Origin of the sequence: Microcoleus sp. PH2017_09_SFU_O_A (genome assembly GCF_020738625.1) — a bacterium.
Taxonomy (GTDB): domain Bacteria; phylum Cyanobacteriota; class Cyanobacteriia; order Cyanobacteriales; family Microcoleaceae; genus Microcoleus.
Genome location: NZ_JAEQCF010000002.1, coordinates 57672 through 108810, shown reverse-complemented (window position 1 = coordinate 108810; position 51139 = coordinate 57672). Strand labels below are relative to the sequence as shown.

Genomic DNA, 51139 nt, shown 5'->3' with positions numbered 1-51139 from the left:
TATTATTACTCACATTTTTCCGGATAATTTACCAATTGGAACATCTGATAAACTTTCTAGTTTACGAAATAATGCTTCTAATGTTGAGCCGTCTGCTATGCAGATATTTTCAAAGTTTTTTAAGGCAAATTGTACGCTATCTGGTAATGGTCTCGACTTTCTCATCAACCATTTTTGTCGAAAATGAGGTACTAATTCTTTAAATACTTTTTCAAACAAAATAGCTCTCAAAGTTAAAAATCTGAGTGATAATGCTTGTTGGCTAATTTCTTGTGGCTGACATCATAAAAAGCCTTCTCTCTTTAATAATCTGGTTAATTCTGTTACTCCTGCTACGTCTCGCCATAATAAACTTAATACGGAGACCATCATTAACGGTAGTGTTAAAATTCTATCTCTTAAATTTAGTTGGCGATAAAAAGTTTTTTGGGCCGCCATTGCTGGAATTAATAAATCTTCCAGGTGATTCGCGATCGCTTCGTTTTCTACTTGAGGACGATTTTTTTTCTTTGCACGATCTCGGTTGATTCGTTTTTTGCTACTCATAAACTGGTTCAATTATGGCTCAACTGCTTACCCGGTCAAGGTTTCATCCTATTTTACCTCTTGCAAGTCTACCCCCTTGACAATTTGCACTTTTTCTTAACTTGTCACAAATGGTCAACCGTCAACCGTCAACCGTCAACCGTCAACAGACTACTTTTGCGGGCGCTGATATTTACTCAATAAATCAGCAAAGCGTTTGTAATCCAAAGGCTTCCTCAAATACTCCGCCGCTCCCAATTCTAAACCATGATTTTGATCGTCCAAAAAAGTCAACATAATCACCGGAATATTAGCTAACTCCGGATCGGCTTTCAAGGCCGAGAGAACCGCCCAGCCGTCCATACTCGGCATCATCACGTCTAGAGTAATCGCATCAGGTAGCGACTCCTTAGCTAACTCAAGCCCTGCCTCACCGCTAGCTGACGAGAGTACCCGAAATCCTTGTTTCGACAAGCAGCGGGCGATCAAATCTCGCGAGTCAGGATCGTCGTCAATTACTAGCACAGTCGCAGCATCAGGAAGTTCCAGCGCTTGCGATCGCACTTCTTGCTGCGCCGTTTCTTCCGGTGTTCGATCGCCCTCGGCTTCTTTCTCGATTTTAATCGCCATCGGCAAGCGAATCGTAAAAGTAGAACCGCAATCAAACTGGCTCTCAACTGTAATATCCCCGCCCATCATCTGGCAAAACTTTCGGCTAATAGTAAGCCCCAAACCCGTGCCACCGTACCTGCGGGTAGTCGAATCGTCCGCTTGTGAAAAAGCTCCAAACAGCCTCGAAATCTGATCGTCAGTCATGCCGATGCCCGTATCGGTGACTTGAAACACGATCGAATATTTGTGAAATTCAGAGGCAATATCCGAGAGATCCTCGGAATTCTCCACCGGCAAAACTTCCGATTCTTCCTTCCAAACATTAATTGTAATTTTGCCTCGATCGGTAAACTTAGCAGCATTGCTGGCCAAATTCAACAGCGCTTGCCGCAGCTTCGCCGAATCAGCGTAGATCGTACCAATATCGCGATCGCAATTGACACTCAAAGTATTGCCATTTTTCCCCACCAGCGGTTGAACAGTAGTCATAACCTGATCGACTAAATTCAAGACATCAAAAGTCTCCAGGAAAAGAGTCATCTTTCCTGCTTCTATTTTAGAAATATCCAGGATGTCACTAATAATGTTCAGCAACTGCTTGCCTGCCATATTAATGCTTGCCAAATCCATCACAAACTCTTCTTCGCCGAGTTCAAGAGCCTCTTCTTGCAGCAGCTCGCTGTAGCCAATAATCGCATTTAAGGGCGTCCGCAATTCGTGAGTCATATTTGCCAAAAACGTGCTTTTCGCGCGGTTAGCAGCTTCCGCAGCGTTCTTAGCAATTTCCAATTCACCCGATCGCTCTTCTAGCTGTCGTTGCCGCACCTCCAAACCTTTGAGCAAACTGCTAATTTGCTGAGCCATTGTATTGAGAGTAGAAGATAGAACTCCGATCGCATCATTAGACACCACAGGCGATCGAGCCGTCAAATCACCGCTCGCAATCAGTTGGGCAGTTTCCCGGAGCAAACCCAAATTCCGAATAATCGCCGACACCGACACACAAGCAACTATACCTGCGATCGAACTCAAAACCAAAGCCCCCACCAGCCAACTCTGAGTGCGACTCGCCACAGCCATAGTTTGCTCGGCCAGCACCGCCATTGTTGCCTCCGCAGCCCCCGCTGGAGCTGATGCTGCCTGCATCGCCAGCAAAGAGTTCTTCATCTCCAAAGAACCCATCCACCCGACTCCCACCGCCATCCAAGCGATCAGTACCATGATCACAAACAGCCCGAGCAAAGAAGCCCTAGTACCCACAGAAATCTGCTTCGGACTTAGTGCGGCCGCCCAAGGGTAGCTTTTGAGAAAAGGATCCGGCTGTACAGGTGCCCCGGAATTCCAAATCTCCTCAATTTGACCGTCCGATCGCACCTGACCAATCCGCACTGTTTTCCAGGTATGCTGAGTTTTGGCATCTATTTTTACCATGCCAGAAGGCGCTGCAAACTCAATATTTTTAGCAGCCGCCCTGACTTTAATTACATCTATCGAACCAGCTTTTTCTACTGCTTTCTTCCACAGATAAACCCCCAAATAAGCCGCTTCGATTGGGTCATCCGTGACACGATTTTCCCCGTATCTCGCTTTATAATCCTTAACAAATTTCTGATTTTCCGCTGTATCAACAGTTTGAAAATAGTTCCAAACCACCCAATGTCCGGCAATATTGGACGGCCCTATCGCCCGTATTTCCTCTTCTGCCACGCTAACCGACATCACCGGCAAATCCTCCGGTTTCAAACCAGCTTCCCGCAGACGAAGGAAAAAAGCCACATTGCTGTCGCCGTTAAGACTGTTGAGAATCGCATCCGGTTTCACTGCTAAAATATGTGCGATCGCCTCGTCCACCTCCCTCGAACCCAGTGGCAGATACACTTCCCCCGCCAACTCTCCTCCGAGTGCAGCCAGTTGAGCTTTCACAATCAAATTTGCCGTCCGGGGAAAAATATAATCAGAACCCAACAGGAAAATTTTCCGCTTCCCCTGAGCCAGCAAGTAATTCACCCCAGGTACAATCTGTTGGTTCGGGGCCGCACCAGTGTAGAAAATATTCGGACACTGTTCTAGCCCTTCATACTGTACCGGATAAAACAGCAACCCATTGCCGTGCTCTAAAGCCGGCAGTACCGCCTTGCGACTGGCCGAAGTCCAACAACCAAATACCACCGCCACCTGCGATTCTTGGAGCAATTGCTTAGCTTTTTGAGCAAAAGTCTGCAAATCGCTGGCTCCATCTGCTATCACCGCTTCCAAGGGGCGTCCGAGTACCCCTCCCGCCGCATTAATTTCCTCAACAGCCAACAGCGTCGCATCTTTTACAGAAATTTCGCTGATGGACATAGTTCCCGTCAGCGAATGCAACACGCCTATTTTGATCGGCTCACAAGTTTGGCCGGCTGCTTCGAGGGGGTTACTGCTGCTTGCTCCCATAGGGTTTTAGATACTTTTTACTAATAACAGAAATTTTAGTTCAATCCTGCGGGAAGTTAGTCCGGAGGCTAACTCTGGTTTAGCAGATTATTTCACCCGATCGCCACACAACTTGACAATTGCTGCATCTTGTTGATTTTAACGGTCAAACCTTCCTGCATTGACTTAATTCTGCACTAACCTGTCACCGATTTTTCTCTCAATCTGTGACGGAGGTCTAAGCAGCCTCATCAAACAAACGGTAGAACCCACTTGTGCAATGCAGCAGAAAAATTATCTCCCTCTTGCCTTTTACACTCTCCCACGCTCTCATCCATCTCCTCTCCCCAACTCATTCACCGCCTAGCTGCGTGCGAGTCACCAACTAATAGCACCTACTCAGACACTATTCCCATTCCCATATCTTGCTTCCGGGAGATGTAACTCTCGGTAGATTGCTCTTAGTATAATACTCAAACCTCAAAACTCACCCACTCTTCCCCAGCCCCTATCACCCTTCAGGCAGAGGGAACTCTCCGTGCTTTACCTTAGGATCGAGGTAAGGTCAACTTTGAATTAGCCTTGTTGAAAATATTTTTGGCATAAATTAGGGTTGTCAGCAGTTGCCAAAATACCTAGATTTACCTAGAAATAAAAGTTAATTCAAGGGTGGTCAGTAGATTTAAGATAGATGTTAATATATAAAAATCAAGTCAGGCGAACCCGACAACTATCGAACTCAATGACCAGCATCACTTACTGCAAAGCACTTTCTACACCGATAGATGAGTTGAACGCGATCGGTAAAACTCAGCTAGAAATGTTTTTGAGCGCTTACACACCAATATTTCACAAAGCAGTATGTGAAACTGTCAACTTTATGATGTTAGGAGAAGGATTTAACAAGTCATACTGGAACACGCACCTACAAAAAACTTACGGTATTAGCAAACGTCATGCCAATGGTGTAATCTCATCGGCTAAGGGTGCTGTTGATAGCGCCAAGGAGTGCCGGATTTCACACATAAAAACCTTAGAAAATCAAGCTAAATCTTGTGAAGCTTGGCTAACAAAAGCTGAGAGAAAACTCAAATTAGCTCGGAAGTTTTACGCTAAAAAGAACTGGCAAAATAGTAAAAGCGGTTGTGCATTTCCGTTATCTAGTGACCTAAAGTATAGACAAACTAACTGGCAAAACCTACGCTTTCAGATACACAATAAAAAACGTAAGCTGACCAGGTATCGGCAAATATTAGCCGTCCTAAAATCAATCCCTGTGCGGGTTCGTGTCCCCAAGAATCAAGCCTTTATCGTGGGTTCCAAAGATGAATCTTATGGTAATCAAGTGTGTCAGTGGGATGGGGATAATTTAAGAGTTAGAGTGCCAGCTTGTTTAGAATCTAAGTTTGGTAAAAATGTAGATTCGTATATTGGCGATTTCCCTCGCAATATTAACCGATTACCAGCTACGGGCGCTAAAACTTGGCACTTCTATTATAAATCTGGTAAATGGTGTGTTGCTGTTAGTTTCACGCCCTCCAATGTTGAGCAGGTATCGCGTTCTGTAGATTATGGTTGTATTGGTATCGACATGAATCCCGGCTCGATTGGTTGGGCGTATATTGATACCGAAGGTAACTTGAAAGCACAGGGTAAAATTCGACTACAAACTGGTTTACGCAAGGGTCAACAGCAAGCTCAAATTGTTAAAGCTTGCCGAGAATTATCGGCATTAGCTATCAAGTTTCAATGTCCAATAGTCTGCGAGGAATTAGACTTTACCAGCAAGAAAGAGCAACTTAGAGAACGTGGCAAGAAATATGCTCGGATGCTATCAGGTTGGGCTTATTCTGAGTTGTTTAAGTTGTTAAACTCAATTCTTTCTAACAGAGGTATTGAGCTTTTAACGGTCAATCCTGCTTATTCTAGTATTATTGGTTTAGTCAAATATCTGAGGATGTATGGTTTGGCTAGTGATGAAGCAGCGGCGTTAGTTATCGGCCGTAGGGGAATGAGATTGTCGGAAAAAATACCAGGCTCCTTAACCGCCTTTGTTGAGGTGAACTCAACAAAGCACGTTTGGAGCCTGTGGAATCAACTGAATAAAAAAATCAAGCAATCTGGAATAATAACTAATAGACATAGTTACTATTCTAACTCTAACTGGGATTTCCTGGGCAACCTTGACATTGAGGAAGCGTAAGCGATAGGAAAGAATGCTTAAGAACCTTAAACCGCTGAGTCTTGCTAGGTTTACCTAGATTTTTAAAAGCGGTGAAAACTAATGAATATTGAAGAAAACCAGATCCACACTGTAAGTGGCAGCGAAGTTACATTACCAAAATCAAGGGAAAAATTGCTGGGCGAGGAAACAGAAAAAGCCCTCGGCCAGCAGAAACAAGAAAAAGCTCAAACTATGCGCGCTGTGGAACAGTTGAAAGAAGAACTTCAGCACAAAATAGATAAAGAATGTCATCACAAGGTAGATTAAAACTAATAACGTTTTTTTAGGGTGTGGGTAAGATGAAGTCTTGCCCACACTCTTTTTTTGAAGTCAGTTGTTAGTTGTTATTTGTTAGTTGTTATTTGTTAGTTGTTAGTTGTTAGTTGTTAGTTGTTAGTTGTTATTTGTTATTTGTTATTTGTTATTTGTCATTAGCGCGAGCGTCCTCGCTCGCGAACGTTTGTGAGTTGTCATTAGGAACGAAAAGTTAATAACTTACACAAGTTTGTGGGATGGGCGTCCCGCCCGTCCAGAAAGAATGGGCTCTCCCGCCCATCCCACAAGAACAATAAAAATTGTAAGTTATTTAATTCTCATTCCTTAGCGCGAGCGTCCCCGCTCGCGAACGTTAATTTCCCAAATCAGGATTTAAGTGTTTTGGTTTATGCTTCTGACAAAAAACTGATTTTGACTGCCAAGTACGACCAGCAATCAAATCAGATTGAAGACAAGTCTTGACTTGGTTAAAAAGCGGAATTTATAGCAGCGCGACGCTTTAATATTCCGCAGCTTTTTGAAGTCGAAGGAATCTCAATTTGAGACGGAACTGTTGTGTAGTTGGGAAAATAATTACCATGAGTAGCAGCGATAATTACAAGCGACAAATCATGAGCGATTTGGCTCAGGGCGATCGCGAAATGATGCCTGAGACAACGGGTGAAGAGTACGAAAATTTTGACGATTTTGCTCAGAGAACTTCCCCGGATCAGCGCAAACAATTATTCGGGCGTTCTTTTAATCACGAGTCTCTTCCGCCGGCACAGTTGGAACCGGAATTGCAAAAGGCGATCGCCCAAATCAAGCCGAACGAACTGGACGACGTGGCTCGGGAGTTCTTCAAGCAGTTGGACAAGAGAGGATTGAACGATCGCCAGTTGGAAAAGCAATTAGGACTTTCTACCCACCACGCGAGTCGCATGACTGCTGATGATGTTACCAAGCTTGCCTCGTTCACCTATCACAATCACCCGGATATTTTCCGAGAAGTGCTGGCAGAACAGCCTAGTTTGATGAAGTTTTTGGGAAATCCAGTGGTTGCGGGTATTTTGGGGATAGTTGCTGCTAAATGGCTCAACAGCCGGAAATGATTGAGGAAGGACTGAAGTCCTCACTACAAACCTTTAGAGATTGTTTGTAGCGAGGACTTCAGTCCTCTCTCATTTGATGAGGACTGAAGTCCTCACTACAAACTATTCGCTCGAATATCATACTAAATTTCGAGAGTTTAAATCTTAATTATGCCGCTGGTTGCTGTTAGGGTGAGTAGCGAGCATCTCATTTTTGCAAGAAGCGTTTTTTATTGTAGTGCTGTCCCCGCTCGCGTGTTTGTATAAACACGCGAGCGGGGACAGCACTATAAATGCAAAACTGAGATGCTCCCGGTTAGTAAAACCCACTGCCAATTGCCCACTCCGAATTTGCGATCGCCAATTGCTAATTATTGCTTAGATATAAAAATAGCTGCACAGCACTAAACTGCGGTACACCTGACACTCCGCAAAATTAAATGTAGGATTAAGTCTTGCCGTAAACCAGGAAAAAAGATGAACATATCCACTATTTGGCGAAAATTCCGCAGCCAGCAAGCCTTCTGCTTGGCTGCACTGCTTGCGGGTTGCCTTGTATTTATCGGTTGTTCCCCCGCCCAGTCAGCGGCTGGCAATTCAGTCGATCCCAAGTTTAAAGAGCAAGTCTTGCAGGTGATCCGCGAAAACCCCCAAGCAATTTTAGATTCGGTACAAGCGTATCAGCAACAGCAGCAGCAGTCTCTCAAAGCAGCGCAGGAGTCATTTTTCCAGGAGATGAAAACAAATCCCAAATCGGCGATCGGGGATTCTCCTAGCACGGGTTCGGCTTCGCAGCAGATTGTACTTTTAGAATTCTCTGACTTTCAATGTCCGTTTTGCGCGCGCGCTCACGATACCGTTAAGCAGTTTATGGCAAAACACCAGGACAAAGTTACTTTAGCTTACAAGCATTTTCCCTTGAGTTCAATTCACCCTCAAGCGCTACCAGCAGCTAAAGCAGCTTGGGCTGCACAACAGCAGGGAAAATTCTGGGAATATTACAGCGCTTTGTTTGAAGGGCAAAAACAGTTAGGCGAGGAATTTTACGGATCGATCGCCCAAAAGCTCAATCTCAAGTTAGATAAATTCAACAGCGATCGCAACAGCCCCGCCGCCGAAGCCGCGATTCAGAAAGACGTGCAACTGGCTCAAAAACTGGGAATCGAAGGCACTCCATTCTTTATTCTGAACGGCAAAACATTCTCCGGTGCGCTGGAGCTTTCTGAGATGGAAAAGATTCTCGCCAGTGTCTCCAAATAACAAGGTAAAAGATACGACAAACTTAGTTTTTCTGTCTTTTTCACTTTTTCGTTGCAATTTCAATTTGGAGTCGTTAAAGATGCATTCCCAGACTAAAGTCTGGGAACAATCAAAATTTAACTGATTAGCGGAATTCCCCATCCGTCTACACGGTGGGGATGGATAGCGCGGCTGTTGGAACTCCCCGATCCAACAGCCAATTAGCTTTGCCTTCGACCTAGAATATTTATTTACTGATTTAAGTTTTTCGTAGTAAGATAGAGACATGAAACACGCAGTCAAGGTACGAATTTATCCTAACGATGAGCAGCAAGTAGCGCTATCAAAAGCATTCGGCTGTGCCCGTTGGTTTTGGAATAATTCGTTAGCCATGACCAATCAACTTTATAAAGAAACTGGTAAAGGGCTATCCCAGGAAGGGAGAAACGACCGTCTACCTGCTCTCAAAAAAGAGTTTGGATGGTTGGCTGAACCTTATAGCCAAGTGTTGCAATCGGTGTCGCTAAACTTGTCTAGAGCGTTTATCAATTTCTTTGAGCGACGGGATAAGGAATGAAAATTTAATAACACAAGCAAGGTATAATAAACAAATGAGTGATTGCAAAGGATGTAACATTTCATTTTGTGGTCAAAACTCATCCTTAGGAATGAAAATTTAATAACACAAGCAAGGTATAATAAACAAATGAGTGATTACAAAGGATGTAACATTTCATTCTGGTGGTCAAAACTCATCCTTATTCGATGTTCACCTTCTTTGTTTTCCTAATAATTGGTTAGTTAATTTCCTTCATTTTGTTCAGGTAAATTTATGTATTACTCCTCTGAAATTACTGCTCAGATGCGGAAACTTTATCAATCTCTATCTGAAAAAGATCGACGAAGATATGCAGCAATAGAAGCCGAAAAACTTGGTTATGGTGGAATTAGTTACATATCCCGAATTTTGGCAGCAGACAGAAATACAATAGCCAAAGGCATTAAGGAATTAAAAAGTGAATCAGAGACTACTTTTGAGGGACACAGAATTCGTCAAAAAGGAGGAGGAAGAAAAACTAGCGAGTCTCTGATACCTGGCTTGAATGAAAGTTTTTTAGAAGTGTTAAAACATTATACAGCAGGCAGCCCAATGGATGAGAAAATTAAATGGACTAATCTCACTCAAGAAGAAATAGTTGAAGGTCTGAAAGTTCATGGCATAACAGTCAGTGTAACGGTTGTCAAAAAATTATTAAAAAAGCACGGATATGTGAAACGTCAAGCTCAAAAAAAACAAACAACAGGAATAACAAAGAATCGTAACGAACAATTTGAAAATCTTGCCAGAATCACTGAAGAGTATGAGTTACAGGGAAATCCTATCATTAGCATGGATACCAAAAAAAAGGAATTTATTGGAAATTTATATCGCTCAGGAACTCTGTATACTACCGAAACAGTTACCACACTTGACCATGACTTTTTCAGTTTGGCTGAGGGCAAAATAGTACCTCATGGAATTTATGATGTGCAACATAACCGAGGATATTTAACCCTAGGTATTAGTAAAGATACGAGTGAATTTGCTTGTGAATCGATTAAATCATGGTGGATAAATTACGGAATCTATCTCTACCCTCAAGCAAGTTCAATCTTGATTAAATGCGATGGAGGTGGCAGTAATAATTCTAATCACTATATCTTTAAATCGGATTTGCAAAAATTAGTCAACGTAGCTCCATATAGAAATCAGAATAGCACATTATCCTCCCTATACATTGGAGTATAATCCAATAGAGCATCGCTTATTTCCTCATGTAACGAGAGCTTGTCAAGGAGTGATTTTTACTTCTGTTGAGTTTGTCAAAGAGCTCATGAAAAAAACCCACACAAAACCGGACTTTCTGTGGTGGTAAATGTGCTTGATAAAATTTATAAAACTGGTAGAAAAGTAGCAGATGGATTTAAGAATACAATGAAAATTATTTTTGATGAATATTTGCCAAAATGGAATTACCGTGCTGTTCCGACAAATGAGTAGATAATGAAGTTATTAATTTTTCAGTCCTAAGGATAGGGATTTTGTTGATTTAGTAATTAGCCTTGGCAAACCGCCTCAAATTCTTTGGCTAACCTGTGGCAACATTACGAATAAAGATTTGCATCGTATTTTTACTCGTGCTTTTCCTGACGCAATTGAGCTATTTAATAATGGCGAAAATATTGTGGAAATTGGTAGGATAAAATATAGCCTTTCTCAAAAAGATGAGGTATGACAGACAGCTTACATAACCTCCCAGACAAAGAGGGCTCGCATCCCAACAACGTCCGCGAATCTTTCTGAGAACCGCTATAAATTACTTTCGAGTTTTCCAATTATCAATCTCCTTGGTCACAAACTTCTCTAAAAATGTGTTTTTAGTCATTAGTTAATAGAGTTAATAGTGAAAAACTAATAACTAATGACCAATGAATAATTAATCTAAAAATCCCATTAAGGTCGAGCTGTCGTCAATGTCGTTGGAAGCAATTGGCCGGTTGCCTCCCATGGTGGAGTAAACTTCATCAATGTGCAGATTGCTGATCGCAATAGGGCGCGCACCGGACATACTGAACATTTCGCTGACTTGCATGGCGCTGGAGCCGATCGGGCGTCTGCCGAGTGTAGCCACCACTTCAAAGTCGCTGGCTTCGATCGGGCGATTGCCTACAGTGCCGTAGGTTTCGCTGATGTGCAGGGTGCTAGCGCCGATCGGGCGATTCCCCGAGATCGAGACTGTCTCGCTGATGGTAAAATCGTTTGGGCCGACGGGGCGGTTGTCATGTAGGAGTTGCGGCTGATAAAGTTGAATGCCCGCTGATTTGGCTTCGCTGGCGGGTGGTAGGGCCTTGGTAGTGCCTTTGCCGCCGCGGGGGCTCGCTTTGACTTTGTCTTTGGGTGTGAGAGCCATAATTTTTTTTCCTTGCTGATTACTGGGTTCGGACAACTGCTTTTCTGGGCTTTCTGCTTTCTATTTGAACCGATAATTAAAATAATATTATAAAGTTTAACTATTTTCTTAACGAAATTGCAGAATCTCTGAATTTTTGTTAAAATTTATCGGTAATAGCGACATTTTCCTATGGTAACTGCGGCAGCATCTTTTCAATTGCAAGCGCCCTTCGATCCCACGGGCGACCAACCGCTAGCGATCGCCCAACTCGTCAAAGGCATCCAAGCGGGCGATCGATTTCAAACCTTACTCGGTGCCACAGGTACGGGCAAAACCTTCACCATTGCCTCGGCGATCGAAAAAATCGGTAGACCCACCTTAGTCTTAGCACACAACAAAACCCTGGCCGCTCAACTGTGCAACGAACTCCGCAATTTTTTCCCCAACAATGCAGTCGAATACTTTGTCAGTTATTACGACTACTACCAACCTGAAGCATACATCGCCGTCAGCGATACTTTTATTGAAAAAACCGCAGCAATTAACGATGAGATCGATATGCTGCGACACTCCGCCACGCGATCGCTCTTTGAACGCCGCGACGTAATTGTCGTAGCATCAATTAGCTGCATTTACGGTTTGGGAATGCCCGCAGAATACCTGAAAGCTGCTATCCCTTTGCAAGTAGGAATGGAAGTCAACCAGCGGCAAATATTGCGAGATTTAGTCAACGTCCAATACAGCCGCAACGACCTAGATTTAGGTAGAGGCAAATTTCGAGTCAAAGGCGATGTTGTAGAAATCGGCCCCGCCTACGAAGATCGAATTATTCGCGTCGAATTCTTCGGCGACGAAATCGATGCCATTCGCTACGTTGACCCCGTAACTGGTAAAATCATCCAAAGTACAACGGCTTTAAATATTTATCCTGCGCGCCACTTTGTGACTGCTGATGATAAATTAGAGGCAGCTTGCCAAGGAATAGAACTCGAATTAGAAGACAGGCTGCTAGCATTTGAAAAAGAAGGGAAACTATTAGAAGCGCAGCGGATAGAACAGCGCACCCGCTACGATTTGGAAATGCTGCGGGAAGTTGGATACTGTAACGGAGTAGAGAATTATTCGCGGCATTTAGCAGGCCGAAATGCCGGAGAACCGCCCGAATGTTTGATTGATTATTTTCCGAAAGATTGGATGTTGGTAGTAGATGAATCCCACGTCACAGTGCCGCAAATTCGGGGAATGTACAACGGCGACCAAGCGCGGAAAAAAGTATTGATCGAACATGGTTTTCGCTTGCCAAGTGCTGCTGACAACCGCCCTTTGAAAGCAGAGGAGTTCTGGGCAAAAGAGAATCAGTGCATCTTTGTTTCTGCGACTCCGGGGAATTGGGAAATGGAAATCTCGGAAGGGAGAGTTGCCGAGCAAGTAATTCGCCCTACGGGAGTCGTCGATCCGACAATTTTCGTGCGCCCGACGGAAGGACAAATTGACGATTTGTTGGGGGAAATTAAGCAGAGAGTCACTCGGGACGAGCGAGTTTTGGTGACGACTTTGACGAAGCGGATGGCGGAGGATTTAACTGAATATTTGCAGGAAAGGGCGATTAGAGTCCGGTATTTGCACTCGGAAATTCAGTCGATTCAACGCATCGAAATTATCCAAGATTTGCAGGATGGCAAGTTTGATGTGTTGATTGGCGTCAACTTGTTGCGGGAAGGTTTGGATTTGCCGGAAGTGTCGCTGGTGGTGATTTTGGATGCGGATAAAGAGGGGTTTTTGCGATCGGAACGTTCTTTGATTCAAACGATTGGGCGGGCGGCGCGCCACGTGCAGGGACAGGCTATTTTGTATGCGGATAATTTGACTGATAGCATGGTTAAGGCGATCGACGAAACGGATCGGCGCCGGGGGATTCAGCTAGCGTACAATAAGATGCACGGGATTACGCCGCAGCCGATCGCGAAAAAGCGATCGACTAATGCGATTCTGGCGTTTCTGGATGTGTCGCGCAAGCTGAACTCGCAGCAGTTGGAGGAGGTTTACGAACAGGTGGATGAGTTATCTTTGGACGAGATTCCTCAGTTAATCGGGCGGTTGGAGACGCAGATGAAGGCGGCGGCGAAGAAGTTGGAGTTTGAGGAGGCTGGTAAGTTGCGCGATCGAATTAAGCATTTGCGGGATAAGTTATTGGGACATTAGACATCGACCATATTTACCGTGGAACAGGCATCTTGCCTGTTCAAAATAGGCTTTTGATGTATATTAAACTCGGCGGTTGAAACCGCGTCTACACGAACAAAACCCGCCTTCGCGGGTTGAAGAATGGGGAGCAATGAGCAAATTTCAGTTATTCGATGCAGTATGTTTAACCGAAGCAGTCGCCCTCGGTGATGGCGAGATTGCACCGCCAGAAACAGCCGGGGCAATTGTTGAGGTATTCAAAAACGGTGAAGCCTATTTAGTCGAGTTATTTGGCGGATGGGTGAAAGCAGAAGTTGGCGGAGATTTTGTTACCGCAACTCAGGATGAACCAGAATCATTTATGGAAACGATAGGTGTTGAAACGGTTTATCCGCATCAGTTGCGATTATACAACTGACGCATGGGCCCAGAAACCGGGTTTTTGTGAAAATACTTCGTTGTGGCGAGTAAATTCGTTAAAAACCCGGTTTCTTTGTCGGAGTGCATAAATTCCGATCGACCTATTATATCGACCTATTATATAGATGAATGGGAAGGGCGATCGCATTAAGAATTTGCGCGATCGACTGTTAGGTTATTAATGGATAATTTAAAAGCCGAACATTAGCTTGAGTCCATTTGCGATCGGCTGATACTCTTCTGCGGTTAAACTGCCAAGATACCGCAATATTCGCCGGATATCTACAGTGCGTACTTGATCCAGCAATACTATCGAGTCGGCAGTTAGATTTCCCACTCCTGCCCGAAGACTTGGGTATAAAATTGGATTTTGTGCAGTCCAATCTCCTGATTGTCTGGTAATCGGCACAACAATCACAAGCTCAAAACGGATCGTACCTGTGTCGCTTGGGCTCCCCACTACTACAGCAGGGCGTCTTCCTTGTTGTTCGTGCAGTGCAGGCGTTTGAGGAGGGAAATCAACGAGTAAAATATCGCGGATGTTGAATGTATTAGTCACGCTTATTACTTTACCCTTTCGTCTTCAAGAATAACGGCACCTACTCCCGGTATATAGCGCACAGGTTGACCAAGTTTCATCGGATCTACATCTCCCCAATCATAGGGGGGAATTTCATTATCGACGAGGTAAAGTTGGCGCCAAGGCGATTTTGCCAATGCTTCCTCGGAAATGTCAGGAAAAAACATAAGCACTTCTGCGATACCGACTGGAAAACCATTGAGTTTGCTCAAGCCATCTATAATGGCGGCTAAGACGGATAAGTCTAGGTGGCTGAGGTTTTCTGCTTTTTCGATCAGTTGGTATACGGTTTCAGGATTGAGTGTTTCGCCGACAGCTTCGATTAAGTTTTCGGGGGTGAAGCCTCGACATTTCAAGTATTCGGCTAGTTGTAAGCGAATTGTACTCATGGGTTTAGTGGAGAAAGATTTTAGGGTGAAGGGCGATCGCCCTTTACCATTGTCTTATTTTTTGGATGGTAAGGGCGATCGGCTTTTTGTTAAATTCCTAGTCTATCCGTAACATATTCGCGATCGTGACAATCTGCGTGTGATGAACCATCGTTATCCCAAGGATTTGGCTGACAATCAAGTTCGTACTTCAAGTCATCTATTTCCTGTCGCTGTTCTTGGATAGTTTCGTCCTTGTCATCAAGCAGACTGCGGATACACTCTGCCCAAGCGGGGTTTAACTCCTCCAAAGCAGAGAAGATCGGAGTCAGGCTATGCTTGGCATACAATAGTCCATCTTGTGGGTTATAATTGTCGAACATATATTTCAAAAGTTGGGTTTAGTTGTGTGGGTCTGACGTTTACAGGTCAAATCAACTTAGCTACCTAGCTAAAACGAGGGCATTGTCTGAATTAGTAGTTCAGGCGGGCCTTTTTCGTATCAGGATAGGATTCGGTATTGCGAAAAATCCAAGATTGCAAAAAATACAAGACATTAGAGAGTTCTTATACTTGGCAATTTGAGGAGTTTTTGTCTTCTTTTGTCTTTTAAGACTTTAACACTGGCCAGCAGAATTGGCAACTATATTTTGTGCCAAATATCGATAAATATAAACCTCTCTACCTGATATCAGCGTCAATCCAATCTGGGAAATTTTCCCAATATTGGGAATAATGACTTGAAAGATTGTTGAGTTAGGTATGCTAAAGTTTAGATCGCTCCTCTATCCCATTTCCTCTGCGTCAAGGGCGATCGCCCAAAACACCACCAAAAACCAACTACTTGCTCAATACCACAGCATCCGTACTGCTAGCAAAAGCCGGATGAATAAACTCCTCCTTCTCGAACAGCGTGATGAAACCCTGATCTACAGCTAGCTGCATCACTTCCGTCAAAAATCCTCTGAGGGTATCTAATACTTGAGTGCGATCGCATTCAAACACCTTTTCCCAGCACGAAGTCCCAAACTCGATCCAAGTGCAGTTAATCTTATTGTCGATCGGTAGCAACATAATAGTAAACCAACTCTCACCAAAGTCTATTTCTATTGGTTTACCTTGCGATAGCTTCGCAATTTCCTTGGGAAAGTAATTGTCGATCATCATACAGATATCTGGATCTAAAAACACCTCTTTTTGAGCATCACCTATTTCTATGAAAACTTTATGGTTGTATTCAAAACAGAAACATCGCCATCCCATTTCAAAATGAGAAAGCTCTCCTAATGGATCTTCTGGAGGTTCTGCCCAGTCTTCTAAGAAACGCTCTCCTAATTTAAAATTAAATTTTTGACCGCTATTCATGGCTGCTACTCCTATGTTAGAACTTCGCGCTCTCCCGATTATGCAAAAGTATGAAAATATATGATATTCGATCGCACTTACAGATTTTTGCTCAAACGCTTCGACTATACACAAGTTTGTAAAGAATTTTTAAATAGATCGCCACTTTTCGGTATTTATGTTAGTGTAAGGCCAAGTCAGGGAAGCACAAAAAAATGATTGCTGTTTGGTTTGATGAAAAATTTAGCAAGCTGACAATATTACCCAATAATTGTATACTATGAAACGGAATTTATTAATCCTGACTTTAGGCGCGATCGCACTTTTTGGCTTGCCCAGTTGCTCAACAAACGCCAGTACCTCCACGGCTACAACGGTTGCAACGGCAGCAGCGCCAACTGATGCCTCGCTCAAAATCGGAGGTTCAAGCAGCACAATAGGTGTGATTCAGACGCTAGCGACTAATTATGAATCCACCTCCCAAAACACCAAAATTACTCAGTTAGAGCCGGGACAATCTGAAACAGTGATTGCAGGAGTCAAACAACAACTTATTGATATTGGTGCAATTTCTAAAACATTAAAGCCCGAGGAAAATGATGGCACATTAGAGTTTCGTGAAGTCGCCCACGATGCCCTTCTCGTTGCTACTCATCCCAGCGTCAAAGGGGTGAAAAACCTGACCACTAAAGACCTCAAAGCCATTTACAGCGGCACCTTGACCAACTGGAAAAAACTGGGCGGGCCCGATGCTAAGATTGTGGTACTCGATCGCCCAGAAGATGAATCTGCCAAACGCCTCCTCCGCAAACACTATCTCGGAAAAGATTTGAAGAGTTCACCGCAAGCAGTAGTGTTCCGCAAAGAAGGAGAATTAATCGAGGCGATTCAAAGCACTCCCTACAGCATCGGTACTTTTTCCCTGGCTTACGCCATTTCCCATAAACTACCCGTAAACCGTCTTAGTCTCAACAATGTTGAGCCTACAGCCGAAAATGTCAAAGCAGGCAAATATCAAATGGTACGCCCGATCGAAATTCTTTGGCATAAAAATGCTTCGGAGTCTACTCAAGGACTGATTAAATACATTTTTAGCCCGTCAGGAACCACTGCTTTGGAGAAGTCTGGGTTTGTTGTTAGTAAATAGCATCAACTTGAGCTGCGAACCTAGTGTCAGCTTACTGATGAGTTAACAATCTTCTCGATCCTTCTCTATCCAGCTTTGTTAAGAAGGGACTAGACGATCGATTCCCCCTTTTTAAGGAATATTTACTGGTATCGAGAGTGCGCGGTAAGCTAGATTTATTAAACAACTTGACGTTTAAATTGACACTACATGGTTTTAGCTACACTCAATCCTAGGTTGAAGTAGATATGTTACAGGGCTTCAGATATGTGCGACTCCCAATCTCAGTCAAGCTGTTGTCTCCTTTGTTGGTGGCATTCCTTAGCCTGTGGACTTTCGGAACCCTGGGCTTTGGTTATTTTGCCAGAAAGAACTTAGAACAAACGGCGCACAAGGAGATAGAAGATAGGGCTACTTTACTCCAACAAGATCTGAAGCAAAAGCAAGAATTGCTCTACTTAAAAGCTCGTTGGGTGAGCGAGGACAGGAATGTAATCAGGGCCGTTGCTGCGGGCGATCGCCCTTTATTGCTCCGTACCATGTTACCAATCCAGGCATCCTTAAAACTGGATTTGATCAGAATCGTAGACACAAATGGTGAACTCTTAGTATCTTCGCAGCAGGGAGCACTGACACAAGCAATATTAGAAGATACTGCCATCAATCGTGCGGCTCGTGCTGGACTAAGTTTATCGGGCATTCTGCTGGCAGAAAAAGGGGCTGTACCCTCCCTGGTGGGATTGATCTCGATCAAATCTTCTACACAAATTTTGGCTGGTTTGGTTGTGGGGGGTGCGATTGACGACGCACTACTTCAGCAAATTCGCGGTAACACATCCATGCACTTAGTTGCATTCCAGGGCGATCGCATAACTGCTTCTACTTTACAGCTTAATCGCGATCGACCCTGGCAAGCTCCCCAGCCTGAATCTCTACCTAAAGTCGCAAAGATTGCAGGCGAAAACTACTTGATTAAAACGATCGGGCTACCAGGATTCGATCGCGCAACCCTCAAAATCGCCGTACTCAAGTCTGTCATACAAACCGAACAAGCAGAACAAAAGTTGTGGTTTGTGGTGGGTGGCTTTGGGCTGCTGGGAAGTTTCCTGGTGACGGGAGTGACACTCTGGGGATTTCGCATCACCCAATCTCTGGGGCGTCGGATTCAAAGCCTAACCCAAGCAACCCAGCAATTAGCCCAAGGCGACTTAACGACTCGCATTCCAGTCAACAACGAAGATGAAGTGGGGATTCTGGCACAATCATTTAACGTTATGGCACAAGAGCTAACAAATCGCGATCGACAACTAAGCCAACAAATGCAGCAATTAGAAAGCACGCTGAAAGAATTGCATCGTACCCAGAGTCAGATGGTGCAGAGTGAAAAAATGTCAGCACTAGGGCAAATGGTAGCAGGCGTAGCCCATGAAATCAACAATCCAGTTAGCTTTATTCACGGCAACATCACATACGTCAATCAATATACACAAGAACTGCTGCGATTGCTCAATTCATATCAACAGCACTATCCGAACCCTCCCCAATCGCTGCAAACAGAACTAGATGATGTGGATCTAAATTTTCTGAGTGAAGATCTCACCAAGGTACTGCATTCGATGCAAGTAGGCTCCGATCGCATTCGGGAAATTGTAATTTCGCTCCGCAATTTTGCTCGCCTGGATCAAGCAGAATTGAAGTTTGTCAATCTGCATGAAGGCATTGATAACACATTAATGATTGTGCAACACCGCATCAAAGCGACAGCACAACACCCAACCATTGAGATCGTAAAACAATATGGCGATTTGCCGCAGGTAGAATGCTATGCAGGACAACTCAACCAAGTATTTATGAACCTGCTAGTAAATGCGATTGACGCCTTGGAGGAGAGCAACCGAGGGCGCAGTTTCGATCAGATTGCCACCAACCCGAACACGATCTGCATTACTACCTCTCGCACGGAACCAAATCAAGTGCAGATAGTGTTTGCCGATAATGGTGCAGGTATTCCAGAGAATGTGCGATCGCGCCTATTTGACCCTTTCTTCACCACCAAGCCAGTGGGAAAGGGAACCGGGTTAGGCTTATCTATTAGCTATCAGATAATTGCTGAAAAGCATGGCGGAAAATTATGGTGCGATACTGCACCAAACTGCGGCACAAAATTTATCATCGAGCTGCCAATATCGGGCAACCATCAAGTTCATTAGGGAAATAATTATAGCACTTATGGTGTAACATGAGTTACGCTTAGGTAATTGATAATTGGCAATTAGCAATTGCTCTGAAGGTCTGTAGTGAGGACTTTAGTCCGCATTCACCTGAGGAATAAAATCAAATCCGGTAGCATCCGAATTATGTAGTGCGAGCGTCTCGCTCGCGAGTGGATCGCGAGCGAGACGCTCGCACTGAACGATTCAAATATATAATTCCGATGCTACCGGAAACGATATAAAATCCGAACGAGCGAACCAATTTTAGGATGGCGATTCCAGCGAAAATGATATGATTTAACCTTAACAAAAACGGTTCGTATTGCCCTTCATTTTGTGTTTGGGCTGCGGACTGAAGTCCGCACTACGAACCTTACTGATTGCGGTCATTCGAGCGGAGGCTATATCACTTAACCGCAACCTACTAATAAGGATTACGGCGTGGGATTGGGATAATTCGCGTGTACCGAATTGATTTCTGCTACGATATCTCGATCGAGAGTCACCTCCAAACTGCTAAGATTTTCCTCAAGTTGTGCGATCGATGTTGCACCGATAATTGTGCTAGTTACGAACCAACGCGATCGCACATAAGCCAAAGCCATTTGCGCCGGACTCAAACCGTGCGATCGCGCAATCTCAACATAGGCTTTCACGGCATCGTTCAGATTAGTTTTATCGTAACGTTGACCGAATCCTGCGAACAAAGCCAGTCGGGAATTTTCCGGGATTCCATTTAGATATTTACCCGTTAAAAGTCCGAAACCCAAGGGACTGTAAGCCATCAATCCCACATTTTTAAATCTGCAAGTTTCTGCCAAATTCATGTGAAAAGTCCGATTGCTCAAACTGAAAGCATTCTGAATCGAAATAACCTTCGGCAAATCGTGTTTTTCGGCTAATTCGCAAAACTCGCAAACTCCCCAAGGCGTTTCGTTGCTCAAACCCAAATAGCGAATTTTGCCAGCTTTAATTAAGTCAGCAAATACCTCTAATTGTTCCAAAATCGGTACGGTTTCGTGTTCTTGGGCGATGTCGTAATCTGGCGCACCAAATAGGGGCACGTAGCGATCGGGCCAGTGGATCTGATAGAGGTCGATGTAGTCTGTTTGCAGGCGCTTCAGGCTGTCGTTCAGGGCTTTTTCGACATTTGGGCGATCGATCTGATTTTTCCCTTCCCTAATCCACTTCAATCGAGTGCTTCTCCCCGCCACTTTAGTAGCTATAATGACTTTATCCCGCTGCTGTCGCGCCAACCATTCGCCGATATATTCCTCGGTTTTGCCCTGAGTTTCGGGTTTTCCCGGCACCGGATACATTTCTGCCGTATCGATAAAGTTGATGCCTCGGGCGATCGCAAAATCGAGCTGTTCAGCCGCTTCTGCAACCGTATTCTGCTGGCCGTAAGTCATCGTACCCAAACAGATTTCAGATACTAATAAGTCGCTGTTACCTAGTTTTTTGTATTCCACGATCTCAATTGCCGAAAAATTATCTAATTCTATCTTACCGAAAAACCTTGATTTAATATACAGCTCAGAAAAGTGAGATCGGCTTTCTCCTCTATTCCTCTTTTTCTCTGCGATCTCTGCGCCCTCTGCGGTTAAAAAAAATAAAATATCTCCGCAATTAAGTGCTAATATAAATAATTACTCTCCCTCCGATGTATGAGCAGTCGCCAGCCAAAAGTTCCATTTGTAAACCTTTACCTGCAACACCAACCAATCGAATCTCAAATAGCAGCAACACTTGCAACAATTATCCAGCACGGAGACTTTATTTTAGGTGAAGCACTGGCAGAATTTGAAACAGCCTTTGCAGCAGCTTCTGGAGTAAAATACGGCGTAGGAGTGGCTTGTGGAACTGATGCGATCGCCCTTGGACTCCAAGCTTGTGGCATCCATCCGGGCGACGAAATCATCCTCCCAGCCAACACATTTATCGCTACTATAATTGGTGTGATTCAAGCCAAAGCAGTACCTATTCTGGTAGATTGTGACCCGGAAACCGCCCTGATTGACCTCACAGCAGCCGAAACAGCAGTCAGCTCAAAAACTAAAGCAATTATCCCCGTACACCTCTACGGTCAAATGGTATCGCCTAGGGAAGTTTTAGATTTTGCTAGCCGCCACAAATTAATGATATTTGAAGATGCGGCACAAGCCCATTTAGCCGAAAGAGAAGGATACCGTGCAGGTTCCTTTGGTAAAGCAGCAGCATTCAGCTTTTATCCCAGCAAAAACCTCGGCTGTTTTGGCGATGGTGGGATGTTAATTACTAACGATGCAGAAATCGCACAAAAAATGCGAACTCTCCGCAATTACGGAGCACCCAGCAAATATTTGCACGCAGAAATCGGCACCAACAGCCGCCTCGATAATTTGCAAGCCGCCGTGCTCAATTTGAAATTGCCTTACTTGGAAAAATGGAATCGCGATCGCACCGACGCCGCTCAATACTACAATACTCTACTAGAACCCCTGAAACCCAAAGGCATTGTACCGATCGCCAATCACAGCGGCACAGGTCACATTTATCACCTCTACGTAATCCAGATTACTGACAAAAGCCCGTTACGGAAGCCCTCCCCTACGGGGGCTACGCCAACGAAGAGGATCGCCCGCAACACCCTTCAGGAACATCTCACCCGAGAAGGCATCCAAACAGGCATCCACTATCCCGTACCTTGCCACCTGCAACCAGCCTACCAAAACTTAGGCAATCCGGGCGACTTCCCCCACACCGAAACCCTGTGCGAACAAATTTTATCCTTGCCAATGTATCCCGGATTGAGCAATACTCAGATCGAGCAGGTTGTAAGGGCGATCGAGAAATCAGTTGACAGTTGACAGTTGACAGTTGACAGTAGGAAGAGTTGACAGTTGACAGAAGAAAGACGCAATACTGAAGGAAGACGCAATACTCTAGATGGAAGAAGACATATAGCGGTTATCACAAACATGAGGTACGTTGTTGGGCTTGGGCCCTCTTAGTTTAACTGGTTGTATAAGCTGTCAGTCATACCTCATCTTTTTGAAAAAGGCTATATACAGTAAACTGTTTAGCGATCGGTATTTTACCTTTAATTAAGTTAATTTACTTAATTGTTTATAAAAGTTATGGTGAGGATGTTGCAAGCCATAGAGTAGAAATCTCAAAGCGTTGGAGTTGGGAATTAACAAATCTTTAACTCACCGTTCAAAATCGCTTTCGCGTTGCGAATCCAGCGCGGCCATGTCAAAACTTCTCAAACCATGCAAATCCAGCGCCGAATTCGCATTGTTCTCAAGCGATACCTCATGGGGGAAGGTATCACGGTACTCCTAGTGCTGCTTTACGCCCCCCTGCTAGTACACTGGTACGACGGCTGGTTCAACAAAAACATCAGCATCGAACACGAATATTTCAGCCACGGAATAATTGGTTTACCCTACGCCGCTTATATTGCTTGGACAAACCGAAACTGCTGGCGGCGCTTAGGCGACTCGCCACATCCTTTGGGAAGCTTTTTGCTGTTAATAGCAACGCTTTTTTATCTGAGTCGCTTAAGCGATTTGGTGAATTTATCTCTACCACTAATGCTAGCCAGTATTTGCTTGTCTTTAAAAGGATTTTCCGGCTTAAAATTGCAAGCAATGCCGCTTTTGTTCGTATTTTTTGCCTCGCCAAATCACATTCCTTACCTCATAGAACCCTACGCCTTGCCGTTACAGCACTTCATTGCTCAAGTATCAGGCTGGATCTTAATTAAAGTCGGTCTGAACGTGAGAATCGAAGAAATTTATCTGTACGTAAACGATCGCATTGTCGAAGTCGCCCCTCACTGTGCAGGCTTAAAAATGCTGTTTACCAGTCTTTATGTCAGCTTAATTTTGATAGATTGGACGGGAGTTTGGAGTTCCCAAAAAAGAAGCATTTTGTTTTTAGTGGCCACATCTATCATTAGCATCACTTCCAACATTCTCCGCAACACTTTGCTGACTTACTTTCACGGAACCGACAGAGAGAGACTTTTTACTTGGTTGCACGCCGGATGGGGCGGAGACTTGTATTCTGCTTGTATACTAGGCTTATTGGTACTTCTCATCAACGGGATGGAAAAGTATTTCCCAAGCCAGCCTGCCGATTAATGAAACAAATGATTTCAGCACGGAAACTACTGCGGCGCTACCAAGTATCTAAAATTGTGGTACTGGTGTTTTTGCTGGTACTGGTTGCGGGAGTAGCAATTCCTGGCTACGCGACGGGAAGGTGGCCTTGGACAAATCCGCCAACAGTTACAAACCTCAAGCAGTTAAAAAGTTTGCGCCAACACGGGATGACACTTCCTGACTGGGAGGTGATCCGCATCCAGAATAACCTTCAAATTGGCGGACACAGATGGTTAGTTGAAGAAATTAAAAATCATCAAACAATTGCCATTTTATTGCTAATGCCTCAAAATTCCCCCAAAAACCAGCCGCAAGTAGAATGGCTAGATATTGATGGATTTCACCGGTGGCAAACAGATTCTCATCGCACTTTGAGGTTTACAGTTAAATTAGCGCCAACATCCGACAAGCCCTCACCTACTATCGAGACGAGGTTTTTCCGAAGCTGGACTTCTCAACAAACTTTTGCTGTCGTGCAGTGGTACGCTTGGCCTAATGGGGGTTCTCCAGCAACCAGCCGCTGGTTTTGGGAAGATAGCATTGCGAGGCTGTCGAACCGCCGCGCCTCTTGGGTTGCTGTCAGTATCATAGTTCCCATCCAACCGCAGGGCGATATTAAGATAGTTGAACCGCTGCTGGAATCTCTGGGCCAAAGTGTTCAGACTCAATTAATGGCAGAAATTTTCTGAGTTTAATCAAGAGGGCGATTGAAATCGCTTCTACACAAACAAAGACCGCCTCCGCGGGCTAGAAGAATCAAGAGGAAAAGTTAAACGAATTTGGTATCAAGAGTAGATATTTATAGTTGAGAATTGCGGAGATGAAACTTAAAAAACAGCGAAACATTGAAAATATTACCCTTTTTTATTATTTCAAAATGCCGGATAAATTCATAATTAGAAATCGCGTCGCTTTTTCCTTGGCTGGCCTGTATTCAAGTGCTTGGACTCTATCTTTCGCTGCTGTATTGTGGGGCTTTAACGGCAAGGTTTTTTCAGAAACGGCTTTAGCCCAATCTGTTGTTCCTAGTTCTGAGCGACTTGTGCCGCCACAGCCACTGCGCGTACCGCCACCGCCACCTACTAATTTCAACAGGGAAATTAACCCAGCTTTTCGGAATCGGCCGTACCGCCTGGGCCCGGGAGACCAGATTTCCGTTCAAGTTCAGCGCTTTCCAGAGCTAAATTTTACGGGTGCAATCAGCCCTGAAGGGGTAATTGTACTGCCGCTAATCGGCACAGTAAATGTGCGCGGCCTTACCGTCGAAGAAGCACAGCAGCGCCTCCGCGAGCGCTTTACTCAATTTATCAAAAATCCTCAAGTCTCGGCTGCTTTGCTCGTTCAGCGCCCGGTAGTGGTGACGGTGACGGGGGAAGTGGCCAGGCCTGGTTTTTATCCGCTGCAAACTCCGCAGCTTCCGGCGGCTTTGGCTGCTGCTGCTGGGACGACTCCGACGGCTGAACTGCGGGCGGTGCGGGTGCGGCGGACTTTGCCGGGTGGTGCTGTGGCTGAGCAAGTTGTTGATATTTTGACGCCGCTGCAAACTGGTATTGCTCCGCCGGATTTGCGTTTGGAAGATGGAGATGCGATCGTCGTACCGTATAAACAGGTTACAGCCGATCGCAAGTCCGATCGAGATTTAGCATCCAGATACAGCCTAGCCGCTGCCGCTGTCCCCGTTCAAATCACAGTCACCGGAGAAGTCAGCAAACCTGGTTTTTACACGCTTCCGGCGGGTTCAGGTCGAATTTCCGCCGCTTTGACGATTGCGGGGGGAGTCACGGGAAAAGCCGATTTACGAGCCGTGCGAGTGCGACGGACGCTGGTGGATGGCTCCTCGGTGGAGCAACCCCTCGACCTCTACACTCCCTTAGCAAAGGCTAACGATTTGTTTGATTTTCCTTTGGCCTCGGGAGATGTGATTGTCATCCCAGAATTGGACGCTAGTATCAAAAACCTAGACTACGACAAAGCTTTGGTGGCGCGTTCTACGCTGATGAAGCCCAAGATCTACGTTCGAGTTTTGAGTTACGCTAGTGGTAGTTTGACCTCGTTTTACCTAGAAAATGGCAGCAAGTTTTTGGATGCTATCAACAACTTGCCTGTGAATCTGGCTGATTTGCGGAAAATGGCCTTGATCCGGTTCGACCAAAAGCAAGGTAGAGCAATCAACCGCAAGATAGATGCAAAAGCTGCTTTGGAGGGCAATGTTTCTCAGAACCCGATGCTGGAAGATAATGATGTGATTGTGATTGGTCGGAATCTGGTAGAGCGTATTGGTTATGTTCTCAATACCTTTACTCGACCATTCCGGGATACTTTGGGATTTATTCTGTTTTTTGAGCAGTTGAGAAATGGGGTAAACAATCTGTTTGGGCCATCCAACAACAATAATAATAGGTAGTTAGTGGTTAGTTGTTAGTGGTTAGTTGTTAGTGGTTAGTTGTTAGTTGTTGTTAGTTGTTGGTTGTTGGTTGTTAGTTGGTAGGGGCTGTACCCCGTGCCAGCCCTCAGTTGTAAGTTGTCAGTTGTCATTAGTCAGCAGTGCTGTCCCCGATCGCAAAAATCAGTCATTGGTCATTGGTCATTCAGTAGGTTGTTACACATAAACACGCTTAGGGAGAGGCGGTTTTGTACTCGTAAACTCGCTTCTATCAAAGACTGTTAGCTAAACCCGCCGAGACAAGATACTACAGCGGTTCTCAAAAAAATGAGGTATGCCCTGTTTGCCCAATGCCCTGTTTGCCCAATGCCCTGTTTGCCCTGTTTGCCAATGCCCTATTATGCACGTCTGGTACCTCAGATGGGAGCTCAAAAGGCTATAGTTTTTTTTCCATCACCTACTTAGTTAGGATTTATAGTTAGCAATTCTTCAATCTAAAATCTAAAATCTAAAATCTAAAATAGTTATGACTTTATCAGTTGTCAAACGTTATTTGATTGCTTTTGACCAATACAAGTGGGTGGGACTAGCCACTCTTGCGGTGACTGTGGGCGTGTCCGGAGTAGTTGCCGTGCAGCCAAATCAGGCGCCGGTTTACGTTGCTAAAGGTACGCTGGCCTACAGCAAGCCGACCGTGATTTTTTCATCAACCACTACCAAGATTCAACAGGAAGGACAAGAAATAACTAAAGATAAGTTGCTCAATCAACAGGTCATCCAAGCAGCCGCCAAAAAACTCATTAAAGCAGAAAACAAATTAAATAAACAAGCAGCAGAACTAAATTCAGAAGAATTGAACGAAAAAGTAAAAATATTGACTAAAAAGCTGAAAGACGGCGTGGAGATCAAGATGCCGACCAAGAGTAATGACCCCAGTGCTTTGATTCAAGTATCGTACAAAAATGCCGATCGCCAAAAAGCAGAAAAGCGAGCAGAGGCGTTGATGAACGAAATGGTGATTTACAGCGAAAATTCTAATAATTTCAGCGTCCGAAAAACGATCGCCCAAATTAACCAACGCTTGCCGAAAGTAACTCAGGAACTCAGAGAGGTGGAAGCAAAACTTGAATCCTACGAAAAACGAGAAGAAACTTCTATTTTAGCAGTTCAGAGCGGTACTTTGCCGCAAGCGATTATCGCCACCGAACAGCAGCAGCGGCAACTCCGGGTGCAGTTGGGAGCAATAGTAGCTCAAATTAAAAGCTTGCAGGAACGCTTGGGATTGAATGGAGAGCAAGCTTACGTGGCTCAAGCACTGTCTGCCGATCCAATTATTGCACAACTGCGAGTGCAACTGTTTTCGATCGAATCTCAGCTCAAAATTCTGCGTAGCGACTTGCAGGAGGAACACCCGAAAATTGTGGAATTGCTCAAACAAAAACAAGCTTTTGAGCAGCAGTTACAGCAGCGACAATCGGAGGTGCTCGGGGGGAACGGGGTGGCGGCTCCACTCAGAAGTGCCGATCGAATTCGGATAGACTCTTCTTTAGACCCGGCGAGACAGCAGCTAGCTCAAAGTTTGATTGCTTTACAAACGCAGCGGGATGTGGTGCAAGAACAACTCAAAGGAGTAGAGAACACTGAACGACAATTGCGCCAGGAATACGCGAAAATCCCCAACAAGCAGTTAGAACAAGCGCGGTTAGCCCAGCAAGTGGCGCTGAAAAAAGCTCTCTACGATAAGATGCAGGCGGCTTTGGTAGATGCTGAGGCGGCGAGAGCTGAGACAACGGGGAGTTTGACAGTCGCCCAGCCTCCCAAAATTGATGACGTTCCGCCAAACAAGAAAGGTTTGCCGGTGATGCTGGCGGTGGGCGGATTTGTGGGATTGCTGCTGGGCGGCGGGTTCATATTTTTGTTGGGAATGCTCAACGGGAAGTTTTACAGTTGGGAAGAAGTGCGGGCGGCTTTGGTGGAAAAAGAGGTGCCAATACTGGCTGTTTTGCCTGAAGTGATTGTGTTTGATTCCTATGGGGAGGAGATGCCGCTGGCTTTGGAACCCAATTCGCCCTATTTAGAGTTTTACGAGCGGTTGCGGACTAATTTGCGCCGAATTGGCGAAAAACCTGTAAAAGTGGTGTTGCTGACTTCGGCGGCGCCTTTGGAGGGAAAGAGTTTTAGTGCTTACAATTTGGCAATTGCGTCGGCTCGATCGGGTAAACGGACTTTGTTAATTGAAGCAGATTTGCGATCGGGTTCTAATGTGGAATCTTTGAAAATAGCTGCGGATCCTCTGGCGGCGGTGGAACCTTTGCACTATTACGGCAATATGAGCGAGTGCGTTTTGTTGGTTCCAGAGGTAGAGAACCTATATGTCGTGCCGAGTCCGGGCAGTTTGCGGCAGGCTTCGGCGGTACTGGAATCGAGCGAAATGCGGAGGTTGTTTGAGGATGTTCGCAATCGCTTTGATTTTGTGGTAGTGGATTCTCCGGCGTTGAGCGAGTGCAACGACGCGCTGACGCTGGAACCCTATACGGACGGTATAATTTTGGTGGCGCGGGCTGGTTATACTCTGGCGAGTATGTTGTCTGAGGCTGCGGATCAGTTGCTGGAATCTGATGATGAGGATTCGCACAAATCGGGGCCGCGGCTGTTGGGGGCGATTATTAATGGTGCTGATATTGCGGTGAAGTACCGCAATGATATTGATGAATTCGAGTTGCCTTTGAGTGCTGTGAGCGATGGGGCGATCGAAGTGCGATCGAGGCAATTACCGCAGCAGTCAAAGTCAAAAAACAAAGCTATTAATAGTAAATTCAACTAATTTTACATTCGATAGCATCTCAGTTGTGCAGAGGTACGTAGTTGCGCTTCAGCGCTCCTGGCATTTAAGGTACGTAGTTGCGCTTCAGCGCTCTTTAAAAAACAGGTACGTAGTTGCGCTTGAGCGCTCTTGGCCTCTACGGTACGTAGTTGAGTTAGGATCGCAAATTAAATAACTTACAATTTTAATTATTATTGTGGGATGGGCGTCCCGCCCGTCTTTCCGGGACGGGCGGGACGCCCATCCCACTTTCAAGAGTGGAAGTTATTTAATTGTGATTCCTTAGCTAGAGGGTTCGCATCCCAACTACATACCGTAGAGGTACGTAGTTGCGCTTCAGCGCTCCTGGCATTTAAGGTACGTAGTTGCGCTTCAGCGCTCCTGGCATTTAAGGTACGTAGTTGCGCTTTAGCGCTCTTGGCATTTAAGGTACGTAGTTGCGCTTTAGCGCTCTTGGCATTTAAGGTACGTAGTTGAGTTAGCTAGAGAGCTCGCATCCCAACTACATACCGTAGAGGCACATAATTGGGCTTGGGCCCTCTTTTGATTAAAACCCACTAACGCAAATTGCTATTGATACTCCCCAGCCCGCTCCGGGACGGGGATTCTTGAAGAGTCCAGATACGAACTTTCAAGGGCGAAATCAAAGCGCCCCTACCCGCTCAGCTTAAATAAATCCAAGCTTTGCGTATACTTTTAGCTTTCTATGCTTTCGGAGTCCATCACTAATGCCAAAGATACGGTACGCTCAACAACCTGCCATTATTTGCCCTTTAACTGTTCCGAATCGAAGTCGGATATGTCCGTTGCCTGGATTTCTCAGAACTAGGATGTCTCAACACGTAGATGGTTATTCTTACTTACTGTTCCATTGTATCACAAATACTGAAGGCGGTTGAAACCGCCACCGACTTATCCCCGTGTCGGTAGCCCGGGGCCGGGCGGGCTCGTCCTTCGGTCAAAAGAGCTACTTAGGCAAATTGGTTGTTCAACGCAACGAAACCAGGATTAAGCTTCGAGTCTGTGAGTGAATTCAACCAGCTATCGGCGACACCGAAGTTGGAGACTGAGTTGGAATTAATCCCGACATTAGAGGCTCCGATTCCGCCACCCAGTAGCTCGTCGGCGATAGATTTGTTCACCAAATCTGCTCTTCCCTGCGCCGGAGCCCCAGACAAGCTGGAAGTCTTTCGCAGGCCACCGTTGAGTAGCTCGTCGTTTGTCAAAGTGAGACTACTTGCCGTTCTATTCCCAAATTCTGAGTCATTATCGACGATCGTCAGAACGGCGCTACTTTGGGTTCCAATCGTGGCGCCTGTCGGGTTAACCAAACTTAAATTGACAGTTTCGTCAAGCGGAACGAAAAAGCCATCCGGGAAAAGGTCATCGATAATGGGAATAGTGATGGTTTTGGGTGTTGAATCCCGATTGGCAAAATTGACAGCGATCAAACCATTGCTGTAATCAGCAGGGGCTGTAGCAGTACCATCGGTCAAGTTGACAAAAGCTGAGACTGCACCGAGATCGCTGCCAGTGCGAGTGACTGTCACTGCTGCAACGGGCGTTCCATCTTCGTTGACACTGAAGAAAGGGGCACTAAATTGCAGGGTGCTGTCATTGTCTACGATCGTCGTAATGGCTGTGCTTTGCCCTCCAATCGTCGCATTTCCTGTCGGGTTGACCAAACTTAAATTGATAGTTTCGTTTGGCTCCACCAAAGTGTCGTTGACAATGGGAAGATTGACGATCTTGGGTGTAGAATCCCCAGCGGCAAAATTGACAGCGATCGGAGTATTGGCGTAGTCACCAGGGGCGATCGCAGTTCTATTAGTGAGGTTCACAGTAGCTGAAACTGCGTCAGCACTACTACCAGTGCGAGTGACTGTCACGGCTGCGATCGGTACGCCATCTTCTCTGATCCTGAAGGTAGGGGCGCTAAATTGGAGGGTGCTGTCATTGTCAATGATGTCGAAAGTGGCGGTACTTTGGGTGCCAATCGTGGCATTGCCTGTCGGGCTGCCCAAAGTTAAGGTGAGATTTTCGGTAGGCTCTACCAAGGTGTCGTTGACAATGGGAATGCTGACTGTTTTGGGTATGGTGTCCCCAGCGCCAAAATTGACCAAGATCGGAGTATTGGCGTAGTCAGCAGGGGCTGTAGCAGTTCCATCTGCCAAACTGACGGTGGCTGAGACTGCACCGGTACTAACACCAGTGCGAGTAACTGTCACGACTGCAACGGGTGTTCCATCTTCATTGGTGCTAAAGGTAGGGGAACTAAATTGCAGGCTGCTGTCATTCTCTGCGATGTCCAAAATGGCGGTACCTTGGGTGCCAATGGTGGCATTGCCTGTCGGGCTAACCAAACTTAAATTGATTGTTTCGTTACCCTCCACCAAAAGGTCGTTGACGATCGGAATATCGATCGTCTTGGGTGTGTTGTCCCCATCAGCAAAATTGACAAGGATCGGAGTACCGGTGTAGTCAGCAGGGGTTGTAGCAGTACCATCAGCCAAGTTGACGCTGGCTGAGACTGCACCAATATTACTGCCAGTGCGAGTGACTGTCACGGCTGCGATCGGTACGCCATCTTCTCTAACCCTGAAGGTAGGATCGCTAAATTGTAGGGTGCTGTCATTGTCTAAGATGTTCAAAGTGGCGGTACTTTGGTTGCCAATAGTGGCATTGCCTGTCGGGCCAACCAAACTTAAATTGACTGTTTCGGTACCCTCTACCAAAGCGTCGTTGACAATGGGAATGGTGACGACTTTGGGTGTAGAGTCCCCAGCGGCAAAATTGACAGGAATCGGAGTACCGGTGTAATCACCAGGGGCGATCGCAGTACCGTTGGTCAAATTCACGTTGGCTGAGACTGCACCAGCACTACTGCCATTACGAATGACTGTCACTGCTGCAACGGGCGTTCCATCTTCGTTGACGCCAAAGGTAGGGGAACTAAATTGCAGGCTGCTGTCGTTGTCTACGATGTTGACAGTCGCGGTGCTTTGGGTGCCAATGGTGGTATTGCCTGTCGGGCTACCCAGAGTTAAGTTGACAGTTTCGTTACCTTCTACCAAAGTGTCGTTGACGATCGGAATATTGACCGTTTTGGGTGTGGTGTCGCCAGCGGCAAAATTGACAGCGATCGGAGTATTGGCGTAGTCACCAGGGGCGATCGCAGTGCCATCGGCCAAGCTGACGGTGGCTGACACAGCACCAGCACTACTGCCAGTGCGAGTTACTGTTACGGTTGTGATGGGGGTTCCATCTTCGTTGACACTGAAGCTGGAGCCACTGAATTGCAGGCTGCTGTCATTGTCTAGGATGTTCAAACTGGCGGTACCTTGCGTTCCAATTGTCGCACCGCCTGTCGGGTTAACCAAACTTAAGTTGACTGTTTCGGTACCCTCTACCAAGGTGTCGTTGACGATCGGAATATTGATCGTCTTGGGTGCAGAATCGCCAGCGCCAAAATTGACCAGGATCGGACTATTGTTGTAATCAGCAGGGGCTGTAGCACTACCATTGGCTAGGTTCACAGTAGCTGAAACTGCTGCGGTACTGCTACCAGTGCGAGTGACTGTCACGGCTGCGCTCGTCGTCCCATCTTCGTTGACACTAAAGGTAGGAGCACTAAATTGCAGAGTGTTCGCAGGGGCAGTGTCATTGTCTATGATGTTGAAAGTGGCTGTACTTTGCGTCCCGATTGTGGCATTGCCTGTCGGGCTACCCAAAGTTAAGCGGATATTTTCGGTACCCTCTACCAAAGTGTCGTTGACGATCGGAATATTGACGACTTTGGATGTGGAGTCGCCAGCGGCAAAATTCACCAGGATCGGAGTATTGCCGTAGTCACCAGGGGCTGTAGCAGTACCATCGGCCAAGCTGACAGTGGCTGAGACTGCACCAGAGGCTACACCTGTGCGAGTGACTGTCACTGCTGCAATGGCCGTCCCATCTTCGTTGGCGCTGAAGACAGGAGCACTAAATTGCAGGCTGCTGTCATTGTCTGCGATGTCCAAACGGGCGGTACCTTGCGTTCCAATCGTCGCACCACCTGTCGGGTTAACCAAACTTAAATTGACTGTTTCGGTAGCTTCGAGCAAAGTATCGTTGACGATCGGAATATTGATCGTCTTGGGTGCAGAATCGCCAGCGGCAAAATTGACCAGGATGGGAGCATTGTTGTAGTCAGCAGGGGCTGTAGCAGTACCATTGGCCAAGTTGAGGCTGGCTGAAACTGCTGCGGTACTGCTACCAGTGCGAGTGACTGTCACGGCTGCGATCGGTACGCCATCTTCTCTAACCCTGAAGGTAGGAGCACTAAATTGCAGAGTGCTCGCAGGGGCAGTGTCATTGTCTACGATGCTCAAAGTCGCAGTACCTTGTGTCCCAATCGTCGCACCACCTGTCGGGCTGCCCAAAGTTAACTTGACTGTTTCGGTACCTTCCACCAAAGTGTCATCGACAATGGGAATGGTAATAGTCTTGGATGCAGAATCACCAGCGGCAAAATTGACCAGGATGGGAGCATTGTTGTAATCACCAGGGGCTGTAGCAGTACCATTGGCTAGGTTCACAGTAGCTGAAACTGCTGCGGTATTACTGCCAGTACGAGTGACTGTCACGGCTGCGATCGCTGTCCCATTTTCGTTGACGCTGAAGGTAGGAGCACTAAATTGCAGAGTGCTCGCAGGGGCAGTGTCATTGTCTACGATGCTCAAAGTGGCAGTGCCTTGCGTCCCAATCGTTGCACCACCTGTAGGGCTGCCCAAAGTTAACTTGACTGTTTCGGTACCTTCCACCAAGGTGTCATCGACAATGGGAATGGTAATAGTCTTGGGTGCTGTGTCCCCAGCGGCAAAATTGACAGGGATGGCAGCATTGTTGTAATCACCAGGCGCTGTTGCAGTTCCATTGGTCAAGTTCACAGTAGCTGAGACTGCGCCCTCGCTACCACCCGTGCGCGTCACGGTTACGGCTGCAACCGCTGTCCCGTTTTCGTTGACGCTGAAGGTTGGGGCACTAAACTGGAGGCTAGGCTGATTTGCCGTGCCTTGATAGTCAATCTTCCGCACCAGGTAGTCGGAACTATCGTCTTTGAAAGAGCTGGCGGTGTAGGCAGCGGTGGGGCTATCGTAGGGTTTGGCGGAGAACCGCAGTTCGTCAAAAGCAGTGTTGGTGAGAGGCTTGGCTTCTATCTTGAATTGGAAACTGCCATCGGTGCGATCGCCAGTGAAAGTCACTCCATCTGCACCCGCAGTAATCGCTTTTGGAGCGATCGGAGCGTTGAGACGAGTGATCGTAAAATTGCTGGCGGGTACCAGAGTCCCATTATTAAAGATTTGTAGCAAACCAACTTCATTACCTTGATCGCCAACTCCTGGGCTAGTTTTGGGACCCAAGGTGCTAAGGTCGATCGTGGCGCTAGTGATATTTTGGTTATCTGCCCATTTCAGCTTCAGCGCCTGAGATTGATTTGTGTTGGGATTATAGTTGATTTCCGCTCTAATTTTAGTGGTGTCGGTGAACCAACCATCATAGGAAGATGGGACACCAATACCAGGGCTACTGCCATAACTCAACCAGCTTTTAGGATTTTCATTAGTTGGTAAGGTGAGATTGGCGATCGCTTGAGGATTAAGGTAATCAGTTTCCACGCCATCAAAAGCTATCCCAGACAGTTTGATACCTTGATTCTGGGCAGCAGTCGGCCATTTTGTAATTAGGTCATTGACGCTGGTGAAATTAGTGGGTTGACCCAAAGAACCATTCAATGGAGTAGGCATAGCTTCTGTTTTGATAGTAATTAACGATTAGAAGTGACTGAAAACCAGAGAGTTTGGCTTTCTTTATAGTTATCGGTCACGATATGAAGTGTTTCATCGTCAATTACTGCGATCCGGATAAATTTCAGATAAATTTTTCAGCAATGCAAATAGCGGGTTTTCCACATACGTAGGGGAGAGTTTAAATAATTGTCAAGATACGTGAATTTACGTATAATAATTATCAAAATATGTGAAGGTGTAGTTAGACGGCAGCGGTGTTCTCTCTGGACTCTGAAGGTGAATACCGTTGGATTAAAGTTTTTTATCATTGCGAGGAACAAATTATTTGTAGGGTGCGTCAAAGTAAAGATCGTATCCAAAAAATATCGAAAATCTCACAGCTACGCACACCCGCGACAATATTTGAGCCAACAAACCCAAAAATTGTTTGGTAGCAATACTTTTAAAAATTGCTATTAAAAGATGAGGTACGTTGTTGGGCTTCAGCCCTTCTTGGCTTAAGTGGTGATATAAGCTGTCAGTTATACCTCATCTTTTTGAGAAAGGCTATATATATTTGAATCGTTGAGCGTGCGAGCGTCTCGCTCACGATTCAGGCCGCGAGCGAGACGCTCGCACTACATAATTCCGATGCAACCGGAAATGATATAAAAACAATACGCTTGGGTTAGAGGTTGTCCGAAGAGAGGAACGATTGGCGAAAACTAACATTCCTCGCAATGACCGAAATAGGTTACTAATCCCTAAAATCGCGTACTATCTAACACCCCGTGCAAACCAGCGCCGCATCAACTCAACCTGAAAACAATAACCATCACCAACTTCCTCAATCAACTCCCGTTGCAGAAGCAAACCGACAGCATCAAAATCATCAGGAAACTCTTGTAAAATAGTTTCCCGACTAACGATTCCCCCTTCCCCTTGTGCAGCCAAAAACTGCAAAATAGCTAATCCTGCCGCATCTACTTGATTGCTTTGAATATCTGCAAAGAAGAAACTGCCAACACTTAAAGCCTCTGGGATTGCTGCTTCCACATCCGCTAAAGTTGCCAGTCGGCGGATAGAGGGAATTTGCTCGTTTTTGAGAGCGACAATTTCAGCGCAGAGGAGTTGTATTAGGAAAGGGTGACAGCGGGTGAGTTGCAAAACTCGATCGACCGCATTCGGTTCGTAACGCAGGGTAAAATCTTGGACGGGTTGCTCAATTAGTTGACGCGCTTCTGGTTCTTTTAGGTAGCTGATATGAACGACTTGGACATTGATTAAATAGCTTGCCCAACGCTGAAATTCTTCTATGGTATGACTACCAGCTAGCATTACTTTGAAGCGGGGACGATGTTGAATTAGGTGACGCAACATTCCCAAAACATCTTGCTCGTCGAAACGTCCTTTTCTGATGGCATCATCTAGCGCCTCGAATTCATCTAAGGCAAGCAGGGCAATATTTTGTGCTAGGGCTGCTTCTACTTTGTCCAGCCATTCATCAAAGCGGGTGAAAGGGTCATCTTGCAGTGTTTCGCGATCGAGAGATGGGAGAGTTAACGCGCTTTGGCGCTTCGCTGAGTTTGTCATACTCCTAGCGATATTGTAGAGAAACCCAGCAGAATCACTTGCTGATGAAACTGGGCTTTGCAAGTCTACAAACATGGGAATAATATTGCTCGGTAGCAAGCGTCCAAGGTTGTTGAGTAGGGAAGTTTTGCCCATGCGCCGTTGACCGTACAGTAGCAAGGGTGGGCGGCGGCGGTCTAGGAGTAATTGCTCGATGCGCGTGCCGATATCAGTACGCCCGGTGAAGATTTCCTGCTGTTCTGTCAGGGGTACGCCGATGATATAAGGGCTGTCAATTTCTTGGCGAAGTTCGACTGCTTCTGCTAGTTCTCGTATATGGTTGGTGACTATTTCCGACCAATTGGTAGCAATGGGGCGAAAACGAACAGAATATTTATCGCTGCTGCGGGTGAATTCTCGTATTAAATTGTTTAATTTTTCTGCTACCGAACTGAGAGCTAAACGCTGGTTGTAAGGACTTTTCTGGTTGAGGGCTGCATCTACGTCTTGGCTGATATAACTGAAGCTACTGAGTATGGTGCTGACTTGACTGTTTGGTTCGCCGATCGATATACTGCGGTGAGCGTTACTTATGGCTGTTACGTCTGCACAGATTTCTAGCCTTTGTACATCCTGTTTAATCTTTGTTAGCCGATCGGACGATCGCCGATAGCTAGTATATCCAAAAAATATAAGTAAAAATGCACAAATGACTGCAAATACATAAAACATTAAAATATGAGCTAGCAATAAATTAATGCAGCTCGCTAAAATTGCTGTGTTAGATTTGCGTTAGGGAAAAAGAGAATAGAGTGCCCAGTACCTTTAGACTCTGGACACCCACGCTCCCCCTGAACATTACCGTTAAGCTACCGTTCAGAAGCTTTGATTAAACTTTTGAACAATTGGAGAGCTAAATGGCTAATTTTTATCGACCACTGTTAATTGTTGCAGTGGTGATTTGCGCCATCTTGAATGACGTACCTTTTAATGATCCAGTCGTGTTTCCCGTTATCATCCAATTACTCATGCCTATGGAGGATAGGAGCAAGGGCAAGGATGACGACAAGCATGAATAGCAACAGTGTGAATCGTTGAACTACTTTTTGTAATCAAGACCAGCTAAGTAAGGTGACAACTTACTTGGCTTTTTTGTTTTACACGATTACACCGCTTTAAACGAATACAGTCTGTTTTCGTTAATACATATTTGTATTATACATTTAGACGTGACTGACTTAAAAGTTTATGAAGTTGACTTGTGACTGACTTGTGACTGACTTGTGACTGACTTGTGACTGACTTATTGTTAACAATGAAATTATTGCATAAATTGGCTCCGCAAGACCGATTGCCAGCCCCCTAGAGGCAAGAGGCGGTTTCAGCCTCAAAATTATCCAACTTAACTGCGCGATAGCTTAGCTTATTTCTAGCACCATCTAGTAGCAAAAGGTGAGTAAATGATTCAGCTTTAGAGGCAAATTAGTTCTCACGGCATTTACTTTTTAAAATGAGCGAATAGCTTTATCTGTTGCAAACCTTCTTCATGCCAATTATCCCCTGTTTCCCCATCTTCCAGACTAAATAATCGTTCTCTACACAGGATTTGCATCAGCAGAGGCCAGCATTCACTTTGATTCAAAATCCACTCGACATCCTCATCGGGAAAAGGAATGGGCGAACTGGCTATCAACTCCCGTGCTTCTTCTTCAGTCATAGCTCCCAGAGTTGTAGTATATCCAAAAATATTGAAAAAAGGCGAACTATGTCCGGTGCTAGTCGCTAATTCAATCGGTGATTCAGGAGCAGCTAAAACAAACCCTAGATTCCCATTTGTTTGGTTGGTTGCTAAAGAACGCAAACTTTCCCAAAATCCATCATCTAATTCCGGACAGCGTTGTAAACCGACACCAATTTCGTCTAGTAAGATGACTGTCGGCTGATGTAAATTACGGCTAACTACATCCATAAATCTATCCAAGTCGCAAGGATTAGGCACTGCCATTTTCAGGGATTCTAAAATATATCGCAGCAGCCCTTCCCGATTCTGAAGTCGCGAATCTTGAAAATCTACGAATATCCAGCGATAGTTTTCTGGATTGGGCAACCAGTCAGATTTTTGATTGGGACGTAACTGTTCTATTGATGTGGTGGTAATGTTTTTTAAGTATTGCAGTAGAGAAGTTTTACCGCTGCGCTTTTTGCCGATAATGGCCGCATTTTGCAATGGAAGGCGTTTGAGCAAATTGAATAGGCGTTTGAGTTCTTTCTCGCGTCCAAAGAAGCAGCGCGGATGGGTGATGGGATTCCCAGTTATAAACGAAGAAGTTTCCTCAAAGATTTGTTGTGAATTAGGCTGAGGTGACTGAGGATTTGTTATTTCTAGAGTGGCAATGGTGTTCCACTTAAACCCCAATTTCTCGCTAATTTCAACAAAATTTCGATAATCAACAGGTTGTCCCGCCAGAAATTTCGTGACAGTAGATCGGGATAATCTCAATGTTTCAGCCAAATCCACCTTACTCGCAAAGCCCCTCATCACTACAGCCGATTGGACTTGTTCAATGCACCCTGGAGAAACTCTAAGCGATCGCCCCATAATTATTATCAGCAAATAATATTTATTCGATCGTTAATCTGCAATATGCTTGTAGATTTCCAGCAAGATAAATGTTTAATAATCATTTAAATATTAACCAACTATTGTCCTGCGATAATTCTAGCACAATCGATCGCACTCCTCAACAAGAAATTTTGCATCAAGCTCATTCCTATTCTCTGGCAATCCGTGGATTCATCATCACCAGTGTTTTGCTCTATCTTGTAGGTATCGGTTCCTTTGTGGCTGGCAAAGTCCCAGAAGGAACAATTAACACCGCCAGCGAGTTAACACTCAAGATCCTGTTTGTGCTCGTCAAGCTCGATCGACAAAACACCGATCGCCTAAATCGCCTATCCATAGACCAAGACTAACCACAGTATAACCGCTGGCCCGATCGCACTCTCCGGCAAAATCCAGCCAGGGCGATCGTCCGCCAGCTTATATCATCCGTCATTTGCCGGATATGATTAATTAAAACGTGTCGCACTATTGATTAGATTCCGGGCGATTCTGGCGCTTATTCTGGATAAACTGTTCCAAATCTGCGATCGCATCTTCAAAATCCGACAAATTAATTTTCTTAGCTTTAGCCTTCTTCGGCGGACTCGCAGACTCACTCGCAGGCTTAGCTTGAGGCGACGGAGACTGAGGCTGTGCTGCTTCTGGGTTGGAAGCTTCTATATAATCAAACAATTCATCCAGGGACTGAAAAAAAGCTTGAGCCGAGGCCCGGCGTGAATCTTTCAAATCATCCTCATCCATCATAAGCCACTCCATAGACTTCAAAACTTGCCTAGAAACTCTGCCCACCGGCACGTGCAGATATTAGACATCAAAACCTCAATCAACTAAAATCCTTGAGAAATTTCGCTTTTATCCTCTTGCGAGATCCCCCTAAATCCCCCTTAAGAAGGGGGACTTTGAGAAGAATCCTGTCCGCCCCTTAAGAAGGGCTTGACAAGGGGAACTTTGATCGCCTCTTGTTCCCCCCTTCTTAAGGGGGGCTAGGGGGGATCTGGGCCCTATCGTCAAACAGTAGACCGACACTGCATTTGACTTTCAGTTGACACGGCTTACGCATTGTCAGCCATCAATCTGTACTTAACTTTACACCCGCCTACAGGGTGATTTGAGACTTGGCGCACACCCAGCTCAACATAATCGACCCTAAAAAAATCTCAGTTACTGTCTAATTAACCCTAGTCTAGTCGAGAATAAGGACACAGGACTTATGCAACTATTACCGCTGTTCAAAGGTTGCGATCGCAACGCACCACCTCGAAAGGACGGACAGACGGTGTTTTTTGCTTGAGTCCTAAGATTTCAAAGGCATTAGGAGATTTTAAGGTGACTCAAGGATTTGATTACGATTTAGCAATTATCGGCGCCGGCGTGGGCGGACACGGGGCCGCCATACACGCGGTTAGCTGCGGGCTGAAAGTGGCAATTATCGAAGCGGGCGACATGGGCGGGACTTGCGTCAACCGCGGCTGCATTCCCTCCAAGGCGCTGTTGGCGGCTTCCGGGCGGGTGCGGGATTTGCGGAATGCCCACCACCTCAAGACTTTGGGTATTCAGTTGGGAAGTGTGGATTTCGATCGCGGGGCGATCGCCAATCACGCTAATACTATTGTTAGCAAACTGCGCGGCGACTTGACAAACAGCCTCAAACGTTTGAACGTCGATGTCATCCAAGGTTGGGGCAAAATTGCCGCTGCTCAAAAAATTGCGATCGAAACCGACAAAGGCGAGAAAACTATTACCGCCAAGGATATTATTCTCGCCCCCGGTTCAATTCCCTTCGTCCCCCCTGGGATAGAAATTGACGGCAAAACTGTATTTACTAGCGATGATGCTGTCAGATTGGAATCTCTACCGAAGTGGATCGCAATTATTGGCAGCGGTTATATTGGTTTGGAGTTTTCGGATATTTACACAGCCCTCGGCTGCGAAATTACGATGATTGAAGCTCTAGATCAATTGATGCCAACTTTTGACCCGGATATTGCTAAATTAGCAGAACGAGTTTTGATTGCACCGCGCGATATTGAAACAAAAGTTGGTTTGTTGGCTAAGAAAATTATTCCTGGTTCCCCCGTAATTATTGAATTAGCTGATTTCAAAACTAAAGAAGTTGTGGAAATTTTGGAAGTTGACGCTTGTTTGGTAGCAACTGGTCGAGTTCCCGTCAGCAAGAATTTGGGGTTAGAAACAGTTGGCGTCGAAACGATGCGCGGCTATATTCCAGTTAACGATAAGATGCAGGTTTTGGTAGCAGGAGAACCGATCGCGAATTTGTGGGCGATCGGCGATGTTAACGGCAAAATGATGTTAGCCCACGCTGCATCTGCTCAAGGAATTGCCGCCGTCGAAAATATTTGCGGCCGCACTCGCGAAGTTGACTATTTGAGTATCCCAGCGGCGGCTTTTACTCACCCAGAAATTAGCTATGTGGGAATGAATGAACCTGCGGCGAAGGAGTTAGGAAAAACCGAAGGGTTTGAGGTCGCTTCTGTCAAGAGTTATTTTAAGGGAAATTCTAAGGCTATTGCGGAGGGTGAAACCGACGGTATGGCTAAGGTGATTTACCGGAAAGATACTGGGGAATTGTTGGGAGTTCACATTTTCGGTTTGCACGCTTCGGATTTGATTCAGGAGGCGGCAAATGCGATCGCCCAGCGGGATTCTGTTAACACTTTAGCATTCCGAGTTCACACGCACCCGACGCTTTCGGAAGTGTTGGATGAGGCTTTCAAACGGGCGGCTGGGGCGGCGGGCGGTCATTAATTTGTAGGGGCGGAGTTCTTGTTTTACGGGACTTATGCACTGCGCCCAAAGAAACCGGGTTTTTTACCTAATCTGCGGGTTAGAAGCAAAAATTTTCGTAAAAAACCCGGTTTCTGGCCGCATGGGTATTCTATTTTAGAGGGGCGGTAGAGTGCCGATCGCACTTTGGGCTAATTCGAGAAATTGCTCGCCACAGTTAATTTGCTCCGCAGCTTGTTCGACAGTTACAGTATCAAGTCCCCCGTAATCCCCACTATTTCGCAAGTCTTGAGCATCGATTAAGAATCTGTGAAACTCAACAGGAACTCTTCCTGTACGGGCAAATTCTCGGCCAAAAGCTCCAATCACTGCGGCATGACTCGAAAATGACATTCCTTCCCCATCTAAAAATGCCTCAGCAATATAAAACATGGCATAATAAGCGCGGGATGCTGCATAATCTGGGAAACCATTATTGAGTAATAGCCTTGCCGCCGATAAACTTTGACGAGCTTTCAGAAGTAAATCTAATTGTTCCGGTTTCATAAAGCTATTCCCTCTTTGCGAATATTCCTCAATAAAGGCCCGTTGTAGTGCGTGAATCGCTGTTCGTCCATAAACAGACAGCTAATCACTTCATCATTTTGAAGCGACAAATCGGCTCGAATGTGACTGGTTCTTTTAATTTCTTCGCCGGGATTGACTTGTCCTTTGAGGACGACTAAAATATCTATATCCGAGTCTGGGCGTGCGTCGCCTCGCGCTTGGGAACCGTAGAGCACCATTGTCACAAGGCGGCTATCGTAGATTTGCTCGAAGTGCGATCGTAAGTCAGTTAGGATGGTTTTGAGTCGATCGTTGATGTTCATATTTGTGATGGAGGGTTGAAGGGTGATCGCACTTTAGGGACGCAAAGGAGGATCACCTGTTTTATGTCCAGGTGTATGTGATGGACGATCGGAAATAGGTATTTTTGGAGCAAAGGTGAAAAATGCCAGTCCACTCAGCATAAAAATCGCAGCAATGAATGCTGTAAATATAGCTATCCTACCAGTAGGAGTTCTTTGAGACGGTGGCAGTTGTTTGCTCAGTGTAGCCAGTCGCTGCAACAAAACTTGCGTATCTTTCGGCCTATCTTTAGGAAAATAACCCATTAAATCGTCAATCAAATCTGCTAGAGGCTGCGATGTTTGAGTAGCAATATTCCGCCAAATCAACTTGCCAGATCGCGCATCTTCCGGCAAATCTCTCGGTTGTTGAGCCGTTAACAAATAGACAAAAGTCCTGCCCAGAGCAAAAAAATCAGAACGCGGTTCAGCTCGACCCTTTTTTTGTTCCTCGGGAGTGTAGCCAGATGAAGAAACTCTGGTCACCTCTCCATTAGTTCTCTGGATAGTTTCTGTAACTTCTCGCACCGCCCCAAAATCAATTAACGCTAAATTCCCGTTAGGACGACACATGATATTCTGCGGCTTGATATCACGGTGAAAATAGTTTTGATTGTGAACTAGATTCAAAATTTCGGTCAGTTGTTTGAGCCAGTATATAGCTTGTTCCGAGTCTATGGGCGTATAGTTCTGTTTTTCTAACCACTGCTGCAAATTATACCCTTCAATTTTCTCCATTACCAAACAGTGCAAGGAGTTGCCACTATTGTTAGGTCTAAAGGTAAAGTAACCATCTAACTCTACTTTGGGAAGTCCCGGATGCTTCAGTCGCATCAAAATGGTAGCTTCTTTCTGGAACAGTTCCACCCCTTTCGGTTCGGTGTAGGTGAGAACTTTTAAAACTTTCTCAGTCCCGTCGTCTCTATCTCTAACTTCATAAGTTATGCCAAACCCTCCTTGTCCCAAAGGCCGAATTACCCTATACCGTGTGTCTATCAACAACATAGAGCCACAGTCTTTGCAAAAGGTGAGATTGTTAAGATTTTCTGGATGTCGGCAGTTGGGATTGATGCAGTAGCTAACGCCTGTAGAACCCGGCTTTACTAGAGGCGCAGATTGATTCCCAAGCAGGTTTACCTGCGGCTGCTGTGGCTGCGACGAAAAGGAATTAACGCTCGCTACTGATTGATTTTCCAGCGCGTTTAGCTGCGACTGCTGGGGCTGAGGCGAAGAGGAGTTAACAGCACTTACTGGTAGCTGTTTGAGAGATTCACGGCAATGTATGCAAAAGTTATTTTCTGCTGGATTTTCATGCCCCTTACTACACCGTAAAATAGAATTTTTATGCCTTGTTTGTTGCTGTGGCTGAGACTCAAAGGAATGGGTAACAGGTGATGGAGGTTGTTGTCGCGACTGAGATAAATGTATGTTAGTCGCTGGTGCTGGCTCTTGCTCTTGCTCAGATGAATTGTTGCCTGGTGGGGATAGCTCTTGTTCCTCCTGGGGGGATGGAATAATGATCGTATGTGATGGGTGATTTTGCTGCTCTTGAGGTGGATGGACGATCGCACTTGGCAACCACAATATTGAATTCTGATTGGCTATTTGAGACTTTTCAGCCCTCCGAGTTTCAACACCCCCAAGGGCTTGCCAAGTTAAAGGTGCTTCTGCTGGATTATGAAAACTCACAGGCAAGAAAGTTACACCGGGAAATCTATTTTCCAGACGGTTGAGTTTTTCCCGTGCCTTCCGCACCGCAAGGCTGACAGAATATCCAGCCACAAATGCTTCCAAAAAACGCTGCAAAAACTTCTGTGCTACCTCATCTGGCACAATTTCTCGCATAACGATGACATTTGGAACTCCTGAATTTCTCAGTTGCTGTGCTATTCCCAACCCATCGCAGGAATTGAAAATGGCTAACTGCAAGCCATGCTCTACCGCACCTGTAATATCATGTTTCAAATGCTCGATGGTTATGCTCTCATCCTGATTTAGTTCAATCACCCCTCTAGCAGCATCATCTTCACTTTTGCTATGACCAGCAAAGAAAAATATCTGCGGACTTTGTTTCTCAATCTCCTCCCCTAACTCCTCACAAGTTGGCTCATCTAAGCGAATAATGTCACCGTTGGAGTCTCTAGATAAAAACTTTTGGAGCAATTCCCAGTCCTTATCTGTCTTGATTTTCGTGGTATTACCGACCGCTTCTTTCTTGCCAAAAACTGCTAATACTTTGACTTTTTTTCTAGGAATAGGTGGCTGTTTTCCCACTGGTAAAAATAAACCAGCGGAAGCTTTAGCATAGTATTTCGGATGAAAAATATCCCAGCTATGCCAAGGCAAGCGCTGTAACTTTGGGTCGTCCGTCTTAAATATAAATCTAATTTCTTCATTTTTATCAGTAAGTTTATGTAATAGCTCCTCTTTGATAGGGGACATTTCATAAGAATTGAGCCATACATTAATACTAGACTGTAACTTTCGCGTGTCTGCTTCTATTTGCCTGATACCAGCATCAGGATTCGTGTGACCACCTATTCTAGTAGCAGACCTCATGGGGCTTACACGAGAGAGATAGCGTGACTGCCAAAGCTCATAATACTCGCGGATATCTGGACTTTGAGGTAGCTTGCCTGTGGTATAACCAATACAACGATGCTCTTCTTCAGTTTCAATACGAACCGTGACCGTAAAACCTCTATCAAAATTACCCTCTACTAAATCGAGAAGAACTATTTTACCCATTGCGCCTCCTGGGAAACTATTCAAATTATAAAATCTTGTGCAACACTTAGATCGCCGAGTTCAACTCTTATGCTAAATTCTTCTCCTGGTTGGCCATCAATATTTAATTGAATCCATTCTCTATAATTTCCAGCCTTGTCTTCCACGATAGTTTTACCAGATGTTGTATCAATTGCCACAAAGCTCAGATTTTCTGGGAGATTTTTGCTTCCAATGGGATGCACTTGCAGACAGATATCCCTTTCTTGACTTGGCTTTTGGCTTACAGCAACTACCAAGGCTAAAGAATGACTATTCGGTGGCATTCCCAATACAATCTGCTGTGCTTTTAGGACAGCCTTAGAACTAGCGGATCTGCCACTAAACATCAGCTCAACTCTTGGCTCATCCAAAACTTCTTGTACAGTTTTCCAGATATCGTCAACGACATTTTGAAGCCACTGACTCAAGTTTACTAGCGTTTCACTAGGTACAACAGCTTCTTCCTTTACTGGTAAAGTTAGCTGCACATCATCAACAGTAATTCCTAATATTTCCTTCAATTGCCCGGATTTAAACAGTTGCTCAATCCGCTGCCACTGCTCTAGTGAACCTTCCAAAACCAGATTCACTGAATCTTCATCGTTTGCTTCTATTCTGCGGATATCCATAAATTTTATTCCTAAACTCGTTGTAAATACTGGACGATTTCTGTTAACCTTTGTGCAGAAATATTATCAATTGATAACTTCAATACTAATGTACCCTCAGCACATTTTTCTAACTCCATTTTTTGAATAGGTGGATGCTCGTCGCTGCGATTTAATACTTGCTGCACAGTATTTTTAAGGTTTCCCATTTCTGATAAAAGTATAGACATAGAATCATCTACAGTTTTTTGAGTTTTTTGCTGTTGTTCTGCTGAATTAGCATGAACTTGAGCTAATAACTGTGCCTGAAAAATTCTGCGAACCTCTGGCACGTATTTAATTTGAGCAGAAAATTGTTCGCACACCCTTTGAAATAAAACTTCCCTGACTTTGGCTCTGTAACATTCAGGCAAATCACCATACCGGAGCAGCGCCTCAGCTATCAGGTCATCTTTGATTTTTTTTATTCGCTCCTTAGCTAACTCCCCTTCTGGTGTCAGCAAAAGTGAAATTTCTTCAATGGAGTCAATTAGTGGTTCAATATCTTTTAATTTCTTGATTTTCCCCAATTCCTTTCCCAGCCGAATCAACTTATCATTCAGGATTTTAATATCCTGTTCGCGTTCGGGTGGATAAGATGGTTCTGGGGGATGTTCTACCATCACCATCAACATATTTTTCGGATCAAGTCCGACTAATTGATTCTCACACTCTCTGGCAATGTTTTGGAGAGCTGATAGCAAGGAAGACTTAAGCGCTTTTTGCAGGTGATGGTTGATCAGTTTATCATCTTGTTTCAAATAATTAACAAAAGACTTGACGCCCTTGCAAACAACCCAATCAGGATAATGTGCCAAAATGTTGGTTGCAATTCCGGTCACAACCGCCCCCAGAGTAAAACCTTCCATCTTTTTTTGCCGTCTGCGTTCTTGAATGTGGATTGCTTTTTAATATAAACTATTTTAACTGCAATAGACATCTGAGCAAAAAATCTGAAACTTGTTGCACTCGCCCTTAATCCCCTATCATGCTCCCAATATGTCACCGTCCTGCGATCGCCTTTATAATATTCTTAGTATTGGTAAGCCAAAAACCATGTCACTCACACAAATCCAAGTCACCTATACTGAAGCTCAAGCGAATCTTGAGGAACTGTGCGAACAAGTCATCAGCGATCGCGATGCCATCATCATCACCCGCAAAGACGGCGAAAACGTAGCCTTAATTGCCGCTGACGAATTGGCAAGCTTAATAGAGACAGTCTACCTGCTGCGATCGCCCAAAAACGCCGATCGCCTGTTAAGCGCCCTGAAAGACGCACAAGCCAGAATTGTCAAACCTCAGACTGTCAGAGAATTACGCCAGGAGTTAGGACTTGGCGAAGAAGCGTAAACAACAGCCACAAGAAACCCCTGAACCGGAGAATAGTTTACTTAGTGAGCGAGAATAGAATTGATTGTCTCCAAGCTCGCTATCATTACGAAGACTAGCCCGAAATGCCGTTTCCCTACAGTGAATTATCGGTAACTTAGAAATGTGCGATCGACCTTTTACCAAAATTAAGGTTTTGAGCGATCGACCGTTGTTTATTGCATTGACTTTTCAGTCCTCTTTTAGAGGACTTTCGCTATGAGACGGGGGTTTTCAACCCCCGGCGGACTTGCGGGTTAGCGAAGGGATTTTGGTCGCCCAAAAGTGCGATTTTTACGGGATAGCATTGTTTATATCAAGTACATTTTGACTCATGCAGAATATGACAAAAACAACTGGAAAAATGACCCTTACTTTTGACTCCGACAGGTACAGCAGCTTGCTATCTCAATATCAACCGCGCATTATCAAAAATGAAGATGAAAACGAGATATTTTTAGAAATAGTTGAAAGCTTGCTTTCTCGGAACAATCTAACTCCCGAAGAAGACACTCTCCTAGAACTCTTAGTCAAATTAATTGAGGATTTTGAAGAAACACATTATCAAATAAATGCTTCAACTCCCCACTCAAGACTTCTTCATTTGATGGATGCTAGAAATCTACAGCCAGCGGATTTAGTAGAAATTATTGGCACAATTGAGATAGTAACTCAAATCATTAATAACCAGCTAGAAATTACCAATAAACAAGCTGAGGCTTTGGGAAAGTTTTTTCATGTAAATCCGGGCTTGCTTCTGTTTGATTAATCGCAATCTCTCATATCTCTTAGTCCACGGCGGCGGATTTCGTTTGGTTATACGCGATTTCAATCGCCGAATAATCTATCGGCTTAGGCCGATCGCATAACAGCAGATTCAGCAACAATTTCTTCATCTTTGCAGCTCAAGCCAGTTCCAAATTCAGTGTACGGCCGCACTTGAGGATGGCGAAAACCGAGTACAATATCTTCATTAGGAACACCTGCTGCTAGTAAATCGGTAGCCACACCTTCTTCGGTATCATCATATTGAATCCAGATTTTATCGCCGATTAAATCGAGGTGGATTGGTGTGGCGTGAAGGTACTTGTTCTCATTCCAACCAATATCCAAAACTAAATATCCTCCTCGTTCATCATCAAATAACAGTTGAGAATGATAGCCATCAGGTATAGTATTGCGGAAGTTAGCGTGTTCCTGAAGTATGGTTTTGATAATTTTTTGGTATCTCAATCTGGTATCCATTGAAGTATTGCCTCACTCTTTTTATCAAAAACAATCAGTTTAACTATCTGATTTTCCAATAACACTTCCCCTAATTCTATGGCAAATACACTATTAAAAACCTCCTCAGAAATAGCAAGATAAAGTTTTCTATCGCTCTGCATTGCATTAAGCACTTGGCGGTAAAGAACGTACTGTCCCAAAGCCTGTTCCAAATCTCTTACATCCGATCGCCCTACAAAACTCTTGACCTCAACAACAATTTTTTCGGTTCCTTTTTCGGCATTAATTAGACGCTCTGCACCCAAGTCGGCAGATAAACGTTTGCGACCAATCTGCATGGGAAATGGATCGTGAGTAATCGTCCACCCATCCTTTTGTAGGGCACGCTTAACTGTATCGTGATAAATATCTTTAGCTGACACGCATTAGCACTCAGATTAGGAGGATTTACTGCAACCATTATATAATACGTTGAAACTTGTTGCGATCGCCCTTTATCCCCTCTACTATGCTTCAAATCCGCCGCCGTCCCCCCAGCACCTCAGTCTCCGTACTCTACCTCAGCTACAAAATCGCCGTACCCGACGCCGAACCCCGGCACATCCTCGAAGAAATTGTCTGGCAAAAAGAGGTTGAAGTAGCCCAAAAGCGCGATCGCACGCCCTTAGCCGAACTTCACAAAAGACTCCCCTTTGCGCCGCCGATCCGCGACTTCCTCGGCGCGCTTAAAAACGGTAAAACCGCACCAGCAATCATCGCCGAAGTCAAAAAAGCTTCCCCCAGCAAAGGCGTAATTCGCGAAGATTTCGACCCCGTGGCGATCGCCCAAGCATACCAAGAAAACGGCGCCAGTTGCATCTCCGTACTCACCGATGAAAAGTTCTTTCAAGGCAGTTTCGACAACCTCGCTAAAATCCGTGCCGCCGTCGATTTGCCCTTACTTTGCAAAGAATTTATTATCTATCCTTACCAAATCTATCTCGCCCGGATTAGCGGCGCCGATGCTGTATTGTTAATCGCAGCCATTCTATCTGACAAAGACTTACAATACTTTGTGAAAATTGTCAAGACTTTGGGGATGACGGCCTTAATAGAAGTTCACACTCTCGAAGAACTCGATCGAGTATTAACCCTAGAAGGAGTCAACCTAATCGGCATCAACAACCGCAACCTAGAAGACTTTTCCGTCAGTCTAGAAACCACCAGCCAACTATTAGCCGATCGCCAAACCGAAATTCAAGGAAAAAACATCCTCACCGTCAGCGAGTCAGGAATCCATACAGCCGACGACCTCACCCAAGTTGCCAGCGCCGGAGTCCAAGCCGTCCTCATCGGCGAATCCCTAGTCAAGCAGCCAGATCCGGGTGCTGCTTTAGCCTCCCTTGCCAAGACACATCCGCCCATCACCAAAGGCGAGACTGCTTGACCAAAGAACGAGCCCGCCGGGCCCCTCGATGCGAGACATGGGGATAAGTCGGTAGCGGTTTCAACCGCCTAGAAGGGGTTGCACGGCTTTAGCCGCCGTGGTACAATAGATTCAAGCGAGTAGGAGCAACCATCTACGCGACGAAACATCCTAGTACTGAGAAATCCAGGCAACGGACATATCCGACTTCGATTCGGAACAGTTAAAGGGCAAATAATGGCAGGATGTCGAGCGTACCAACCTGGCAGAGTGATGGACTTTCCAAGCGATAGAAGCATAAAAGTATACGCAAAGTTTAGAGTAATCTAGACTGAGTGGATAGCGGCGCATTGAACACGCCTGTGTGAAACCTTTATTGGAATCGCACGAATCCCCCCGATTCATCGGTGGGGTTAGTTCAAAAACACCCCCGAATTCTGATAAAAAATGATTGAGTAGGTAAATAATCAGAAATTCTAGCCTGCATCGACTCAAGCGCCTAACTGCAAAAAAAATAGCACTCAAAGCTATATTGCAGAGAAATATTTTGCCAGAAAGCAATTAAATCTATTCGCTGTCGCCAGTCGATCGCAAAATTTAGCGTTACCAACGCACCCAGCCCCGAATATTCGATCGGCAAAGCAGGGGTTTTTGTAAGGTTAGAAAACAAATAAGAAGTCGGGCATCTAATGTTCACCTGTGATGCCCCATGCACTTGCAATGGGGTATCGGTTCGCTGAGGTATGTTAGCTTTCATGGAGCCAATTCCCCTTCCTTCGTACATTCATTATGAATTGTTACTTCAATTGTTAGAACGCAAAACAATGTTTGCTGTCAGTCCACAATCGCCCCAACAGCAACAAGTTCACCAACTTATTATTACCCTGCGTAAAGCCCTTGCCATTCAAAAGCAATTAGAACAAAGCTGCGAGCGATCGAACTTGGCAGTAGAATACCGTTGGTCTTTAAATGAAACTAACCATACTGGCATTAAAAGTTAAAAAACTTAGAGTACCAACCGATCGTATTTGATTTATTCTGTAGAACTCCCATCGAAAAAGTTAGGACGACATAATGGACAACAAGTTAATGCTGATGATTCCCGGCCCTACACCGGTGCCGGAAGCGGCTTTGCTAGCAATGGCAAAACACCCGATGGGCCACCGCAGCAAGGAATTTGACGCGATTTTTGCCGAATGTACCGAAAATCTCAAATGGCTGCACCAAACCAGCGGCGACGT

General features: G+C 45.2%; 41 protein-coding genes and 3 pseudogenes (1 of these 44 running past the window's edge). 24 read left to right on the top strand and 20 right to left on the bottom strand.

Features of this window, described 5'->3' with window-relative positions; genetic code table 11:
- Window positions 1–12: 12 nt before the first annotated feature.
- Window positions 13–546, bottom strand: a pseudogene (locus JGK16_RS01320) (IS4 family transposase); the annotation flags it as partial.
- A gap of 150 nt (window positions 547–696) precedes the next feature.
- Window positions 697–3570: an urea ABC transporter substrate-binding protein gene (gene urtA, locus JGK16_RS01315; protein ID WP_293189359.1), complete on the bottom strand. Its 2874-nt coding sequence runs from the start codon at window positions 3568–3570 to the stop codon at window positions 697–699.
- Window positions 3571–4291: 721 nt separating this feature from the next.
- On the opposite strand from urtA, the gene JGK16_RS01310 reads away from it, so the two are divergent.
- The 8 genes and pseudogenes from JGK16_RS01310 to JGK16_RS32665 form a co-directional block, all read left to right on the top strand.
- Window positions 4292–5752: a hypothetical protein gene (locus JGK16_RS01310; RefSeq protein WP_293189357.1), complete on the top strand. Its 1461-nt coding sequence runs from the start codon at window positions 4292–4294 to the stop codon at window positions 5750–5752.
- An 81-nt stretch (window positions 5753–5833) separates the two neighbouring features.
- On the top strand, window positions 5834–6040 hold the full coding sequence (locus JGK16_RS01305; RefSeq protein WP_293174182.1) for a hypothetical protein: 207 nt from the start codon (window positions 5834–5836) through the stop codon (window positions 6038–6040).
- A 587-nt stretch (window positions 6041–6627) separates the two neighbouring features.
- On the top strand, window positions 6628–7140 hold the full coding sequence (locus JGK16_RS01300) for a hypothetical protein (RefSeq protein WP_293174185.1): 513 nt from the start codon (window positions 6628–6630) through the stop codon (window positions 7138–7140).
- Between the two features lie 456 nt (window positions 7141–7596).
- Complete coding sequence (locus JGK16_RS01295; protein ID WP_293174188.1) at window positions 7597–8379, top strand: DsbA family protein; 783 nt, start codon at window positions 7597–7599, stop codon at window positions 8377–8379.
- 265 nt (window positions 8380–8644) lie between these two features.
- The gene (locus JGK16_RS01290; RefSeq protein ID WP_293189355.1) at window positions 8645–8935 is read left to right on the top strand and encodes a helix-turn-helix domain-containing protein; all 291 of its coding nucleotides are present in this window, start codon (window positions 8645–8647) and stop codon (window positions 8933–8935) included.
- A 255-nt stretch (window positions 8936–9190) separates the two neighbouring features.
- The gene (locus JGK16_RS01285; RefSeq protein ID WP_293202696.1) at window positions 9191–10147 is read left to right on the top strand and encodes an ISAzo13 family transposase; all 957 of its coding nucleotides are present in this window, start codon (window positions 9191–9193) and stop codon (window positions 10145–10147) included.
- Window positions 10137–10399 (top strand): annotated as a pseudogene (locus tag JGK16_RS32670) (hypothetical protein). The gene JGK16_RS01285 and the pseudogene JGK16_RS32670 overlap by 11 nt, the downstream one beginning before the upstream one ends.
- 40 nt (window positions 10400–10439) lie before the next feature.
- Window positions 10440–10634: pseudogene (locus JGK16_RS32665) on the top strand (DUF5615 family PIN-like protein); the annotation flags it as partial.
- 201 nt (window positions 10635–10835) lie between these two features.
- On the opposite strand, the gene JGK16_RS01270 reads toward JGK16_RS32665, so the two are convergent.
- The gene (locus JGK16_RS01270) at window positions 10836–11309 is read right to left on the bottom strand and encodes a hypothetical protein (protein WP_293174197.1); all 474 of its coding nucleotides are present in this window, start codon (window positions 11307–11309) and stop codon (window positions 10836–10838) included.
- Between the two features lie 171 nt (window positions 11310–11480).
- Between JGK16_RS01270 and uvrB the strand changes: the two genes are divergently transcribed.
- Together uvrB and JGK16_RS01260 are read left to right on the top strand one after the other, a co-directional pair.
- The gene (gene uvrB / locus JGK16_RS01265) at window positions 11481–13493 is read left to right on the top strand and encodes an excinuclease ABC subunit UvrB (protein WP_293174200.1); all 2013 of its coding nucleotides are present in this window, start codon (window positions 11481–11483) and stop codon (window positions 13491–13493) included.
- Window positions 13494–13569: 76 nt separating this feature from the next.
- Complete coding sequence (locus JGK16_RS01260; RefSeq protein ID WP_293174203.1) at window positions 13570–13893, top strand: DUF4926 domain-containing protein; 324 nt, start codon at window positions 13570–13572, stop codon at window positions 13891–13893.
- A 192-nt stretch (window positions 13894–14085) separates the two neighbouring features.
- Here JGK16_RS01260 and JGK16_RS01255 read toward each other — a convergent pair whose 3' ends face one another.
- The 4 genes from JGK16_RS01255 to JGK16_RS01240 all read right to left on the bottom strand — a co-directional run bounded on the left by JGK16_RS01255 (window position 14086) and on the right by JGK16_RS01240 (window position 16208).
- Window positions 14086–14454: a type II toxin-antitoxin system PemK/MazF family toxin gene (locus tag JGK16_RS01255; RefSeq protein ID WP_293174206.1), complete on the bottom strand. Its 369-nt coding sequence runs from the start codon at window positions 14452–14454 to the stop codon at window positions 14086–14088.
- A 5-nt stretch (window positions 14455–14459) separates the two neighbouring features.
- Window positions 14460–14864 carry a hypothetical protein gene (locus tag JGK16_RS01250; protein WP_293189349.1) on the bottom strand — a complete coding sequence of 135 codons (405 nt, stop codon included), beginning with the start codon at window positions 14862–14864 and terminating at the stop codon, window positions 14460–14462.
- An 89-nt stretch (window positions 14865–14953) separates the two neighbouring features.
- A complete protein-coding gene (locus JGK16_RS01245) occupies window positions 14954–15226 on the bottom strand; it encodes a hypothetical protein (protein ID WP_293174212.1) in 273 nt (90 codons plus the stop codon).
- 457 nt (window positions 15227–15683) lie between these two features.
- Window positions 15684–16208: a hypothetical protein gene (locus JGK16_RS01240; protein ID WP_293174214.1), complete on the bottom strand. Its 525-nt coding sequence runs from the start codon at window positions 16206–16208 to the stop codon at window positions 15684–15686.
- A 259-nt stretch (window positions 16209–16467) separates the two neighbouring features.
- Between JGK16_RS01240 and JGK16_RS01235 the strand changes: the two genes are divergently transcribed.
- Together JGK16_RS01235 and JGK16_RS01230 are read left to right on the top strand one after the other, a co-directional pair.
- The gene (locus tag JGK16_RS01235; RefSeq protein ID WP_293174217.1) at window positions 16468–17334 is read left to right on the top strand and encodes a substrate-binding domain-containing protein; all 867 of its coding nucleotides are present in this window, start codon (window positions 16468–16470) and stop codon (window positions 17332–17334) included.
- A gap of 227 nt (window positions 17335–17561) precedes the next feature.
- Window positions 17562–19523 carry an ATP-binding protein gene (locus JGK16_RS01230; protein ID WP_293189347.1) on the top strand — a complete coding sequence of 654 codons (1962 nt, stop codon included), beginning with the start codon at window positions 17562–17564 and terminating at the stop codon, window positions 19521–19523.
- A gap of 437 nt (window positions 19524–19960) precedes the next feature.
- On the opposite strand, the gene JGK16_RS01225 is transcribed toward JGK16_RS01230, so the two are convergent.
- The gene (locus tag JGK16_RS01225; RefSeq protein WP_293174223.1) at window positions 19961–20998 is read right to left on the bottom strand and encodes an NADP(H)-dependent aldo-keto reductase; all 1038 of its coding nucleotides are present in this window, start codon (window positions 20996–20998) and stop codon (window positions 19961–19963) included.
- A 195-nt stretch (window positions 20999–21193) separates the two neighbouring features.
- On the opposite strand from JGK16_RS01225, the gene JGK16_RS01220 reads away from it, so the two are divergent.
- From JGK16_RS01220 to JGK16_RS01200, 5 genes are all read left to right on the top strand, one after another.
- Window positions 21194–22375 carry a DegT/DnrJ/EryC1/StrS aminotransferase family protein gene (locus JGK16_RS01220; RefSeq protein WP_293174226.1) on the top strand — a complete coding sequence of 394 codons (1182 nt, stop codon included), beginning with the start codon at window positions 21194–21196 and terminating at the stop codon, window positions 22373–22375.
- A gap of 405 nt (window positions 22376–22780) precedes the next feature.
- Entirely contained in the window at window positions 22781–23656 is an 876-nt protein-coding gene (gene crtB / locus JGK16_RS01215) for a cyanoexosortase B (protein WP_293174229.1), read from the top strand.
- Complete coding sequence (locus JGK16_RS01210) at window positions 23656–24366, top strand: cyanoexosortase B system-associated protein (RefSeq protein WP_293174232.1); 711 nt, start codon at window positions 23656–23658, stop codon at window positions 24364–24366. The genes crtB and JGK16_RS01210 overlap by 1 nt, the downstream gene beginning before the upstream one ends.
- A gap of 131 nt (window positions 24367–24497) precedes the next feature.
- A complete protein-coding gene (locus tag JGK16_RS01205) occupies window positions 24498–26081 on the top strand; it encodes a polysaccharide biosynthesis/export family protein (RefSeq protein ID WP_293174235.1) in 1584 nt (527 codons plus the stop codon).
- A gap of 505 nt (window positions 26082–26586) precedes the next feature.
- Window positions 26587–28884, top strand: coding sequence for a tyrosine-protein kinase domain-containing protein (locus JGK16_RS01200; protein WP_293189342.1), 2298 nt, complete (start codon window positions 26587–26589; stop codon window positions 28882–28884).
- 971 nt (window positions 28885–29855) lie between these two features.
- Here the strand turns inward: JGK16_RS01200 and JGK16_RS01195 are convergent.
- From JGK16_RS01195 to JGK16_RS01185, 3 genes are all read right to left on the bottom strand, one after another.
- Window positions 29856–34670 carry a Calx-beta domain-containing protein gene (locus tag JGK16_RS01195; protein WP_293189340.1) on the bottom strand — a complete coding sequence of 1605 codons (4815 nt, stop codon included), beginning with the start codon at window positions 34668–34670 and terminating at the stop codon, window positions 29856–29858.
- Window positions 34671–35429: 759 nt separating this feature from the next.
- Window positions 35430–36956 (bottom strand): AAA family ATPase, encoded by a 1527-nt coding sequence (locus JGK16_RS01190; protein ID WP_293189338.1) that lies wholly within the window; start codon window positions 36954–36956, stop codon window positions 35430–35432.
- Window positions 36957–37722: 766 nt separating this feature from the next.
- The gene (locus tag JGK16_RS01185) at window positions 37723–38838 is read right to left on the bottom strand and encodes an ATP-binding protein (RefSeq protein WP_293174244.1); all 1116 of its coding nucleotides are present in this window, start codon (window positions 38836–38838) and stop codon (window positions 37723–37725) included.
- 56 nt (window positions 38839–38894) lie between these two features.
- Here JGK16_RS01185 and JGK16_RS01180 point away from each other — a divergent pair, with 56 nt between their 5' ends.
- A complete protein-coding gene (locus JGK16_RS01180) occupies window positions 38895–39197 on the top strand; it encodes a hypothetical protein (protein ID WP_293189336.1) in 303 nt (100 codons plus the stop codon).
- Between the two features lie 115 nt (window positions 39198–39312).
- Here JGK16_RS01180 and JGK16_RS01175 read toward each other — a convergent pair whose 3' ends face one another.
- Window positions 39313–39603, bottom strand: a complete 291-nt coding sequence (locus JGK16_RS01175) for a hypothetical protein (protein ID WP_293174248.1) — start codon at window positions 39601–39603, stop codon at window positions 39313–39315.
- A 570-nt stretch (window positions 39604–40173) separates the two neighbouring features.
- Between JGK16_RS01175 and lpdA the strand changes: the two genes are divergently transcribed.
- Window positions 40174–41613: a dihydrolipoyl dehydrogenase gene (gene lpdA / locus JGK16_RS01170; RefSeq protein ID WP_293189334.1), complete on the top strand. Its 1440-nt coding sequence runs from the start codon at window positions 40174–40176 to the stop codon at window positions 41611–41613.
- Between the two features lie 135 nt (window positions 41614–41748).
- Here lpdA and JGK16_RS01165 read toward each other — a convergent pair whose 3' ends face one another.
- The 5 genes from JGK16_RS01165 to JGK16_RS01145 are packed head-to-tail and all read right to left on the bottom strand — an operon-like array spanning window position 41749 to window position 46764.
- Window positions 41749–42138, bottom strand: coding sequence for a HEPN domain-containing protein (locus tag JGK16_RS01165; protein WP_293189332.1), 390 nt, complete (start codon window positions 42136–42138; stop codon window positions 41749–41751).
- Entirely contained in the window at window positions 42135–42461 is a 327-nt protein-coding gene (locus JGK16_RS01160) for a nucleotidyltransferase domain-containing protein (protein WP_293189330.1), read from the bottom strand. The genes JGK16_RS01165 and JGK16_RS01160 overlap by 4 nt, the downstream gene beginning before the upstream one ends.
- A gap of 33 nt (window positions 42462–42494) precedes the next feature.
- Window positions 42495–45227, bottom strand: a complete 2733-nt coding sequence (locus JGK16_RS01155; protein WP_293189328.1) for a protein kinase — start codon at window positions 45225–45227, stop codon at window positions 42495–42497.
- A 20-nt stretch (window positions 45228–45247) separates the two neighbouring features.
- The gene (locus tag JGK16_RS01150; RefSeq protein ID WP_293189326.1) at window positions 45248–45877 is read right to left on the bottom strand and encodes a DUF1822 family protein; all 630 of its coding nucleotides are present in this window, start codon (window positions 45875–45877) and stop codon (window positions 45248–45250) included.
- Window positions 45878–45888: 11 nt separating this feature from the next.
- Window positions 45889–46764 carry a hypothetical protein gene (locus tag JGK16_RS01145; protein ID WP_293189324.1) on the bottom strand — a complete coding sequence of 292 codons (876 nt, stop codon included), beginning with the start codon at window positions 46762–46764 and terminating at the stop codon, window positions 45889–45891.
- Between the two features lie 187 nt (window positions 46765–46951).
- On the opposite strand from JGK16_RS01145, the gene JGK16_RS01140 reads away from it, so the two are divergent.
- Window positions 46952–47248 carry a type II toxin-antitoxin system prevent-host-death family antitoxin gene (locus JGK16_RS01140; RefSeq protein WP_293189322.1) on the top strand — a complete coding sequence of 99 codons (297 nt, stop codon included), beginning with the start codon at window positions 46952–46954 and terminating at the stop codon, window positions 47246–47248.
- Between the two features lie 382 nt (window positions 47249–47630).
- Complete coding sequence (locus tag JGK16_RS01130; protein WP_293202695.1) at window positions 47631–48035, top strand: transcriptional regulator; 405 nt, start codon at window positions 47631–47633, stop codon at window positions 48033–48035.
- A gap of 83 nt (window positions 48036–48118) precedes the next feature.
- Here JGK16_RS01130 and JGK16_RS01125 read toward each other — a convergent pair whose 3' ends face one another.
- Window positions 48119–48511, bottom strand: a complete 393-nt coding sequence (locus tag JGK16_RS01125) for a XisI protein (protein WP_293189316.1) — start codon at window positions 48509–48511, stop codon at window positions 48119–48121.
- A complete protein-coding gene (locus JGK16_RS01120; RefSeq protein WP_293189314.1) occupies window positions 48496–48915 on the bottom strand; it encodes an element excision factor XisH family protein in 420 nt (139 codons plus the stop codon). Before JGK16_RS01120 ends, JGK16_RS01125 begins: the two co-directional genes overlap by 16 nt.
- A gap of 86 nt (window positions 48916–49001) precedes the next feature.
- On the opposite strand from JGK16_RS01120, the gene trpC reads away from it, so the two are divergent.
- Window positions 49002–49919 (top strand): indole-3-glycerol phosphate synthase TrpC, encoded by a 918-nt coding sequence (gene trpC, locus JGK16_RS01115; RefSeq protein ID WP_293189312.1) that lies wholly within the window; start codon window positions 49002–49004, stop codon window positions 49917–49919.
- A gap of 478 nt (window positions 49920–50397) precedes the next feature.
- On the opposite strand, the gene JGK16_RS01110 is transcribed toward trpC, so the two are convergent.
- Entirely contained in the window at window positions 50398–50655 is a 258-nt protein-coding gene (locus tag JGK16_RS01110; protein ID WP_293174266.1) for a hypothetical protein, read from the bottom strand.
- Here JGK16_RS01110 and JGK16_RS01105 point away from each other — a divergent pair.
- Entirely contained in the window at window positions 50654–50899 is a 246-nt protein-coding gene (locus JGK16_RS01105) for a DUF5340 domain-containing protein (RefSeq protein ID WP_293144225.1), read from the top strand. The genes JGK16_RS01110 and JGK16_RS01105 overlap by 2 nt on opposite strands.
- A 73-nt stretch (window positions 50900–50972) precedes the next feature.
- Window positions 50973–51139 carry the 5' portion of an alanine--glyoxylate aminotransferase family protein gene (locus tag JGK16_RS01100; RefSeq protein ID WP_293174268.1) on the top strand. It continues 991 nt past the right edge of the window, so 167 of the gene's 1158 nt are visible here — the first part of the coding sequence; the start codon lies at window positions 50973–50975; its stop codon lies off the right edge, out of view.

What these genes read in the sequence shown, in the direction of transcription:
- JGK16_RS01190 (WP_293189338.1), bottom strand. Translation starts at nt 36,956, where the DNA reads ATGTTTTATGTATTTGCAGTCATTTGTGCATTTTTACTTATATTTTTT.
- JGK16_RS01235 (WP_293174217.1), top strand. Translation starts at nt 16,468, where the DNA reads ATGAAACGGAATTTATTAATCCTGACTTTAGGCGCGATCGCACTTTTT.
- JGK16_RS01285 (WP_293202696.1), top strand. Translation starts at nt 9,191, where the DNA reads ATGTATTACTCCTCTGAAATTACTGCTCAGATGCGGAAACTTTATCAA.
- JGK16_RS01240 (WP_293174214.1), bottom strand. Translation starts at nt 16,208, where the DNA reads ATGAATAGCGGTCAAAAATTTAATTTTAAATTAGGAGAGCGTTTCTTA.
- JGK16_RS01110 (WP_293174266.1), bottom strand. Translation starts at nt 50,655, where the DNA reads ATGAAAGCTAACATACCTCAGCGAACCGATACCCCATTGCAAGTGCAT.
- JGK16_RS01310 (WP_293189357.1), top strand. Translation starts at nt 4,292, where the DNA reads ATGACCAGCATCACTTACTGCAAAGCACTTTCTACACCGATAGATGAG.
- JGK16_RS01125 (WP_293189316.1), bottom strand. Translation starts at nt 48,511, where the DNA reads ATGGATACCAGATTGAGATACCAAAAAATTATCAAAACCATACTTCAG.
- JGK16_RS01180 (WP_293189336.1), top strand. Translation starts at nt 38,895, where the DNA reads ATGTTTAATAATCATTTAAATATTAACCAACTATTGTCCTGCGATAAT.
- trpC (WP_293189312.1), top strand. Translation starts at nt 49,002, where the DNA reads ATGCTTCAAATCCGCCGCCGTCCCCCCAGCACCTCAGTCTCCGTACTC.
- JGK16_RS01250 (WP_293189349.1), bottom strand. Translation starts at nt 14,864, where the DNA reads ATGAGTACAATTCGCTTACAACTAGCCGAATACTTGAAATGTCGAGGC.
- JGK16_RS01300 (WP_293174185.1), top strand. Translation starts at nt 6,628, where the DNA reads ATGAGTAGCAGCGATAATTACAAGCGACAAATCATGAGCGATTTGGCT.
- crtB (WP_293174229.1), top strand. Translation starts at nt 22,781, where the DNA reads ATGCAAATCCAGCGCCGAATTCGCATTGTTCTCAAGCGATACCTCATG.
- JGK16_RS01160 (WP_293189330.1), bottom strand. Translation starts at nt 42,461, where the DNA reads ATGAACATCAACGATCGACTCAAAACCATCCTAACTGACTTACGATCG.
- urtA (WP_293189359.1), bottom strand. Translation starts at nt 3,570, where the DNA reads ATGGGAGCAAGCAGCAGTAACCCCCTCGAAGCAGCCGGCCAAACTTGT.
- JGK16_RS01195 (WP_293189340.1), bottom strand. Translation starts at nt 34,670, where the DNA reads ATGCCTACTCCATTGAATGGTTCTTTGGGTCAACCCACTAATTTCACC.
- JGK16_RS01200 (WP_293189342.1), top strand. Translation starts at nt 26,587, where the DNA reads ATGACTTTATCAGTTGTCAAACGTTATTTGATTGCTTTTGACCAATAC.
- JGK16_RS01230 (WP_293189347.1), top strand. Translation starts at nt 17,562, where the DNA reads ATGTTACAGGGCTTCAGATATGTGCGACTCCCAATCTCAGTCAAGCTG.
- JGK16_RS01245 (WP_293174212.1), bottom strand. Translation starts at nt 15,226, where the DNA reads ATGTTCGACAATTATAACCCACAAGATGGACTATTGTATGCCAAGCAT.
- JGK16_RS01270 (WP_293174197.1), bottom strand. Translation starts at nt 11,309, where the DNA reads ATGGCTCTCACACCCAAAGACAAAGTCAAAGCGAGCCCCCGCGGCGGC.
- JGK16_RS01155 (WP_293189328.1), bottom strand. Translation starts at nt 45,227, where the DNA reads ATGGGTAAAATAGTTCTTCTCGATTTAGTAGAGGGTAATTTTGATAGA.
- JGK16_RS01175 (WP_293174248.1), bottom strand. Translation starts at nt 39,603, where the DNA reads ATGGAGTGGCTTATGATGGATGAGGATGATTTGAAAGATTCACGCCGG.
- JGK16_RS01290 (WP_293189355.1), top strand. Translation starts at nt 8,645, where the DNA reads ATGAAACACGCAGTCAAGGTACGAATTTATCCTAACGATGAGCAGCAA.
- JGK16_RS01220 (WP_293174226.1), top strand. Translation starts at nt 21,194, where the DNA reads ATGAGCAGTCGCCAGCCAAAAGTTCCATTTGTAAACCTTTACCTGCAA.
- JGK16_RS01165 (WP_293189332.1), bottom strand. Translation starts at nt 42,138, where the DNA reads ATGAAACCGGAACAATTAGATTTACTTCTGAAAGCTCGTCAAAGTTTA.
- JGK16_RS01295 (WP_293174188.1), top strand. Translation starts at nt 7,597, where the DNA reads ATGAACATATCCACTATTTGGCGAAAATTCCGCAGCCAGCAAGCCTTC.
- JGK16_RS01105 (WP_293144225.1), top strand. Translation starts at nt 50,654, where the DNA reads ATGGAGCCAATTCCCCTTCCTTCGTACATTCATTATGAATTGTTACTT.
- uvrB (WP_293174200.1), top strand. Translation starts at nt 11,481, where the DNA reads ATGGTAACTGCGGCAGCATCTTTTCAATTGCAAGCGCCCTTCGATCCC.
- JGK16_RS01210 (WP_293174232.1), top strand. Translation starts at nt 23,656, where the DNA reads ATGAAACAAATGATTTCAGCACGGAAACTACTGCGGCGCTACCAAGTA.
- JGK16_RS01305 (WP_293174182.1), top strand. Translation starts at nt 5,834, where the DNA reads ATGAATATTGAAGAAAACCAGATCCACACTGTAAGTGGCAGCGAAGTT.
- JGK16_RS01130 (WP_293202695.1), top strand. Translation starts at nt 47,631, where the DNA reads ATGACCCTTACTTTTGACTCCGACAGGTACAGCAGCTTGCTATCTCAA.
- JGK16_RS01205 (WP_293174235.1), top strand. Translation starts at nt 24,498, where the DNA reads ATGAAACTTAAAAAACAGCGAAACATTGAAAATATTACCCTTTTTTAT.
- JGK16_RS01140 (WP_293189322.1), top strand. Translation starts at nt 46,952, where the DNA reads ATGTCACTCACACAAATCCAAGTCACCTATACTGAAGCTCAAGCGAAT.
- JGK16_RS01145 (WP_293189324.1), bottom strand. Translation starts at nt 46,764, where the DNA reads ATGGAAGGTTTTACTCTGGGGGCGGTTGTGACCGGAATTGCAACCAAC.
- JGK16_RS01150 (WP_293189326.1), bottom strand. Translation starts at nt 45,877, where the DNA reads ATGGATATCCGCAGAATAGAAGCAAACGATGAAGATTCAGTGAATCTG.